Below are 56,698 nucleotides of genomic sequence, written 5' to 3' on the forward strand. Positions count from 1 at the left end.
GCGTGCGGCGCGGCACCCGGAAGGGGTGCCGCGCCGCACGCGTTCCGTCCCACGCGCCTAGAAGCCGCGCGTCCGCTTCGCCGCCCGGCGGTTGCCCGCGCCCGGGACCCGCAGGAACAGCCGGGAGATCTCCGAGCCGAGGTTCACGCCGATGGCGATCGCCATCGCCAGGGCGGCGGCCTTGGAGAGCGACACCAGACCCCGGTCGACGTCGTTCTGCGCTATCGCCAGCAGCCCGAAGTACGTCGCCGAACCGGGCAGCAGGGGACCGATCGCGGCCGTCGTGTACGGCAGCGCCGAGGTGAACCGGTAGCGCGACAGCAGCTGTCCGAACAGGCCCACCAGGCCCGCCGCGACCGCCGTCGAGGCGACCGGCGAGATGCCGCCGACGTTGTGCATGGCGCCGTACACCGTCGACGCGACACCGCCGTTCGCCGTCACCCACAGCACCGTGGAACGTTCCTGCTGGAGCAGGATCGCGAAGGTGAGCGACAGCAGCATGCCCGCGCCGATCTGGTACAGCGGGCGGTCGCCCGTGCCCAGCGCCGCGTCCGGGTTGAGCTGCGCGCCCAGCTTCACGCCGAAGTACAGGATCACCAGCACCCCGACGACGATGCCGATGAAGAAGTACATGACCTCCAGGAGCCGGGCCGCCGCGGTGATGTAGAAGCCGGTCAGGCCGTCCTGGACGCCCGCGACCAGCGCCCGTCCCGGCAGCAGCGCGAACAGCCCACCGGTGATCACGGCGGACGCCTTCACGTCCACGTGCGCCAGGGTGAGCGTGATGCCGATCGCCGCCGGCGGCATCGCGGCCACCGTGAACTGGTAGAACTCCGGCAGTCCGCGGCCCGCGGCCAGCCACGCCAGCCGGTCGCCGAGCATCGCGCCGAGCGCCGCCGCGACGAAGACGACCACGCCGCCGCCGACGAGTACGGAGGCCGCGCCCGCCAGCAGCCCGGCGGACAGCGTCAGCGCCCAGCCGGGGTACGGGTGGCGGTTGCGGCGGATCTCCGCGAGCCGCCGGTAGGCCTCCTCCAGGGAGATCGAGGTCTCCGGGTCGCTGAGGTCGTCGACCAGCTGGTACACCGCCGACAGGCGCGTGTAGTCGGTGCCGCGTCGGCGCACCGTGCGCGACGCCGTGACCGGGTCCTCGACCAGCGAGGGCTGGTGGGAGATCGACAACAGGGTGAAGGTGACGTTCGGCTCGCAGCGGTCGAGGCCGTAGGAGCGGCAGACGGCGAACATCGCCGCCTCCACGTCCTCGGCGTTCTCGCCGCCCGCGAGCAGCAGCTCCCCGATGCGCAGCGTCAGGTCCAGGACGCGCGGGATCGCGGGGCCCGCCTCGTCCGCCGCCTTCTGCACCGGCTCCGGCGCGGGCCGCTCGGCCACCGGCATGCGCAGCATCGTGCGCATCCGGTCCTGCCAGGGCAGCTCCTTGGTCAGCCGGAGCGCCGGTATGCCGTCCGGCGGCGTGAACGCGGGCGGCGCCTGCTTCGCGCTGTAGGTGCGCGGTGTGCTGAACGCCGACCCCTCCGGCTCGGCCGCCGGCGCCGCCGGGACGTCGAGTCCCTTCGGGATCGCGAACTCCGACGTCGTCGACGACTCGTCCTCCACCGCGACGGCCTGCGCCGTCACGCCCGCAGGCCTGCCGAAGGCGCTCCGTGCCTCGTCGGACTGCGGCTTGCGGTCCTCAACCTCCGGGTCCGCCACCTGTCCCCGCCTCGCCTCTTGTACGTGTGCCTGAACCCCGTACGTACCTCGCGTTCGCCCCAGTATGCGCACGGGAAGGCGGGCGGGAACGCAAACGGGCCACGCGCCCCGGTGGGAGCGCGCGGCCCGTTCGGGGCACGGGGGTCAGTGGCCGCCCTGCTCCTTGAAGCGCTTGTACGACTTCTCGATCTCGGCCTCGGCCTCGGCGCGGCCCACCCAGTCGGCGCCCTCGACGGACTTGCCGGGCTCCAGGTCCTTGTAGACCTCGAAGAAGTGCTGGATCTCCAGGCGGTCGAACTCCGACACGTGGTGGATGTCGCGCAGGTGCTCCACGCGCGGGTCCGTCGCCGGCACGCACAGCAGCTTGTCGTCGCCGCCGGCCTCGTCGGTCATCCGGAACATGCCGATGGCGCGGCAGGTGATCAGGCAGCCGGGGAAGGTCGGCTCCTCCAGGATGACCAGCGCGTCCAGCGGGTCGCCGTCCTCGCCGAGGGTGTTCTCGACGAAGCCGTAGTCGGTCGGGTAGGCGGTCGAGGTGAAGAGTCGACGGTCCAGGCGGATCCGACCGGTCTCGTGGTCCACCTCGTACTTGTTCCGCGAACCCTTCGGAATCTCGATCGTGACGTCGAACTCCACCGGTGGCTCCTCCATGATCAGCGCATACGTCGGGTGGTTAAGTGTCCCTCACGCAGGTGTGTGATCGCGAAAGGGGCTGGTGGTCGTGCCAGAGCTGAGGGCGTGGCAGGCCGCGAAACCGCACGTCGAGCGGTTCGCACGAGCCGCGCGGCCGCGTCTCGCGCGGACCGTGGAGCTGGTGAAACCGCAGGTCGCACGGGTCACGAAGCCGACGGCCTGGCAGTACGCGACGGTCGCCGCGACCGCCGGACTGGCGCTGGCCGCCGGAGTGGTGACCGCCGCCGGGCCCTGGGACTCCTCCGGTCAGCGTACGGCGGAGCGGGAGCGGGCCGCATCGGGGGAGCTCGCGGGTGGCGCAGATCACGGATCGGTGCCCGGTGTGTCCGGAAAGCAGCCCGCGCCCGCGCCCAGCGCCGGGCCCGTCCTCGCGGCCGCCCGCTCCGCGCCCACACCCACCGGCGACGGCCTCGCCGACGTCCTGGACCCGCTGCTCGACGACTCCGCGCTCGGCACCTCGCGCACCGGCGCCGTCGTCGACGTCGCCACCGGGAGGCGGCTGTACGGCAGGGACGCGGGCAAGGCCCTCACCCCCGCGTCCACCACGAAGATCGCCACGGCCGCCGCCGCGCTCACCGCGATGGGCGCCGACCACCGGATCAGGACCCGCGCGGTGTACGAGCCCGGCACCGGGGAGCTGGTGCTCGTCGGCGGCGGCGACCCGACCCTGACCGCCCGCGAGGACGCCGACGGCAACGCCAGCCTGCGCAAGCTGGCCGACCGGACGGCCCGCGCCCTGAAGGACGGCAGGGGCGGCAAGAAGGGCAAGGGCGGCAAGGTGAGGCTGGCGTACGACGTCTCGCTGTACAAGGGCTCCGACCGGCACCCCATCGGCCCCAACGAGAACCTCGCCCCCGTCACCGCGCTGATGGCCGACGAGGCCCGCACCGACGACTCCTCCAGCGGCCCGGCGCCGCGCGGCACGGACCCGGCCGCCGACGCCGCCCGCACCTTCGCGGACCTGCTCCGCGACCGGGGCGTCGAGACCACGGAGCCGAAGGCCGCCGAGGCGGACGACGACGCGAAGACCCTCGCCTCGGTCCAGTCGCCGCCCCTGTCGGCCCTGGTCGAGCGGATGCTGACCAACAGCGACAACGACATCGCCGAGGCCCTGGCCCGCCAGACCGCGCTCGCTTCCGGCGAACCGGCGAGCTTCAAGGGCGGCGCGGCCGCGATCCGCAAGCAGCTGAAGAAGCTGGACCTGCCGCTCAAGGGCGTGAAGTTCGCCGACGGCAGCGGCCTGGACCGGGCCGACCGGATGACCGCGGACCTGCTCACCGCCCTGCTCGCCGAGGCGGGCGCCGCCGGGCGCCCGGAGCTGCGCCCCGTCCTGACGGGCCTGCCCGTGGCGGGCTTCACCGGCACCCTCAGCAGCCGCTACGACGGCCAGCCGGGCACCGGGGTGGTCCGCGCCAAGACCGGCACCCTCACCGGCGTCCACACCCTCGCGGGCACCGTCGTCGACCGCGACGGCCGCCTGCTCGCCTTCGCCTTCCTGACGTCGTCGAACCCGCCCGGCGACCCCGCCGCCGCCCAGCGGGGCCTGGACCACGCCGCCTCCTCGCTCGCCGACTGCGGCTGCGCGTAGGCTCCGGAAGGGGACGCGGCATCCGGGGCGGGGGTGCGGCGGGGCCGCCGCGGGGCGCGATCGGGGGCAACCCCGGCCACGCAGCCCTCACCACACGGCGATCCGCTCCCGTACGGTTGACGCATGACGAGCATCGGTGGTGCGGAGATGGTCGACTGGAATCTCGCGGTGGCGACCGCGACCCGGCTCGTGCGTCCGGGACCCGAGGTGAGCCGCGACGAGGCCCGTGCCGTCGTCGCCGAGCTGCGCAGGCACGCCAAGGCGTCGGAGCGGCACGTCCGCGGCTTCACCGGCCTCGGCACCGACGAGGCCCACGACACGCCCGTCCTCGTCGTCGACCGCCCCGGCTGGGTGCGGGCCAACGTCGCCGGGTTCCGGGAGGTCCTCCGGCCCCTGCTGGAGAAGATGCAGGAACGGCGCGGCAGCACCCCCGGCGGGGCCGTCCTGGGCGCCGTCGGCGGCAAGGTCACCGGCGTGGAGCTGGGCATGCTGCTGTCGTTCCTGGCCTCCAGGGTGCTGGGGCAGTACGAGACCTTCGCCCCGGCCACCCGGGACCTGCCCGCGGGCGCGAACGGCGGCGGCCGGCTGCTGCTCGTCGCCCCGAACATCGTGCACGTCGAGCGTGAGCTCGACGTGCAGCCGCACGACTTCCGGCTCTGGGTCTGCCTGCACGAGGAGACGCACCGCACGCAGTTCACCGCGGTGCCGTGGCTGCGGGACCATCTGGAGGGCGAAATCCAGTCTTTCTTGGAGGAGACGGATGTCGACCCCATGACGATCCTGGAGCGGATCCGGGAGGCCGCCCAGTCCCTGGCCGGGGGCCGTCCCGAGGGCGAGGAGGGCGACGAGGGCGGCCGCTCGATCGTGGAGCTCGTGCAGACGCCCGCGCAGCGGGAGGTGCTCGGCCGCCTGACGGCCGTGATGTCCCTGCTGGAGGGCCACGCCGACTTCGTGATGGACGGCGTCGGACCCGATGTCGTGCCCTCCGTGGAGGAGATCCGCGAGAAGTTCCAGCAGCGCCGCGCGAAGGGCGCCTCGCGCCTCGACACGGCCCTGCGCAAGCTGCTCGGCCTGGACGCCAAGCTGCGCCAGTACCGGGACGGCGAGCGGTTCGTGCGGGCGGTCGTCGAGCAGGTCGGGATGGAGGGCTTCAACCGCGTCTGGACCTCGCCCAACACCCTGCCCACCAAGGCGGAGATCGCCGCTCCCGCGGAGTGGATCGCACGGGTGCACCGCAAGCCCGAGGCGTGAGGCGAAAACGGCCGACGGCAGGCTCGAGCTTCCGCTATCACCCGTCCGAGGGACCGTGAGCCCGGAGTAGGCGTGCAATGCTCGGGGAACGGCTCGGCTCTGTCACGATCTACACACTCTGCGTGACAGGCTTTCGGGCTCACACCCCCGACAACTTCATGAAGGGAACCGGACATGGGTCCCCATCCTGCGGTCGCGGCGATACGCCTGGCGGTTCGCCGCGTACTCCACGACGTACTGAACGACCACGCGCCCGAGCGGCTCTCGCCGGGCGGAGGCCCGCCCGGACGGGCCACGGCGCCGCTCGTCCTGGTCGCCTGCTCCGGCGGCGCCGACTCCATGGCGCTCGCCTCGGCCCTCGCCTTCGAGGCCCCCAAGCTCGGCGTCCGGGCCGGCGGCGTCACCGTCGACCACGGCCTGCAGCCCGGCTCCGACCTGCGCGCCGCCGAGGTCGTCCACCGCCTCACCGGCCTCGGCCTCGGCCCCGTCGAGTCCGTCGCGGTGAGCGTGGGCCGCGAGGGCGGCCCCGAGGCCGCCGCGCGGGACGCCCGCTACGCCGCCCTGGACGCCGTCGCGGAGCGCCACGGCGCCGCCGCCGTCCTCCTCGGCCACACCCGCGACGACCAGGCCGAGACCGTCCTGCTCGGCCTCGCCCGCGGCTCCGGCATCCGCTCGCTGTCCGGCATGGCCGAGGTCTCGGGCTCCGGCGGCCGCTACCGCCGCCCCTTCCTGCAGCTCGACCGGCAGACCGCCCGCAAGGCCTGCATGGCCCAGTCCCTCCCCGTCTGGGACGACCCGCACAACGCCGACCCGGCGTACACGAGGTCGAGGCTCCGCCAGGAGGGCCTCCCCGCGCTGGAGAAGGCGCTCGGCAAGGGTGTCGTCGAGGCCCTCGCCCGGACGGCGCAGCTGTCCCGCGACGACGCCGACGCCCTCGACGCCTGGGCGAGCCGGGCCGGCGAGTCCGTGCGCGACGACTCGGGCCTGCTGGAGTGCACGAAGCTCTTCGCCCTGCCGCCCGCCGTGCGCCGCCGCGTCCTGCGGCGCGCCGCCATCGAGGCCGGTGCGCCCGCCGGGTCCCTGTTCGCCCGCCACATCGAGGAGATCGACCGGCTGATCACCGGCTGGCGCGGTCAGGGGGGCATCAACCTCCCGGGCAAAGTCGTCGCCCAGCGGCAGGGTGGCAAACTGGTGATTCGGCAAGGCTGACGGACGCCCCCGCGGGGGCGTCGGCGTTCCCCGCGGGGAGCACCTGTCAGCCGCGCCCGTGAACCACAGGGACGTGTCGCCGCCGGCAGCGACGGCGCGCCGAGGGCCGTGCGGTACGCGCGGCCGGGCACCACCGGCCGCCGACGGCGGCCCCGGTGTCCCCGGGGCGAGCGGGCCGGAAGTGCGGGACTACCGAAAGTGATGCGGGTGGACGCGAAAGACATGGGCACCGACCTGAAGTCGGTGCTCATCACCAAGGAAGAGATCGACGCGAAGCTGGCCGAGCTGGCGGCGAAGATCGACGCGGAGTACGCGGGCAAGGACCTGCTGATCGTCGGAGTCCTCAAGGGCGCGGTGATGGTCATGGCGGACCTGGCGCGCGCGCTGTCCACCCCCGTCACCATGGACTGGATGGCCGTGTCCTCGTACGGGGCGGGCACCCAGTCCTCCGGAGTGGTGCGGATCCTCAAGGACCTCGACACCGACATCAAGGGCAAGCACGTCCTGATCGTCGAGGACATCATCGACTCGGGACTGACCCTGTCCTGGCTGATCTCCAACCTCGGCTCGCGCGAGCCCGCCTCCCTCAAGGTGTGCACGCTGCTGCGCAAGCCGGAGGCGGCCAAGGTCGCGATCGACGTGGAGTGGGTCGGTTTCGACATCCCGAACGAGTTCGTCGTCGGCTACGGCCTCGACTACGCCGAGAAGTACCGCAACCTGCCGTTCGTCGGGACGCTCGCGCCCCACGTGTACGGCGGCTGACGGTTCTCCCCGCGGTCCCGGACGGGCCGCGGGACGTCCGGGGGACGTCCGGGAACCTCGGCGGGTGTCGCGCCGTTGGAGCATGCGAGACGGTTTGTCAGCCGTACCGCGCGGCTTCGGGTGACAATGCTGGGGTACCGTCCGAAGAACAGTCTTATCAAACTCACTATGGCAGGAGGGACGGGGCGGCACCGCTCCGTGTGGATGGACGTGAAGCGATACTTCCGTGGGCCGGTCATGTGGATCGTGCTGGCCGTCCTTGCCGTGGTCGTGTTGATGCAGGTCGTCGGCTCGTCCGGCGGCTACAAGACGGTGGACACCGGCCAGGTCGTCCAGGCGATCAATGAGGACCGGGTCAAGTCGGCCAAGCTCACCACCGGCGACGAGCAGACCGTCAAGGTCGAGCTCAAGGATGGCCAGAAGGTCGAGGGCAGCTCGAAGATCCAGGCGAGCTACATCGGCGACCAGGGCGTGGCGCTGGCGACCACGCTTCAGGAGAAGTACCAGAACAAGCAGATCACCGACGGCTACACGGTCTCGCCGACCAAGCAGAACGCGTTCGTCGGCATCCTGCTGTCGCTGCTCCCCTTCGTCCTCATCGTCGTCGTCTTCCTGTTCCTGATGAACCAGATGCAGGGCGGCGGCTCCCGGGTCATGAACTTCGGGAAGTCGAAGGCGAAGCTCATCACCAAGGACACCCCGAAGACGACGTTCGCCGACGTGGCGGGCTCGGACGAGGCGGTCGAGGAGCTCCACGAGATCAAGGAGTTCCTGCAGGAGCCGGCGAAGTTCCAGGCCGTCGGCGCCAAGATCCCCAAGGGCGTGCTGCTGTACGGCCCGCCCGGTACGGGCAAGACGCTGCTCGCGCGCGCCGTCGCGGGCGAGGCGGGCGTGCCGTTCTACTCGATCTCCGGTTCCGACTTCGTCGAGATGTTCGTCGGTGTCGGCGCCTCCCGGGTGCGCGACCTGTTCGAGCAGGCCAAGGCGAACGCCCCGGCGATCGTCTTCGTCGACGAGATCGACGCCGTCGGCCGGCACCGCGGCGCGGGCCTCGGCGGCGGTCACGACGAGCGCGAGCAGACCCTGAACCAGCTGCTCGTCGAGATGGACGGCTTCGACGTGAAGGGCGGCGTCATCCTGATCGCCGCCACGAACCGGCCCGACATCCTCGACCCGGCGCTGCTGCGTCCCGGCCGCTTCGACCGCCAGATCGCGGTCGACCGCCCGGACATGCAGGGCCGTCTGGAGATCCTCAAGGTCCACCAGAAGGGCAAGCCGGTCGCGCCGGACGTCGACCTGTCGGCCGTCGCCCGCCGCACCCCCGGCTTCACCGGTGCCGATCTGTCGAACGTGCTGAACGAGGCGGCCCTGCTGACCGCCCGCAGCGACAAGAAGCTGATCGACAACAAGATGCTGGACGAGGCGATCGACCGCGTGGTCGCGGGCCCGCAGAAGCGGACCCGGATCATGTCGGACAAGGAGAAGAAGATCACCGCGTACCACGAGGGCGGTCACGCCCTGGTCGCGGCGGCCTCGCCGAACTCCGACCCGGTCCACAAGATCACGATCCTCTCCAGAGGACGTGCGCTCGGCTACACGATGGTGCTGCCGGACGAGGACAAGTACTCCACGACGCGCAACGAGATGCTGGACCAGCTCGCGTACATGCTGGGCGGCCGCGCGGCCGAGGAGCTGGTCTTCCACGACCCGACCACCGGTGCGGCCAACGACATCGAGAAGGCGACCGCGACCGCGCGGGCCATGGTCACGCAGTACGGCATGACCGAGCGGCTCGGCGCGATCAAGTTCGGCGGCGACAACACCGAGCCGTTCCTCGGCCGGGAGATGGCGCACCAGCGCGACTACTCGGAAGAGGTCGCCGCGCTCGTCGACGAGGAAGTCAAGAAGCTCATCGAGAACGCGCACAACGAGGCCTGGGAGATCCTGGTCGAGAACCGCGACGTCCTCGACAACCTGGTCCTGGCGCTGCTGGAGAAGGAGACGCTGGGCAAGGAGGAGATCGCCGAGATCTTCGCCCCCATCGTGAAGCGCCCGGCCCGCCCCGCGTGGACCGGTTCCTCCCGGCGCACGCCGTCCACCCGCCCGCCGGTGCTCTCCCCCAAGGAGCTGTCGCTGACGAACGGGGCGAACGGCTCGGCCCCGGCGATCACCGGCGCCTCCGCGGACCAGCCAGGACAGTCGCTCGAGAAGTCTCCCGAGGAGCGTCCCGAGAGCTGACCCCGGCCCCCGCGCGGTGCGCGGCCCGGAATGAATGCCGCGTTCCCCAGGTTCTAGCCTTGGGGAACGCGGCATTTCGTATGCCCGGACATGAGACGCGTGGATCCGTACGCGTCGCAGGCTCAGGAACGAGGCACCAGATGACCGACGCCGTGACGCTGGACGGCGAGGGCCCGATCGGCGAGTTCGACGAGAAGCGGGCCGAGAACGCCGTGCGCGAGCTGCTCATCGCGGTGGGCGAGGACCCGGACCGCGAGGGCCTGCGCGAGACCCCGGCCCGCGTCGCCCGCGCGTACCGGGAGATCTTCGCGGGGCTGTGGCAGCAGCCCGAGGACGTGCTGACGACGACGTTCGACCTGGGTCACGACGAGATGGTCCTGGTGAAGGACATCGAGGTGTTCTCGACCTGCGAGCACCACCTCGTGCCGTTCCGGGGCGTCGCGCACGTCGGCTACATCCCGTCCGCCAACGGGAAGATCACGGGTCTGTCCAAGCTGGCCCGGCTCGTGGACGTGTACGCCCGCCGCCCCCAGGTGCAGGAGCGCCTCACCACACAGGTCGCCGACTCCCTGATGGAGATCCTGGAGCCGCGCGGCGTGATCGTGGTCGTGGAGTGCGAGCACATGTGCATGTCCATGCGTGGCATCCGCAAGCCGGGCGCGAAGACCATCACGTCGGCGGTCCGGGGCCAGCTGCGGGACGCGGCCACGCGCAACGAGGCCATGAGCCTGATCATGGCCCGCTGACCCCTCCGCCGCCGGCCGCCGACGGGAGCGGACCGCGGACACCCGTCGGCACGGGCAGCGGACCGCGGGCACCCGCGTCGGCAGGGGCGGTCGCGCGCCCGTACGCGTGAGGTGCCGCCGGGGTCAGGCCGCCGGGGCGGCGCCCGTGTGGTCGTCGTCGTCCTCGGGGAGCTTGCACACGCGCTCCAGGAACAGCGCCGCCCCTATCACCGCGAGGCCCGTGAGGACGGAGAAGCCCGCGTAGATGGCCTGGTCGCGCCGGGCGGGGATGTCCAGGGACTCCAGCAGGAAGGCGCCCGTACCGCCGTACATGCCGGCGACGAGGGCCGCCACCAGGGCGCTGGCCTGCCCGAAGACCACCGCGCGGGCCGCCATCAGCGGGTCGACGCCCTTGGCGCCGGGGCGGCGCTCGCGCTGGGCCCTGAGCCGGGCGCGCAGTGACAGGGCGGTGGCCAGCAGGACCACGGCGATCAGGGCCAGGACGACGGGTGCCGCGAGGGGGACGCTGGGCAGGGTCCCCACCGCGTTCCACAACCGGGCGACCGCCCAGGACAGCACTGCGGCGACGACGAACACGCCGGCCAGCATCCTGATGCGCAGCTCTTTCACTCGTTTCCCCTCGTGCGGCACGGGTCGGCCCGGCGTTCCGTCCCCGGGCCGGCCGCCCGTCGTCCTCGCGGCCGTCGGTCGTCCTCGCGGCCATCCGTCGTCCCTGTGGTCGTCCGTCGTCCCCGTGGTCGTCCGGCCGGTGGTCGTCTCGACCTTAACGACTACTCGGGCAGCCGGAGTTCCAGGTCGGCGCGTGCCGTGACGCCCTCGCGGGTGACGGCGTCCAGGAGCGCGGCGACGGGACCGCGCCCGGGCAGCTGCGCCCCGGGCTCCACGTCGTGCCAGGGGGCGAGGACGAAGGCCCGCTCGTGGGCGCGCGGGTGGGGCAGCGTCAGGACGGGGTCGTCGGAGACCTCGTCGGCGTACGTCACGATGTCGACGTCGAGGGTGCGGGCGCCCCAGCGCTCGTCGCGCACGCGGTGGAACGCCTCCTCCACGGCCTGCGCGCGCTCCAGCAGGGAGGCGGGCGGCAGGGTGGTCCTCAGCACGACCACCGCGTTGAAGTACGAGGGCTGGGAGCCCGGCTCGACGCCCCAGGGCTCGGTCTCGTACACCGGGGAGACCGCCTTCACGCGGACGCCGGGGGTGTCCTCCAGCGCGTCGACGGCGCCCTGGAGGGTCTCCAGGCGGTTGCCGAGGTTGGAGCCGAGGGAGAGCACGGCCCGTTTCGGGTCGTGCAGGGTGGAGTCGGCGGCGTCCACCTGCCGCACCACGGACGCGGGCACCGGCTGGACGGTCGGGTCGCTGGGACCCTCGGCGAACGAGGTCATGCTCGGCTCCGGGTGATGGTGACGGTCACGTCGTCGAAGGGGACCGTGATCGGCGCCTCCGGCTTGTGCACGCAGACCTCGACCTCCTGTACCCCCTCGTGCCCCAGGCACACGGCGGCGATGCGCTCGGCGAGCGTCTCGACCAGGTCGACGGGCTCGCCCTCGACGACGGCCACGACCTCCTCCGCCACGATGCCGTAGTGCACGGTCTTCGCCAGGTCGTCGTCGGCCGCGGCGGGCCGGGTGTCCAGGCCGAGGGCCAGGTCCACGACGAAGGTCTGGCCCTTCTCGCGTTCCTCGGGGAAGACACCGTGGTGCCCGCGGGCCCTGAGGCCGCGCAGCGCGACACGATCCACGCGAATCACTCCTGCAGTCGTCGGACAGTGTTCTCCCGGTGCGTTCCGGCTCCCGGGTCCGGGTCCCCGGGTGCGGCCGGCGCACCGGCCGCGGACGAATCTACCGGCGGGCGCCGCCGGCGCCCGCCCGCGGGGTGCGGGACCGGCGGGGACCGGACGGCGCCGTGAGGTCCCGGGGAGATCGCGGCCGGGGCCGGGGACCCGCCCCCGGCCACGGCCCGTGTCCCCGGTGCATCGTCCCCCGCGCACCCGCCGGTCCGTCCCGCGACGGGCCGGGCCCCGCCCGGCGCGTACGTCACTCGGGCGAGTCGTCGCCGTCCTCCTCGTCGCTCTCCGCCAGGACCGGGGAGGCGTGGTGGGACCAGAGCTTCCAGCCGTCCGGGGTGCGGCGGAAGACGTTCGTGGCGACGACGAGCTGGCCCACGAGCGGACCCAGCTCGTCGCCCTCCTCGGGCGCTGGCCCGCCGCTGAGGATGTTCTCGGTGCAGGTCACCAGGGCGGTGTCCCCGGTCACCGAGACGTGCACGTCGGTGAGGAAGAACTGGATGTACTCGGTGTTCGCCATGATCAGCGCGTACGAGCGCAGGACCTCGCCGCGGCCGGTGAGCACGGGCCAGCCGGGGTGCACGCAGGAGACCACGCCCGCGTCGGCGGGGTCGTGGTACTCCTCGTCCACGCCGAGGTCGGCGGGGGTGAGCCAGAGCGAGCTCAGCCGCTCGAAGTCGCCGCCCTCCAGCGCCTCGTAGAAGGCGGTGTTGGCCGCTTCGACCTGCTCCACGTCGGTGTGGGGGGCGCTCACTTGGCTCCTTCCACGGCCCGGGCGACCCGGACGGCGTCGGCGGTGGCCCGCACCTCGTGCACCCGGACCGCCCACGCGCCGTGGTGGGCGGCGAGCGCGGAGACGGCGGCGGTGGCGGCGTCGCGCTCCCGGGCCGGCGGCGGGGAACCGTCCGGGCCGGCCAGCACGTGCCCGAGGAACCGCTTGCGGGAGGCGGCGACCAGCAGCGGGTGGCCCATCTGCCGCAGCCGGTCCAGGTGGGCCAGGAGCGCGAGGTCCTCCGGGGCGCCCTTGGAGAAGCCGAGACCGGGGTCGACGACGACGCGGTCGGCGGCGACGCCGCCCTCCAGGACGGCCGCCACGCGCGCCCGCAGCTCGTCGACGACCTCGGAGACGACGTCCCCGTACGAGGCCTTGATGTTGGCGCCCTCCAGGAAGCCGCGCCAGTGCATGACCACGAAGGGGGCGCCGGCGTCCGCGACGACCGGGATCATCGCGGGGTCGGCGAGGCCGCCGCTGACGTCGTTGACGAGGACGGCGCCGGCGGCCAGGGCCTGCTCGGCGACGGAGGCGCGCATGGTGTCCACGGAGATCGTCACGCCCTCGGCGGCGAGCCCGCGGACGACCGGGACGACGCGCCTGAGCTCCTCGTCCTCGTCGACGCGGGTGGCGCCGGGACGGGTGGACTCGCCGCCGACGTCGATCAGGTCCGCGCCCTGCTCGACCAGTTCCAGGCCGTGCTTGACGGCGGCGGTGGTGTCGAACCAGCGGCCGCCGTCGGAGAAGGAATCGGGGGTGACGTTGACGACGCCCATGACGGCGCAGCGGTCCCACGCCGGAAGGCCCGCCACATGGCCGCGCCCGCTCTGCTTGCTCATGCGTCCAGCCTAGGCGCTGCCCCCGGCGCCTCCGCGGGCGCCGGGGCGCACCGTCCCGCCCCCGCCCGGTACGTGGGGGCCACCGTCGTACCGGGCGGGGGCGGGTGGACCGGCCGCTCCGCGGCACGGGGGAGGGGCTGTGCGGAGCGACCGGAGCCGGTGGGGCCGGAGGAGCACGGGGTCACGCGGTACGGACGCCGCGCTCCGGCACGGTGGGGGTCGAGGCGGGAGGGGGCGCGGGGGCGCGGGGACGGCCGGCCGGGGAGGCGTCCGTGACGTCAGTGACCTCCTTGACGTCCGTGACGTTCGATACGTCCGGGATGTCCGCGGCGGCCGCGTGCGCTTCGTGGGCCGGGGGGAGGGCGCCCCGGGGGGTTTCGGAGGCTGGGTCCGCCGGTTCCTGGGAGGGGCCGGTCCCAGTGCGCGGGCCGGTCCCAGTGCGCGGGCCGGTCCCGAGGGCCGGGCCGGATCCGGTGGTGGCCGGGTCGGACCCGAGCCCCGCGTCGGTCCCGGGACCCGGATCGGTCTCGGGAACCGGGGCGGTTTCAACGGCGGCTGGAGCGGTCCCGAGACTCGGGGCGGTCCCGTGGACCGGGGCGTCTCCCATGCCGGCCGGGCCGGTCACGAGGCCCGGCCCGGTCCCGGTGTCCGGGTCGGTCCCGGTGTCCGTACCGGTTCCGGTGTCCGGGGTGATCCTGGAGTCCAGGCCGGTCTCGTGGGCCCACACCTCGCCGCCCCGGGCGGAGCAGCCCGTCACCGCGGGGGTCCAGGAGTGCGCCCGGGCCTCGTCCATGAACCGTTCGATGGCGCCCGGCCAGGCCTCGACGTCCCCGACCGGGTCGCCGTCCGCCAGCATCACCCCGGCCACCACGCGGTAGGTGACGGCGGCCCGGCCGCTCGGCGAGAACACCACCGCCGTGCCGCGCCGCGCCGCGCAGGGCCCGAACGGGTCGCGGCCGCCGTGCTCGGCGAGCAGCGCCCGGAGGCGGGCCGCGTCGTCCCCGGTCAGCCGCGCGGCCGGGGGACCGGGACGCAGGGCGAGGTGCAGCGTGGTGACCACGGTGAGCAGGCCGAGGGCGCCGAGGGAGCAGGCGACCGTCCAGGACGTGCTCCCGTCGTAGTCCACGGGGCCCGCCACGCCCACGAGGCCGTACATGACCTGGGTCAGGCGGTCGGCGAGGCTGAGGTCGCCGCCTCCGCGGCGCGGGTGGACGCCGGCGACGGCCAGCCCGAGCACGAGGGAGCCGGCGCCCATCAGGACGAAGTGGGCGAGTGCGCGCCAGCGGCTGCGCCGGCCGGGCGGCGCCGTGAACCGCTCCCGGTGACGCAGCAGCGGCGGCGCGAGCAGCGCGAGCGGGACGGCGGCCGCGAGGAGGCCGGCGGGCGAGGGGCGGTACACGCACTGGGCCGCCGCGCCGGCCGGAAGCAGGACCACGGCGGCGCGCCACGCCCGGTGCTCGCGGCGGCGCAGCCCGGGGGCGAGCAGCAGCAGGAGGACGCCCGCGCTCAGCGACAGGGCGGCGGACAGCGGGCCGAGCGCGCCCGGCGGCGTCCCGGCGCCCGCGTACGCGGGGCCCGGCCCGGGCCCGGGGCCCGGGAACACGCCGGCGGCGATGTCCAGCAGTCCGGCGAGCGCGCAGGCGTGGGCGGCCAGGACGGGGACGGCCTCCGGCCGGGGGCCGTGGAGGAGGCGCCCGGGCCGCCGCGTACGGCCGGGGGCCCCAGCGGACTTCTTGCCATCCATGCCGACAGACATTGCATCCCGTAGTTCCGCGAAAGATCCCGAAACCGGAGCCAGTCCTGCATCCGGTGACATTGCGCCCTGTAGGACGGTGTCGCGGACGGGCGGGTTCACTCGGTGCGCGAAACCGTCGCCGAAGGCCGCCCGGGACCGGGCGGGGGCGGGCCGGGGCGGGGTGTCCCGCACGGGCGGCGGTGCGCCGGCCACCCGCGGCCGGGGGCGTGCCGGCGTACCAGCCAGGACGCCAGGACGCCAGGGCGTCGGGGCGTCGGGGCGTCGGGACGCTGGGGTGCCGGGACGCTGGGGTGCCGGGACGCTGGGGTGCCGGGGCCGCGGTACCGTCTCAGCGGCCGCCGACCACCCCGTCCAGCGTCTCCAGGTCGACGTCCGCGCGGGCGATGTCACGGGCGTCCGCGGCCGTCGAGCGGCGCAGGGCCTCGTGCAGCCGCGCCGGGGTGAGCACGCCCAGGAAGCGGCTGTGGTCGGTCTCGTCGACGACGGCGATCCAGCCCGCGTCGTGCTGCAGCATCGTCGAGAACGCCTGCTTCAGGGACGCCCCCACGGGCAGCCACGCCTCCATGCGGCGCGCGTGCTCGCGCACCGTGCCGGTCCGTGTGCGCGTGTGCTCGGCGGAGACCCAGCCGTGGAGGTTGTCGTCCGCGTCCAGGACGACGGCCCAGCGTCCGTCGAGCTCCTTGGGCAGCGGGTCGTCGAGGTGCACCACGGGCGGCTGCTCGAGGTCGCCGGGCTCGATGGGCGTCACCGACAGGCGCTTCAGGCCCCGGTCGGCGCCGACGAAGTCGGCCACGTAGTCGTTCGCGGGCGCGCCCAGGACGGTCGACGGGGTGTCGAACTGCTCGATGCGGCCCTGCCCGAAGACGGCGATGCGATCGCCGAGCCGGACGGCCTCCTCGATGTCGTGCGTGACGAACAGGACCGTCTTGCGCACGGACTGCTGCAGCCGCAGGAACTCGTTCTGCAGACGCTCGCGCACGACCGGGTCGACCGCGCCGAACGGCTCGTCCATCAGCAGCACCGGCGGATCGGCGGCCAGCGCGCGGGCCACGCCGACGCGCTGGCGCTGCCCGCCGGAGAGCTGGTCGGGGTAGCGGTCGCCGAAGACGGCCGGGTCCAGGCCGACCAGGTCGAGCAGTTCCGCGGCGCGCTCGCGGGCCCTGGCGCGCTTCACGCCGAGCAGGTGCGGCACGGTCGCGGTGTTGTCCAGGACCGTTCTGTGCGGGAAGAGGCCGACCTGCTGGATGACGTAGCCGATGCGGCGGCGCAGCTCGACCGGGTCGACGGCGGAGACGTCGTCGCCGTCGAGGAGGATCCGGCCGGCGGTCGGTTCGATGAGCCGGTTCACCATCTTCATGGTGGTGGTCTTGCCGCAGCCGGACGGGCCGACGAGTGTGACGAGCTCGCCACGGGCGACCTCGAAGGACAGGTCGTCGACGGCCGTGGTGCCGTCGTCGTACCGCTTGGTGACGTGCTCGAACCGGATCATGGCTCCCCATTGTGGCCGTCGGTCGCGGACACCGTGTGACGGCAGTGTTTCAGTCGCCGGGCGAATCCCGGCCGTTGTCGGTGGCGGGGGTTAGGGTCGTCGACAAGTGAACGCCGTCGCGGTGTGGACGTCCACAGGCGGGTATCTCCGGGAGGCGTCGGGCAGATCACAGACGTACGTCGGCATACGGCCGTCGATCCGGGGGGAGGTGGGGCCGATGAGCGAGCAGAGCTGCCTGGTGGCCAACGACTGGGTCTGCGGGGAGTACCTCCGCACCCGGAGCCAGGAGCTGGTCGACGCGACCCTGCAGCACGTGGGCATCACGGCGGCGGCGGTCGGGATCGGGGTGGCCGTGGCGCTCCCGCTGGCCCTGCTGGCGCGGCGGTACCGCCGCCTGGCGGGCCCGATCCTCGGCGTGACGACCGTGCTCTACACGATCCCCTCGCTCGCGATGTTCTCGCTGCTCCTGCCGCTGTTCGGCCTGTCCGCCGCGCTGGTGGTCACGGGCCTGGTGCTCTACTCGCTCACGATCCTCGTGCGCAACGTCCTGGCGGGACTGCGGGCGGTCCCCGAGGAGGCCGTCGAGGCGGCCCGCGGCATGGGGTACGGGCCGGTGCGGCTGCTGTGGGAGGTCGAGCTGCCGCTCGCGCTGCCCGCCCTGCTCGCGGGCGTGCGGATCGCCACGGTCTCCACGATCGCCCTGACGACGGTCGGCGCGATCGTCGACTACGGCGGCCTGGGCACGCTGATCCTCGACGGTCTGGACAGCACGTTCAAGGCGCAGGTGCTCACCGCGTCGGTGCTCTGCGTCCTGCTGGCGGTCGCGGCGGACCTGCTGCTGCTCGGCGTGCAGCGGCTGCTGACGCCGTGGACGCGCACCCGGCGCGCGGGCCGCGCCCGCGTCCGTGCGACGGCGGAGAAGGCGGAGGCGGAGAAGGTGGCGGGGCCGGCATGACGGCGGCGGACAGGACGGCGGAGGCGGCATGAACGCGATCTCCGGGGCGTACGACTGGCTGACGACGTCCGCCAACTGGCAGGGCGAGCGGGGCGTGTGGCACCGGCTCGCCGAGCACCTGTACTTCAGCGGCGTGACCCTCGCCGTCGCGTGCCTGCTCGCGCTGCCGGCCGCGCTGTGGCTCGGGCACCTGGGCAGGGGCGGCGCGCTCGCGATCAACATCTCGAACGTGGGGCGGGCGGTGCCCACCCTGGCGGTGCTGGTGCTGCTGACGCTCACGCCGCTCGGCGAGCACGGCGGCCTGCCGACGCTGATCGCGCTGGTGCTGTTCGCGGTGCCGCCGCTGCTGACCAACGCGTACATCGGCATGCGCGAGGTCGACAGATCCGTGGTGGAGGCCGCGCGGGGCATGGGCATGAGCGGCGGCCAGGTCTTCCTGCGCGTGGAGCTGCCGCTCGCGTACCCGCTGGTCATGACCGGGCTGCGGTCGGCGGCCGTGCAGGTCGTCGCCACGGCGACGCTGGCCGCGATGGCGGGCGAGGGCGGTCTCGGGCGGATCATCACCGCCGGGTTCAACCTGCAGAACACACCCCAGGTCGTGGCCGGCGCCTTCCTGGTGGCGGTGCTCGCCCTCCTGGTGGAGACGGTGCTGGTGGTGGCCGGGCGGGCCCTGGACCCGATGCGCGGCCGTCCCGGTACGGCGCGATGACGGACGACGACTTCTTCTCGACGGCTTCCCCGGGGCGGCGCCCCGGGCGTTCCAGTGTTCCAGTGAAAGCGAATGGGTGATCGAGGATGAACAGCAGAACGCGTCGGGCGGCGGTCGCGGCGGTGGCCGCCGGCGCGCTGGCCGCCGGGCTCACCGCGTGCGGCGGGGACAGCCTGGAGGACGGCGGTTCCGGCTCCGGCACGGCGGACGGCGGCAAGAAGGGCTCGCTCGTCGTGGGGGCGGCCGGTTTCACCGAGGCGAAAGTGCTCGGTGAGCTGTACAAGCAGGTTCTGTCCGACGCCGGTTACAGCGTCACGGTCAAGACGGTCGAGAACCGCGAGATCTACGAACCGCAGCTGGAGAAGGGCGCCATCGACGTCGTTCCCGAATACGCGGCGACGCTCGCGGAATTCCTCAACCTGAGGGAGAACGGCGCGGACGCGAAGACGGTCGCGAGCAGCGATGTCGACGCGACGGTCGCGGCGCTGAAGAAGCTCGCGGAGCCGAAGGGCCTGAAGGTGCTGCCCGCGGGCGAGGCGGTCGACCAGAACGCGTTCGCGGTGAGCGAGGAATTCGCCGAGAAGCACGACCTGAAGTCCCTTTCCGATCTGGGGAAGGCGGGGGTCGAGGTCAAGATCGCGGCCGGTGACGAATGCGAGACGCGGCCCTTCTGCGCGCCGGGCCTGGAGAAGACCTACGGCATCGACGTCGCCGGGATCGACCCCAAGGGCGTCGGGACCACGCAGTCCAAGCAGGCCGTCAAGAACGGCACGGACCAGCTGGTGCTGACGACCACCACGGACGCGACGCTCAAGAGCTTCGGCCTCGTGCTCCTGGAGGACGACAAGAAGCTGCAGAACGCGGACAACATCCTTCCGGTCGTGAACGCGAAGGACGCGGGCGGCCAGGAGATCGCCGATGCGCTCGGCAGGATCACCGACACGCTCACCACGGACGACCTCGTGGAACTGAACCGCAAGGTCGATGCCGAGCGGCAGAAGGAAGCCGATGTCGCGAAGGACTATCTGGAGTCCAAGGGATTGATCGGGAAGTAGCCGTGAACGGCTCACGGCGCCGTGGGCGGCGGGCGGGACCGTCAAAGGCGGATGAGAGGGGGAGAGCGGCGCACTCGGCGCGGACGGGGAGAGCGGAGCGATAGAAGAGCGACGGGAGAGCCGAAACGGTTCTCCCGCGCTTGATGACGCGTTGTGAACTCTTCGGGACGTGTGAAGTCCCTGGGACGGCTGTGTTTTTACCGTGCGAGGCACCATGTTTCGCCTACGCGCGGTAAGTTTCTGGCCATGCCACGTGGACGCCATCGCCATTCCCCACCTCTGCACCGGCTGCTGCCCCCCTCGGTGATCGCGGGCGTGTCGCTCGTCTGTGCCGTGGGGCCCTGGTTGTCCGGCGAACCGGCGGTGCTGCGCGGCCTCGCGGGGGTCGCCGCGGCCACGGCCGTCGTCGGCGCGATCGTGCTGCGGCGCTGGGACGCGTCCGCCGGGAAGCAGGTCGCGGACCTCGCGCGGGCGCGCGCGAGCGACGAGTGGCGCTACGAGGAGCGGGTCGCCGAACTGGAGACCGACCTGGAGGAGTCGCGCGAGCTGCGCACCAAGCTGGAGCAGCGGCTGCGCGCCAAGCGCACCGAACTGGCCGGCCTGCGCAACGAGCACGCGGCGCTGCTGCGGCGGTACGCGACGGCGGAGACGGAGCGGGCCAGCGCCCTGGAGGGCCAGCGGCAGCTCGCCATCGAGACGGCGCCCGAACCGGCCGCGGGCCGGGAGGACGCGACGACGGTCCCCGGGACCTCCGGTGCGGTGGGCACCGAAGGGGCGGAGGACACCGTACGGACGGAGACGGGCGTACGGACGTCGGCGGACGTTCCGGCACCCCGCGAGGAATCCCGCGAGGAATCCCGCGAGGAATCCCGCGAGGAGTCCCGGACGACCTTGACCGCCTCGCTGTACGCGAGCGCCGACGCGGCGCTGATCCGGCTGGCCGGCGGGCGGGCCGGGCGGACCGAGGCGGGCGCGGAGAACGCGGAGAGCGCGAAGAGGACGGAGGCGGCGCAGCCCGCGTCCGGGGCCGGGTCCGCGTCCGTGGACGCGGACGTGGCGAGGAGCGGGGCGGAGGACACGGCCGGGGTGTCGGGCGAGGCGCCGGGCGAGGCGCCGGCCGGATCCGGTGCGGGAGCGTCGGGTTCCGGTTCCGTGGAGGACGGGGGCCGCGCGGACGCCGCGCCGGTGGACGACGCCCCGGCCGCCGGGGACGGACCGGAGCAGGCCGCGGCGGAGACGGACGCAACGGACGCAGCGGTGGCCGAAGGGCCGCAGCCGGCCGCGGCGACGGAGCCGGAGACGGCCGCGGCCCGGGGGCCGGTGGCCCCGGGCGCCGGGGAGACCGGCCCGGCGGCCGGGACCGGCGCGCCCGAGGCGGGCCCCACGGCGGCGGACGCCCCGGCGCCCGGAGCCCCGCAGGCCGGGTCTCCGCAGGCCGGATCACCGGGGCGCGGCTTCTTCACGCCCGCCTCGCCGGTGTCCGGCGCGCGGAACGGCTCCGGCCAGGACGCCTCCGCGGACGCCGCGCAGGCTCCGGCGGCCGGGGAGGACGAGGCGCGGGGGAAGGCCGAGGCGGTCGGCGGGCACGAGCACGCGACCGCCGCGCCCGCCCCGACGGTCCCGCCCGCGTCCTCGGGCCACTTCGCCGTGCCGACGGCCGTGGCGGTCGTACCGGCGTCGCCCGCGCGGCGGCCGATGGTGGAGGGCGGCTTCGACTTCTTCGGAACCCAGAAGAGCGCGGAGGCCCTCGGTCCCGCCGAGTCCGCCGCCCCCGCGGGGCCGGCCGGCCCGGCCGGGCCGGCCGATCCGGTGCGGAACTCGGTGCAGAGCGAGGACCTGGCCGACGTCGTCGGCCAGGAGGCGCTCGCCGTGCACAAGGCCGAGTCCGAGACCTCCTACAAGCCCGCGGGCGACGGGTCCCGGGACGTCGGCCAGGTCATCGACCTGACCGAGCACGACGAGACCGAGCGCATCGACGTCGAGGAACTGCGCGGCGCGGTGTCCTGAAGGCGGGCGCCGGTACCGGTACCTGCACCTGTGTCGGCGTCGGTCCGGTGCCTTCCGGCCGTGTCCGGAGAACCGCGCGCGAGGGCGGTGTCGGTACACACGTACCGCCACCGCCCTCCGCCGTTCCCGGGGAGGCCCGCCCGTTCCCGTCGGGAGGCCACTGGTCCTGCCGGGAGGCCGCCGGCTCCGCCGGGGGACCGCCGTGTCCCTACGGGGGGGAGGCCACGGACCCTGCCGTGAGCCGGCCGGCCCCCTCTACGCCATCCACCGGTCGGGCCGTGCCTCCCGGCGTCCCGTGCGGGAACGATCCGCCTGGGCGTACAGCAGGTCGGCGGCCTCCGCGGCGTCGCGCAGCCGGGCCGTGACCGTCTTGTTCGCGCCGGTGTCCACATGGACGTCCGCCAGGCCCTGCACCCGCGCCCACGGCCCCTGCGCCAGCCGTACGCTCTGCACCTTGGCGTGCGGGACGAGCGCCGTGGTGCGGCGCAGCAGCCCCCTGCGCGCCGCGAAGACCGTGTCCGTGACCGCGAGGCCGTGCCCGCGCCACCACAGCGGCAGGCAGCGGCCCGCCATGCGGGGCGGCCGCGACAGCCCCTCGGGCACCGTCACCCCGGGCAGCACCCGGGCGATCACCGATGCGGCGACCTCGCGCGGGGCGACCGGCACCAGCACGGAGTTGGCGGACCCGGCCACGTCCAGTTCGACGCGCACCCAGCCGCGCCTGCGCCACAGCAGCGGTTCGACGACGCGCACGGTCTGCACGCGGCCGGGCGGCACCGTCTCGTGCGCGTGGTCGAGCAGCCCGTGGTCGATGCGCAGCCCGTCCGGCGACTCGCCCACCGTCCAGTCGTACTCGCCGACGAACCGCCCCACACTGCTCGCGCCCGCCGCGCCCAGCAGCGGCACCCCGGTCGCGAGCACCGTCCACACGCTGTGGGTGGCGAACCACAGCACCGGCGGCACGACGACGGCGGCGATCAGCATGCCCCAGGTCGCCCCGGTGAGCAGCAGCGACACGGCGAGCACGCCGGGCGGGACGTGCAGCAGCCGCCGGACCGGGGCCTCGCCCACCTCGTGCGCGGTCTCGGGGGCGAAACCGGCGGCCCGGGCGAGCAGTTCGGCCCGCAGCCGCTGGGCGTCGTCCTCGCCCAGGTACGCGAGTTCGTCCTTCTTGTCGGTCCCGACGACGTCCAGCCGCAGCTTGGCGACGCCCACGACGCGGGCCAGCAGCGGCCGGGTGACGTCGACGGCCTGGATCCGCTCGAGCCGGATGTGCGCGGTGCGCCGGAACAGCAGGCCGGTCCGGATGCGCAGCTCGCTGTCGGTCACCGCGTAGTGGGTGAACCACCAGCTCAGGAAGCCGTAGAGGGCGGCCGCGGGAACGAGGACGGCGAGTCCGACCAGCAGCGTGGTCATGGTGAGCCGGGCCAGTTGCCGCTGCACCTGGTCGGGGTCGTGCACCGCCCAGCCCGCGACCACGGCGACCGGGGCCCAGGCCCGCCGCAGCGGCGTGACCGGGTGCAGCCGCCGCTCCCGGAGAGCGGAGCCCTCCCGCACGTCCTCTCCCTGTACCTCCGCCCCCTGTATCCCCTCCCGCGCGTCCTCTCGTACGTTCTCCCGCGGGGCCTGGCCGCCGGCCGTGTCGGGCGCGTCAGCCGCGTCGGGCACGGTGGGCGCATCGGGCGTGTCGGCTGTGTCGGGCGCGTCGGCCATGTCGTGAGCGGTGCCCGGCGGCGGGCCCGGGGGCGTCGTCACAGCCCCGCCGATCGGGCCTCGCCCAGCTGGGTGAGCCGGTCCCGCAGCCGCTCCGCCTCCCGCGGGTCCAGGCCGGGGATGGTCGCGTCCGTCGCGGCGGCCGCGGTGTGCAGCTGCACGCTCGCGAGCCCGAAGTGCCGTTCCACGGGGCCCGAGGTCACCTCCACGAGCTGCATCCGCCCGTACGGCACGACCGTCTCCTCGTGCCACAGCACGCCCCGGCTGATCAGCAGGTCGTCGGAGCGCTCGGCGTACCGCCAGGACCGCCAGTTGCGCCCGAGCATCGGCCAGCCCCACGCCAGCACGGCCGCCGGGACCAGCGCGAAGGCCGCCCAGACCGGTCCCGCGAGCAGGCCGGGCAGCAGCGCGGCGGCGAGCGTCAGCGGCACCAGCCACACCACCAGCAGCAGGCGCCGCATCCGCAGCAGTCCGGGCGGCAGGCCGGTCCACTCCGGCCCGGCCACCCCTGCGGACGCGGCTCCGACCACCCCTCCGGACGCCGTTCCGGCCACCGTTCCGGATGCGGTTCCGGCCGCGGTTCCGGATCCGGTTTCGGACACCGCTCCGGCCGCCGTGTCTCCCGTGGTCCCCGGGCTCCCCGTCTCCATGCCGCAAGCGTACGTACGCCAGACTGTTCCCATGAGTCCTACGACGGAGACCACGGTCGGTATCGGCGGTGGCGCCGAGAGCACCGACATGGTGCTCAACATCGGGCCCCAGCACCCGTCCACGCACGGCGTGCTGCGGTTGAAGCTGGTGCTGGACGGCGAGCGGATCCAGCGCGCCGAACCGATCGTCGGCTACATGCACCGCGGTGCCGAGAAGCTCTTCGAGGCACGGGACTACCGCCAGATCATCGTGCTGGCCAACCGCCACGACTGGCTCTCCGCGTTCTCGAACGAGCTGGGCGTCGTGATCGCCGTCGAACGCATGCTGGGCATGGAGGTGCCCGAGCGCGCGGTGTGGACGCGCACGCTGCTCGCGGAGCTCAACCGCGTCCTCAACCACCTGATGTTCCTGGGCTCGTACCCCCTGGAGCTGGGCGGCATCACCCCGATGTTCTACGCCTTCCGGGAGCGCGAGGAGCTCCAGCACGTCATGGAGGAGGTCTCCGGCGGGCGCATCCACTACATGTTCAACCGGGTCGGCGGCCTCAAGGAGGACCTGCCGGCCGGCTGGACCGCGCGCGCCAGGGCCGCCGTCGCCGCCGTCCGCGCGCGCATGGACGTCTTCGACGACCTGGTCCTCGGCAACGAGATCTTCCGCGGGCGCACGCGCGGCGTCGGCGTGCTCTCCGCAAAGGCCGTGCACGCCTACGGGGTGAGCGGCCCCGTCGCCCGCGCCTCGGGCGTCGACTTCGACCTGCGCCGCGACGAGCCGTACCTGGCGTACGGGGAGCTGGGCGACGTCCTGAAGGTGGTCACCCGTGAGGAGGGCGACTGCCTCGCCCGCTTCGAGGTGCTCCTGGAGCAGACCCACAACGCCCTGGACCTCGCCGACGCCTGCCTCGACCGGCTGGCCGGACTGCCGCCGGGGCCGGTCAACCAGCGCCTGCCCAAGGTCCTGAAGGCCCCCGAGGGCCACACGTACGCCTGGACCGAGAACCCGCTCGGCATCAACGGCTACTACCTCGTCAGCAAGGGCGAGAAGACGCCGTACCGGCTGAAGCTGCGCTCCGCCTCGTACAACAACATCCAGGCCCTCACCGAACTGCTCCCGGGAACGCTGGTGGCGGACATGGTGGCGATCCTGGGGTCGCTGTTCTTCGTGGTGGGCGACATCGACAAGTAGGCCGGCGAGCCGGTCCGCGAGCAGGCCGCCGGCGGGCGGACCGGAAGGCGGGCCGGGGGGCGGGACAGGCGGTGAGCGGGCGTCCGGGCGGCGAGCGGGCGTCCGGGGCCGCTCAGCCGGGCGGCAGCAGCTCGCCCGGCACCTCGATCCCGACCGGCTGGAGCAGCCAGCCGAAGTCGCCGAGGCCGCCCGGCGCGGTGAGCTCGCCCGCGGCGCCCGCGTCCGCGAGGGCCCGTACGTACGCCGCCGGGTCCGTGGAGGCCAGGGACAGCGGGGGCCGGCCGCCGCCGACGCCGAGGGCGCGCAGCGCGGCCCGCTGGGTGAGCCGCGCGGCCCCGGGCAGCGCGCACGCGTCCAGCGCCACGTGCGCGGTGATGTCGCAGGAGCCGTCGGGCACGGGCCGCGTCTCCCGGCCCTCCCGGAAGCCGGTGAGCGTCCCGAAGGGCGGGCGGGCGTCCGCGCGGTGGGCGTAGTCGACGGCGACGGCGAGGCCGCGCCCGAGGGACGCCACGGCCCGCGCCCAGGCCGCGTCGCGGGTCCGCCCGATCTCGGCCCGCAGCCCGACGGGAACGACGCCGTCCGCCTCCCCGGCCTCCCCGGCGGGACCGCCGTCCAGTGGCCACCAGCTGCGCAGCCACGCCGCGTCCTCCCCGCTCACCGGCTCGCCGAGTCTCTCCGTGCCGTCCTCGCGCACGAGGACCAGGCGCGGCACGCCCGCCTCGTCCACCTCGGCGACGTCCAGGGGCACGTTGTCGAGCCACTCGTTGGCGAACAGCAGGCCCACGGCGCCGGACGGCGGCTCCGCGCACCACGTGACGCGCGGGTCGGGCCCGGCCGGGGGGCCGGCCAGCTCGACGGCGTACCCGCGCGCGCGGGAGGCCACGTCGGCGGGCAGCGCGTCCAGGACGCCGGTCACGAGTTCGCCCCGGCCCGCGCCCATGTCGACGAAGGCCAGTTCACCGGGGCGGCCCAGCGCCTCGTCGACCCGGCACAGCAGCCGGGCCACCGCCCGCGCGAACAGCGGCGACGCGTGCACCGACGTACGGAAGTGGCCCGCGGGCCCCTCGGGCCGCCGGTAGAACCCGCCGGGGCCGTACAGGGCCTCCTCCGACGCCTGCCGCCACCCGCGCCACCCGCCCGTCTCCTCGTGTCTCACCGCGCCAGGCTAAGCGCCGCGGCCCGGCCGCCCTCCACCTTGGGGAGTACGCGAGCCGGTTCCGGATCGGCCCCCGGGGTGACCCCGGTGGTCGGTACGCCTGCCTACGCTGGGTTACGTGCAGCGCCTCTATGGTTTTCTCCGCAGGTACCCGACATGGGTCGACAGCTTCTGGGCCGTCGTCCTGCTCGCGGTCAGCCTGGTGGGCGAGACGGCCGATCCGCAGTCCCGGGGGCAGGCCCCGGAATGGGCCATGGTCCCGATCGTGCTGGGCCTGTGCCTGGCCGTGGCGCTGCGCCGGCGGATGCCGGAGAAGACGCTGCTGCTCGTCGCGGCGATGGGCATTGCGCAGCTCGCGCTGGACGTGCCGGTGATGGCGGCCGACTTCGCCATGCTCGTGATCATCTACACCGCCGCGGCGGACGGCGCCCGGTGGGCGTCCCGGCTCGCGCTGATCGGCGGCCTGTGCGCGGCGGGCCTTTCGCACCTGCGCTGGCCCCTGGAGAACGTGGGCGCCTGGGGCTCGCTGCTGCTGGCGGTCTTCGAGTCGGTGCCCTTCGCGCTCGCCTGGGTGCTCGGCGACTCCATCCGCACCCGCCGCGCCTACATGGCCCAGCTGGAGGAGCGCGCCGCCCGTCTGGAGCGGGAGCGCGAGGCGCAGGCCAAGGTCGCGGTCGCCGCGGAGCGCGCCCGCATCGCGCGCGAGCTCCACGACGTGGTCGCGCACAACGTCTCGGTGATGGTGGTCCAGGCCGACGGTGCCGCGTACGTCATGGACACCGCGCCCGACCAGGCCAAGAAGGCCCTGGAGACCATCTCGGGCACCGGCCGCCAGGCGCTCGCGGAGATGCGCCGGCTGCTCGGCGTGCTGCGCACCGGCGAGCCCCAGGAGACCGGCGAGTACGTGCCCCAGCCCGACGTCGAGCAGCTGGAGGACCTCATAGAGCAGGTCCGCACCTCCGGGCTGCCCGTCGACTACAAGGTCGAGGGCACCCCGCGCCCGCTGCCCAGCGGCGTCGAGCTGACGGCGTACCGCATCGTGCAGGAGGCGCTCACCAACACCCGCAAGCACGGCGGTCCGAACGCCGGGGCCAGTGTGCGCCTGGTCTACTTCGACGACGGGCTCGGCCTGCTCGTCGAGGACGACGGCAAGGGCGCGCCCCACGAGCTGTACGAGGAGGGCGGCGCCGACGGCAGCGGGCACGGCCTGATCGGCATGCGCGAGCGCGTCGGCATGGTCGGCGGCACCCTGGACGCGGGGCCGCGCCCGGGCGGCGGCTTCCGCATCAGCGCCCTGCTCCCGCTCAAGCCCGCCCACTGACACGTGCCCGTCGTTCCTGCCGCCGCCACCCGCCGCCCGCCGACCGCCGCCATCCGCCAAACGCTGTCACCCGCCGACCACGGCCACCTGCCGACCACGGCGACCCGCCGACCGCGGCGACCCGCCGACCACCGCCGTCCGACCGAAGGACCCCGCCATGCCGATCCGCGTGATGCTCGTCGACGACCAGGTGCTGCTGCGCACCGGGTTCCGGATGGTGCTGGCCGCCCAGCCGGACATGGAGGTCGTGGCGGAGGCGGGCGACGGGGTGGAGGCCCTGCTGGCGCTGCGCGACACCGAGGTCGACGTGGTGCTGATGGACGTCCGCATGCCGAAGCTGGACGGCGTGGAGGCCACCCGCCGCATCTGCATGGAGGCCGATCCGCCGAAGGTGCTCATCCTCACCACCTTCGACCTCGACGAGTACGCCTTCTCCGGGCTCAAGGCGGGCGCCTCCGGGTTCATGCTCAAGGACGTGCCGCCCGGCGAGCTGCTCGCCGCGATCCGCTCCGTGCACAGCGGCGACGCGGTGGTCGCGCCGTCCACGACCCGGCGGCTCCTCGACCGGTTCGCGCCGATGCTGCCGGACCCGGGCGGGGAGCCCCCGCTCAAGGAGCTGGAGCGGCTGACCGACCGCGAGCGCGAGGTGATGGTGCTGGTCGCGCAGGGTCTGTCGAACGGTGAGATCGCGGCCCGGCTGGTGCTGTCCGAGGCGACCGTGAAGACCCACGTCGGCCGCATCCTCACCAAGCTGGGGCTGCGCGACCGCGTCCAGGTCGTGGTGCTCGCCTACGAGACGGGCCTGGTGCGCGCGGGCCGCAACGGCTGACCGGGACTGCCCCGGGCCGCCACGGCTGCTCCGGACCGCAAGGGCCGATCCGGCCCGGTGCTGCCCAGCCCGGCCCGGATCAGCCCGGGCCGGTGCCGGGTCCCGCCGCCCGCTCCGCGCGTGACCGGGGCGTGGCGCGGGCCCACTAGGGTCTGCGCATGCTCCTGTGGATCAACGGCCCCTTCGGGGGCGGCAAGACACAGACCGCACACGAGATCCGGCGGCGGCTGCCGGGCAGCGTCGTCTGCGACCCCGAGCACGTGGGCTTCGGCCTGCACCGCATGCTGCCGCCCGGCCTGCGCGGCGACTTCCAGGACCTGGCCGCGTGGCGGCAGGGGGTGTACGAGGTGCTGGACCTGGCGCTCACGGGGCACGACGGCGTGGTGATCGCGCCGATGACGGTCGTCGAGCCCGCCCACTTCGAGGAGACCGTCGGCCGGCTGCGCGACAAAGGGCACGACGTACGGCACTTCACGCTGCTCGCCGAGCGCGAGACCGTGCTGCGGCGGCTGCGCGAACGCGGTTTCGGGCGTCTCCTCGGGCTCGTCGCCGGCAAGGACGCGCCGCTGCGCCGGGAGAGCTGGGCGGTGGAGCAGCTGGACCGCTGCCTGGAGCGGCTGCGGGAACCGGAGTTCGCCGAGCACCTGTGGACGGACCGCACGTCGGTCTCCCGGACGGCCGACCGCATCGCCGTGCTGGCGGGCCTCACGCTCGCGCCCGACAAGGACGGCGCCCTGCGCGGACGCCTGCGCCGGGCGGCGGTGGGGGCGCGGCACATCCGGTTCGACTGAGCGTCCGCGCACCGCCCGGCCCCGTACGCGGTCCGCGCATCACCCGGGCCCGTACGCGCTCCTGAGCCCTGGTGAGCGCCGTACCCGTCCGCGCTCCCGGGCCCCGTACGCGGTCCGCGCCCCAGGGGCCGGCGCGGTGCGGGCTCAGCGCAGGACGCCCTCCAGGAAGTCGCCGCCCAGCCGCGCCACCACCGTGACGTCCAGCTGGTGCAGCACGTACCGGCCGCGGCGCCGGGTCGTGATCAGGCCCGCCTTCTTGAGGAGGGCGAGGTGCCGGGATATCTCCGGCGCCGACATGCCCTCCACCTTCGCCAGCTCGCCCGTGGTGAACGCGCTGCGCGCCAGGTGGCGGCACATCCGCATCCGCACGGGGTGCGACAGGGCCGTCATCCGCAGCGTCAGCTGCTCCACCGAGGGCGGGGCGGCGGGCGCCGGCGAGCTGACGGGGTAGTGCAGCACCGGCTGCCACCCGTACCGGTGCAGGACCATCAGATGGGGGCGGCCCAGGCTCGTCGGGATCAGCAGCAGGCTGCCGTCCGCCGTGCTCGTGCGCCCCTCGTTCAGCTTGTCGACCGTGATCCGCTGCTCGTCCTCGTCCAGCGTCACCACCGGCGACACGGCCGTCAGCGCCTCGGCGAGCCCCTTGCGCCGGAGGATGTCGGTCTTGTGCCGGGCGTCCGCCGTGAGCTGGTGGCGCATCCGGGACCAGACGTCCGCGAAGAACGCCTCGTCGCAGTCCTCCAGGAACCGCCGCAGCCAGACCCGTACGTGCGGCGGGTCCTCCAGCAGCCGCCGGGTGAACCGCACCGGCTGCGGTCCGCGCGCGGCCGCCAGCTCCAGGGCGCGCTCGCGCATCGCGGGGTCGGCGAGGACCCGCGCCGGGCGTGTGTCGTACGGCAGCGCGCAGGTGAACTCCAGGGCCGCGTCCACGAACTGCTCGTCGGACAGCCTGTCCAGCAGGTCCAGGTCCTCGGCGAGCGTGGCGCCCGGAAGCGTGCCGCCCGGCAGTCCCGCCGCGGGCACGAACACGTCCGAGAACGTGGTGCGCCACAGGAAGTCGGCCTCGCCCATGCTGTCGGCCAGGCACGGGTCGAGCCGGGCGGTCACCCCGGCCACCCAGGCCTGGAGCCCGGGGTGGTGCCCCGGCTCCGCCAGTACGTGCAGGGCCATGCAGAGCTCGGCCAGCGGCGAGGTCACCACCGCGACCCCGCCCCGGGCCGCGGACTCCGGCCGGGCGGGGTGGCGCCCCTCCCGGCGCAGGCCGGAGATGTCGATGCGCACGCTCATGACCTCATGGTGCACCCCGCCGCCGACAGCGCGGCCGCCGATCGCCGGCCCCCGTCGATCGACTGACGGCCCGCCGTCACTCGACGCGACGGCCCGCCCGGCCCGCGGCCGGCTCCGCGCGCGTCCCCGGCACGGCCGCGCGCGGTGCACGCGGCGGACGCGGCGGACGCCGACGGGCGGGTCGATCCACCGCCTCCCTGGCGGGGCGCCCGGTGAGGCACCCCCGGTGAGACGCCCTCGGCGGGCACCCATGGCGGGCACTCTTGGCGAGCACCCCTGACGGACGCCCCCGGTGGGCACCAGGGGTGCCCATCCCCGGCGGGGCGGCCCGAGCCGGCCGTCCCGTACGGCCCTTCGGGCGGCCGGCGTACGGCGGCCGTCAGGGCAGCCGGCCCACGAACTCCGCGACGGCCGCGCGGACGTCCTCGGCCGTCCACTCCAGGCCGGGCGCGGCCACGGTGACCTCCGTGCAGCCGAATCCGGGCCCGACGCGTCTCCAGGCGCCCGGGAACAGCGCGACCCCCGTCTCCTCGGCCTGGCGGGCGCCCGCCTCGGCCAGCACTTCCCCGTCGCAGGGCAGCCAGACCTGGAACTGGTGCGTGTGCGGCACCTCGGGGTGCACGCGCGCCCCGCGGACACCGGCCTGCGCGAACCCCTCGCGCAGCGCCGCCGCCACCACGCGCGCGTGGGCGACGTACTCCGGCAGCCGGGGCAGCTCCCGTTCGAGGCCGACCAGCGCCGACAGGGCGGTCGGGAACTGCTGGAAGACCTGCCCGCCGTACCGGTGCCGCCAGGCCCGCGCCTCGTCGACGAGGGTCCTGGGGCCCGCGAGCGCCGCCCCGCCCAGCCCGTCGAGCGACTTGTAGAACGACACGTAGACGCTGTCCGCGAGGTCGGCGATCTCGTGCAGGGGGCGCCCGAAGTGCGTCGTGCACTCCCACAGGCGGGCCCCGTCGAAGTGCACCACCGCGTCGCGCTCGCGGGCCGCCTCCACGGTGGCGGCGAGCTCCTCCCAGGAGGGCAGGACGAAACCGGCGTCCCGGAGGGGCAGTTCGAGCATCAGGGTCCCGAAGGGCTCCTCCAGGCCGCGCACCTCGCCGGCGTCCGGCAGCCGGGGCTCGCGCGTCGGGTGGACGGTGCGCAGCCCGCTCACCGTGCTCAGCGCGTGCCGTTCGTGCACCTCCGGGTGGGACAGGGGGTGCAGGGCCACCACAGGGTTCCCCGTGCGCCCCGCCCAGCAGCGCAGGGCGACCTGCTGGGCCATGGTGCCGGAGGGGAAGAAGGCGGCGGCCTCCTTGCCGAGCAGGTCCGCGACCCGCTTCTCCAGGGTCTCCACGACGCCGTCGCCGTACATGTCCGCCCGCCGGTCCAGGTCGTACACGTCCGGGGCCGCCGCCACCAGCCGGGCCAGCCGCTCGCCGACCGTCTCCTGGTGGCCGGGGCGCGACAGGGCCCGCCGCGCGCTCCGCCAGGCGGCCAGCCGCCGTTCCCGCAGCTCCGCCGGCGGCCCCCCGGCCGCTTCGGTACCGGCGCCCTCCGCGGGGCCGTCGTCCTGGGGGTGACCGGCGCGGCCGTCGTCGTGCGGGGTGGCCGGGCCGTGTGCCGTCTCGCTGTCGCTCATGCCTGGATCATGCCGCGCCCGGTGTCGCGCGGGCACATGGGATTACCCACAGCCTGTGGACGGGGAGACGGCGGCGGAACCGATCGCGTTAACATGACGAGAAATCGTCCGGTACCCCGAGCGGACTGGAACGGAAGGCCCTCGTCGCGTGAGTACAGTCCCACAGCCAGACCCCAAGGACCGCCCGGCGCGGCTCACCGTCGGCGTCGTCGGCGCCGGCCGGGTGGGCCCCGCCCTGGCCGCGTCGCTCCAGCTCGCCGGTCATCGCCCGGTCGCCGTCTCCGGGGTCTCCGACGCCTCCCGGCGGCGCGCCGCCCTGCTCCTGCCCGGCGTCCCCCTGGTGACGCCCGAGGAGGTCCTGGACCGCTCCGAGCTGGTCCTGCTGACGGTCCCGGACGACGCCCTGCCCGGGCTCGTCGAGGGACTCGTCGGGACGGGCGCGGTCCGCCCGGGCCAGCTGCTCGTGCACACCTCCGGGCGGTACGGCGCGAAGGTGCTCGACCCGGCGCTGCGCGCGGGGGCGCTGCCGCTCGCGCTGCACCCGGCGATGACCTTCACCGGCACCCCCGTGGACGTGCAGCGCCTGGCCGGGTGCTCCTTCGGCGTTACCGCCCCCGAGGAGCTGCGCCTCGCCGCCGAGGCCCTGGTGATCGAGATGGGCGGCGAGCCCGAGTGGATCGCCGAGGAGTCCCGCCCGCTCTATCACGCGGCCCTCGCGCTGGGCGCCAACCACCTGGTGACGTTGGTCGCCCAGTCCATGGAGCTGCTGCGCACGGCGGGCGTGTCGGCGCCCGACCGGATGCTCGGCCCGCTGCTCGGCGCGGCCCTGGACAACGCCCTGCGCTCGGGCGACGCGGCCCTCACCGGGCCGGTCGCGCGCGGCGACGCCGGCACGGTCGCCGCGCACATCGCCGAGCTGCGCAGGAACGCCCCGCAGACGGTGACCGGCTATCTGGCGATGGCCCGCGCGACCGCCGACCGCGCGCTCGCCCACGGGCTGCTCAGGCCCGAGCTGGCCGAGGACCTGCTGGGCGTGCTCGCCGACGGGGCGTCCGGCGGGTCCGGCAGGACCGACGGGACCGAGGGAGGGCCCCGATGACCGCCGCCGTGCTGCACACCGCCGACGAGCTGCACGCCCGCGTGCGCCGCGGCCGCCGTGCCGTCGTGATGACCATGGGCGCCCTGCACGAGGGCCACGCCACGCTGGTCCGGACCGCCCGGGAGCTCGCCGGGAGCGACGGCGAGGTCGTCGTCACGGTGTTCGTGAACCCCCTGCAGTTCGGTGCGAACGAGGACCTCGACCGCTATCCGCGCACCCTGGACGCCGACGTGAAGATCGCCGAGGAGGCGGGCGCGGACGCCGTGTTCGCCCCCTCCGTGGAGGAGGTCTACCCCGGCGGGCAGCCCCAGGTCCGCATCGGCGCCGGTCCCATGGGCGAGCGCCTGGAGGGTGCCTCGCGGCCCGGCCACTTCGACGGCATGCTGACCGTCGTCGCCAAGCTGCTGCACCTCACCCGCCCCGACGTGGCGCTGTTCGGGCAGAAGGACGCCCAGCAGCTCGCCCTGGTCCGCCGCATGGTGCGCGACCTGAACTTCGGCGTGGAGATCGTCGGCGTGCCGACCGTGCGCGAGCCCGACGGCCTCGCCCTGTCCAGCCGCAACCGCTACCTGTCCGCGGACGAGCGCCGTACCGCCCTGGCCCTGTCCCGGGCGCTGTTCGCGGGCCGCGACCGGCACGCCGCCCAGGAGGCGCTGCGCGCGCGGGCCCGCGAGGTGCCCGCCACGCGCGCGCGGGCCGAGGCGCTGAGCGCGCTCGGCGAGTCCCGGGCCGCCGCCGACGCGCACGCCGTCGCCAAGGCCGCCCCCGCGGGCCCCTCCGGACCCGCCGCGGTCCTCGCCGCGGCCCGTCTGGTCCTCGACGAGGCCGCCCGCCTGCGGCCGCCGCTCGTGCTCGACTACGTGGCGCTGGTCGACCCGTCCGACTTCTCCGACGTGCGGGCCGGCTTCACCGGCGAGGCGGTCCTCGCCGTCGCCGCCCGGGTCGGCACGACCCGGCTGATCGACAACATCCCCCTCACCTTCGGAGCCGCCCCGTGACGGTCACCGGCATACGTCTGCACGCCCCCGCCCCCGGCTGGTCCCTGGACGCCGACGTCGTGGTGGTGGGCTCCGGGGTCGCCGGGCTCACCGCCGCGCTGCGCTGCGACGCCGCGGGCCTGCGCACGGTCGTCGTCACCAAGGCCCGCCTGGACGACGGCTCCACCCGCTGGGCGCAGGGCGGCATCGCCGCGGCCCTGGGCGAGGGCGACACCCCCGAGCAGCACCTGGACGACACCCTGGTGGCCGGCGCGGGCCTGTGCGACGAGGAGGCCGTGCGCATCCTGGTCACCGAGGGCCCGGACGCCGTACGCCGTCTGATCGACACCGGCGCGCACTTCGACACCGACGAGGCGGGCGGCATCCAGCTCACCCGGGAGGGCGGCCACCACCGCCGCCGCATCGCGCACGCGGGCGGCGACGCCACGGGCGCGGAGATCTCCCGCGCCCTGGTCGACGCGGTCCGCGCGCGCGGTCTCCGTACCGTGGAGAACGCGCTGGTCCTGGACCTGCTGACGGACGCCGACGGCCGCGCCGCGGGCGTCAGCCTGCACGTCATGGGAGAGGGCCAGCACGACGGCGTGGGCGCCGTCCACGCGCCCGCCGTGGTCCTCGCCACCGGCGGCATGGGCCAGGTCTTCTCGGCGACCACCAACCCGTCGGTGTCCACCGGCGACGGCGTCGCGCTCGCGCTGCGCGCCGGGGCCGAGGTCAGCGATCTGGAGTTCGTGCAGTTCCACCCGACCGTGCTGTTCCTGGGCGCGGACGCCGAGGGCCAGCAGCCGCTGGTCTCGGAGGCCGTACGCGGTGAGGGCGCCCACCTGGTGGACGCCGACGGCGTGCGCTTCATGGCGGGGCAGCACGAGCTGGCCGAGCTGGCGCCGCGCGACATCGTCGCCAAGGGCATCATGCGCCGGATGCAGGAGCAGGGCGCCGAGCACATGTACCTGGACGCCCGGCACTTCGGCGCCGAGATGTGGGAGCACCGCTTCCCGACGATCCTCGCCGCCTGCCGCGCCCACGGCATCGACCCGGTCACCGACCCGGTCCCGGTCGCCCCGGCCGCCCACTACGCCTCCGGCGGCGTGCGCACGGACCACCACGGCCGCACCACGGTGCCGGGCCTCTACGCGTGCGGCGAGGTCGCCTGCACGGGCGTGCACGGCGCCAACCGGCTCGCCTCCAACAGCCTCCTCGAAGGCCTCGTCTACGCCGAGCGCATCGCCGCCGACATCGCGGCCCGGCACGCGGACGACGGCCTGCACGCGCGCGTGCCCGCGCCCGTGGCCCCCGCGCAGAAGCCCGCGCACCCGCTGCTCGCCCCGGAGGCCCGCCTCGCGATCCAGCGGACCATGACCGAGGGCGCGGGCGTGCTGCGCTCCGCCGCGTCCCTGGAGAAGGCCGCCGAGCGCCTGGACCGGCTGCACGCCGAGGCGCGCGACGCCCTCGCCGAGCACGGCAAGACGGCCGAGCCCGGCGTCGACGCCTGGGAGGCCACCAACCTCCTGTGCGTGGCGCGCGTCCTGGTCGCCGCCGCCCGGCTGCGCGAGGAGACCCGCGGCTGCCACTGGCGCGAGGACCACGCCGACCGCGACGACGCCGGCTGGCGCCGCCACGTCGTCGTACGGCTGAATCCCGACCGGACCCTCGCCGTGCGCACCACCGACACAGCAGACTTCCCCCCGACCGTCCTCCGGGCCCCGGGCACCGACCGCGCGGGGGAGACCCCCGTACGGCGGCCGGAGCCCCGGCCCCGTCCCCAGGAGCAGTGACAGAAGTGACCACCCCCGACCTTCCCCTCGTGAGCGGCGGCTGCGGCGACGGCTGCGGCTGCGGTGCCGAGGGCGAGTACGAACCGGACGCCGTGGAGTGCGGCCTCGACCCCGCGCTGGCCCAGCTCCTCGCCGACGCCGGCCTCGACCCCGTGGAGGTCGAGGACATCGCCCACCTGGCCATCGACGAGGACCTCGACCACGGGGTGGACGTCACGACGGTCGCCACCATCCCCGAGGCGTCGGTCTCCACCGGTGACTTCACCGCCCGCGAGGCCGGCGTCGTGGCCGGGCTGCGGGTCGCCGAGGCGGTGCTCTCGGTGGTGTGCACCGACGAGTTCGAGGTGGAGCGGCACGTCGACGACGGCGACCGCGTCGAGGCCGGGCAGAAGCTCCTCAGCGTCACCACCCGCACCCGCGACCTGCTCACCGCCGAGCGCAGCGCGCTGAACCTGCTGTGCCGCCTGTCCGGCGTCGCCACCGCCACGCGCGCGTGGGCGGACGCCCTGGAGGGCACGAAGGCGAAGGTCCGCGACACCCGCAAGACCACGCCCGGACTGCGCTCCCTGGAGAAGTTCGCGGTGCGCTGCGGCGGCGGCGTCAACCACCGCATGTCCCTCTCGGACGCGGCCCTGGTCAAGGACAACCACGTGGTCGCCGCGGGCGGCGTCACCCAGGCCTTCGCGGCCGTCCGGGAGACCTTCCCGGAGGTGCCCATCGAGGTCGAGGTGGACACCCTGCACCAGCTGCGCGAGGTCGTCGACGCGGGCGCCGACCTGATCCTGCTGGACAACTTCACGCCCGGCGAGTGCGAGGAGGCCGTGGCCCTGGTCGGCGGCCGCGCGCTCCTGGAGGCATCGGGCCGCCTGACGCTGGAGAACGCCGGGGCGTACGCGCGGACGGGCGTCGACTTCCTCGCGGTGGGCGCCCTGACGCACTCCTCGCCGATCCTGGACATCGGCCTCGACCTGCGTGAGGCGGAGTAGTCGTGCTGCTCACGATCGACGTGGGGAACACCCACACGGTCCTCGGCCTCTTCGACGGCGAGGACATCGTCGAGCACTGGCGCATCTCCACGGACGCCCGCCGCACCGCCGACGAGCTGGCCGTGCTGCTCCAGGGCCTGATGGGCATGCACCCGCTGCTCGGCGAGGAGCTGGGCGACGGCATCGACGGCATCGCGATCTGCTCGACCGTCCCCTCGGTCCTGCACGAGCTGCGCGAGGTCACCCGCAGGTACTACGGCGACGTGCCCGCCGTGCTCGTCGAGCCGGGCATCAAGACGGGCGTGCCGATCCTGATGGACAACCCCAAGGAGGTCGGCGCCGACCGCATCATCAACGCGGTCGCGGCCGTCGAGCTGTACGGCGGCCCGGCCATCGTCGTCGACTTCGGCACGGCGACGACGTTCGACGCGGTCTCCGCGCGCGGGGAGTACACCGGCGGCGTCATCGCCCCGGGCATCGAGATCTCCGTCGAGGCCCTCGGGGTGCGCGGCGCCCAGCTGCGCAAGATCGAGCTGGCCCGCCCGCGTGCGGTGATCGGCAAGAACACCGTGGAGGCCATGCAGGCGGGCATCGTCTACGGCTTCGCGGGCCAGGTCGACGGCGTGGTCAACCGCATGGCCCGCGAGCTGGCCGACGACCCCGACGACGTCACGGTCATCGCCACCGGCGGCCTCGCCCCCATGGTCCTCGGCGAGGCGTCCGTGATCGACGAGCACGAGCCCTGGCTGACCCTGATCGGCCTGCGGCTGGTCTACGAGCGGAACGTGTCGCGCAGCTGAGCCGCGCCGCCCCGGCCGGGCCCGGTCCGCGGGGACGGGGATCCGCGCGGGACGGCCCGGGGCGCCTCGCACCGCCGTCCGTACGAGGGCTGCGGTCTCCGCGCGGGGACCGCGGGCGCCCGTACGGGTGGCGCCGCCCGCGGGCAGGGGGCCGCACGAGTGGCATACCGACGCCATATGACCGTCCTGAGTGGATTTTGTCGGATTAGCTCGTATCGTCACCGCATGCCCACGCCTTACGGATCCCGTGGCGGCATGGCGTTCGGCGCACAGGAGATTCGTGTGCTCCGCCGTGCCCTCGCCCTCGCCCTTCGCTCCGGCACCTCCTCCTCCGAGGACGTCCGGGACTGTCTGCGGCTCGCCGAGGCCGTCGACGAGGCGACCCGGGAGGCCGCCCGGCTGCGCGCCTTCCTGGTCGCCGACCTGACCCGCTACCGGGCCGCCCTGCCCGGCACGGCGGCCGGGTACCTGGCGCTCCTGCGGGAGGCCCTCGGCGCCGGGTACCAGCCGGGCGTCGACGACCTCGCCGCGCTGCGGGCGCTGCGCGGCAACCCCGCGGCGGCGGCCCTCCTGGAGCGCTGCCGCTCCCTGACCGAGGAGGACGTCCGCACCAGGCTCGCCCGCGCCCTGCCCGCGGCCTCCCGGGCCCGCCTGACGGCCCTCCCCGGCGGCCTGGGCGCCGCGCGCCCCGGTGACAAGCCCGGCGGGCCCGCCGCTGACCCCGCGGCCGACCCGGCCCCCACGCGCGAGCCGCGCCCCGTGCGCCTGCCCCGGCCCGTCCCGACCCCGGGCGAGGTCTTCCCGCCCCGCAGGCCGGTCCGGCCCCCGTCGGACCGCACGCGCCGCCGGGTGGCGGGCTAGTGCCGTGACCGGAAAGGTCTGCCGTGGGCTCGCGGCGTCCGGTGCGTCGCGAGGCGGAGGACCACCCTCGTACCGGGCGTACCCGGGTGGCTCCGACAGCGCGGCGTGGGGTCCCCCCCCTGCTCGAAGAGCCAGAGGGAGTGCCGTGCCGGGCGTCGTGAGCCGGTGAACCCTTCCGGTCACGGCACTAGAGCCTGTCGCCGCCCCGGCCCGCGTGTCGCGGGCCCGGCGGCGGCGTCCGCGCGCCGTCTGGCTACTCTGGAGGCATGGACTACGTCTCCGCGCTCCTGCCCCCGGTCGTGATGGCCGCGCTCTTCACCGGCGTCATCGTGACGATCGTGAAGACCCAGGGCGGGGCGAACAAGGCCAAGGAGGACGCGGCCGTCGACGCCGCCGTCGCACACGCCGAGAGCGCCCGCCGGGCGCAGGGCGACGCCGGCGCCTGAGCCCCGCCCGCGCCCGGCACCCTCAGGGGCGTACGACTCCACGTATTCGAGTCGTACGCCCTTTTTGTTTACATCGGCGCGGTAAGCCGTGTACGTCGCATCTTTCGGGACTTGCGACGGTATCGTGTTGAGTTGTGCCTCGCCCCCTGGGAGAACTCGAAGACGCGGTCATGACGCGGGTGTGGAAGTGGAACCGCCCGGTGACCGTTCGGGAAGTCCTCGAAGACCTTCAACAGGAACGCTCCATCGCGTACACCACCGTGATGACCGTTCTGGACAATCTTCACCAGAAGGGCTGGGTGCGCCGTGAGGCGGAAGGGCGGGCCTATCGATATGAGGCGGTCTCCACACGTGCGGCCTACGCGGCCGCACTGATGAACGACGCGTGGTCCCACAGTGACAACGCGGCCGCCGCTCTCGTCGCCTTCTTCGGGATGATGTCACCGGAACAGCGGGAAGCGCTGCATGATGCCGTTCGCGTCGTCCGAGTACCGGAAACCGCCGGGAGCGAGAACCGCGCGGAGGAGAACCGCACACAGGAGAACCGCGCGGATGAGAACGGCGACGAGAAGCCCGCGTACGAGAACCGCCGGGACGAGAACGGTGCGCACGAGAACCCCGCCGCCTCGCCGGACGGCGCCGGGCGATAGCGTCCGAGTCATGCCAGCAGAGCACCCCGAAGTCACCGAAGACGCCGCTAAAGCAATCACCGTCCGCCGGGCCAGGACCGGCGATGTCCCGGCGGTACGCCGCCTCCTTGACGCCTACGTCCGCGGCGGCATCCTGCTCGACAAAGCGACGGTGACGCTTTACGAGGACATCCAGGAGTTCTGGGTCGCGGAACAGGGTGCGGGCGCGGAGGCGCGGGTCGTGGGCTGCGGCGCGCTGCACGTCATGTGGGAGGACCTCGCGGAAGTGCGCACTCTCGCGGTGGACCGCGGGCTCAAGGGCGCCGGCGTCGGTCACCGCTTGCTGGAGAAGTTGCTGGAGACCGCCCGCTGGCTCGGCGTTCGCCGGGTTTTCTGCCTCACCTTCGAAGTCGACTTCTTCGCGAAGCACGGCTTCGTGGAGATCGGGGAGACGCCCGTCGACACCGATGTCTACGAGGAGCTGCTGCGTTCCTATGACGAGGGTGTCGCGGAGTTCCTGGGTCTCGAACGAGTGAAACCGAACACCTTGGGCAACAGCCGGATGCTTCTGCATCTGTGATCGCCGTCGGCTAAAACCCCGGCGCGGCATGCCCGCGGTCCCTATGTCCGAAACGCGCACGTTTCCGGACCACCCGCATCGGTAGGTCTCTCCCAGGGGTTTGTGTTTTTCCAGCAAAAGCGGTTTGCTTTCCGACGTACTGCAGTACTGCATATAACAGGGGACGTGAAACAGCGGCAGCCGTCGCGGACCCCCGGCCCTGAAGATATCGATGAAAGGAAATCCGGTGGCACAGAAGGTTCAGGTCCTTCTTGTCGACGACCTCGACGGCGGCGAGGCGGACGAGACCGTGACGTTCGCGCTGGACGGCAAGACGTACGAGATCGACCTCACGACCGCCAACGCCGACAAGCTCCGCGGTCTGCTCGACCCGTACGTCAAGGGCGGCCGGCGCACCGGGGGCCGTGCCTCGGGCGGACGCGGCAAGACCCGCGCGGCCTCGGGCGGCGGCGGCCAGGACACCGCGCAGATCCGCGCCTGGGCGAAGGAGAACGGCTACGAGGTCAACGACCGCGGCCGCGTCCCCGCCTCGATCCGCGAGGCCTACGAGAAGGCCAACGGCTGAGCGCTCGCCCGCCGCAGCCGGATGCGGTGGCACTCCGTCGCCACCGTGTCCACGAGCCGTACGAGATCGGGGGCGCCCCCACCGCCCCCGCCGAGGGCCGACAGCGTCGGCAGTGACGGCTCCACCGCACAGCCCGGTTCCGGGGGTCGCAGCCACACGGCGGCCCCCTGCGGACCGCCGGCGGCCGCGAGCCCGTCGACCGGAGCCCCGTGGGGCACCGGAGGCCCGGCGGCGCCCGCACGGCCCTCCCGCCCGGCACCCGGCCCGCCCGTGACGCCCCGCGCCGACGGCGTCCACGGCGGCCCGCCCGGCGGCACGGGCGCCTCGATGCGCCCGCCCGGGCCCAGGACCCGCAGGTCCAGCGCGAGCGTCCCCCACTCCAGCCAGTCGAGCAGGCCCGGCAGTTCGTCCGCGCTGCCCGCGGCGACGAGGAACTGCGTCCGGCCGCCCCGCACCGCCACCGGCGAGCCCGGCAGCAGGTGCCGCAGCGCGGCCCGCCCCGCCTCCTCCGGCACGTCCAGCACGTCGAAGCGCACGCCGGTCTCCAGCACCGGCGGCGGGCCGGGCGCGGTCGTCCAGCCCAGCCCGTCCTCGTACCACCGCCGCAGCCACCCGTCCGGGTCCTGCGGGCGGCGCGGGGCGGGGATCGGCGGCGGGATCGCTGCGGTCATGTCAGGAGCAACCGCCCGGAGCACCCCTGGGTTACGCTGAGTCGCTGTCCGTGCGCACAGCGTGCGGAACGGGGGTGCGCTCAGAGGCGGTAGCCGGCGCAAGGATGTTCGCCCGTAGCGGAGGGAACCGGCGCTCCCGGCATGGAGTGTCAGTCGCTGCGGGTAAGACATGCCTAGTGGGAGAGGCGACACTTCGGGCCCGGGCATCTCACGTTCGCCATCGGCGTAGCGGTGGTGGGGGTATCTGCCTGGCCTGCGGGAACATCGTCTCGCACCATCGGGTTGAGGCAGATGTCGGCGTTCCGGGTCAGGAGGCCAAGGACGGTGTCGGCAGTTGGAATGAGCGGTCCCCGCTTGCGGGACTAAGCTGCGGAAGGACAGGGAGGGGAGCGTCCCCTTCACTGCCTGACCGCTCTGAGGAGCGATTAACGATGTTCGAGAGGTTCACCGACCGCGCGCGGCGGGTTGTCGTCCTGGCTCAGGAAGAAGCCCGGATGCTCAACCACAACTACATCGGCACCGAGCACATTCTCCTGGGACTGATCCACGAGGGTGAGGGTGTCGCCGCTAAGGCCCTGGAGAGCCTCGGGATTTCGCTCGAGGCGGTCCGCCAGCAGGTGGAGGAGATCATCGGCCAGGGCCAGCAGGCGCCCTCGGGCCACATCCCCTTCACCCCCCGTGCCAAGAAGGTCCTGGAGCTGTCGCTCCGCGAGGCACTTCAGCTGGGCCACAACTACATCGGCACGGAGCACATCCTGCTCGGCCTGATCCGCGAGGGCGAGGGCGTCGCCGCCCAGGTCCTGGTCAAGCTGGGCGCAGACCTCAACCGGGTGCGGCAGCAGGTCATCCAGCTGCTCTCCGGTTACCAGGGCAAGGAGACCGCCACCGCCGGCGGTCCTGCCGAGGGCACGCCCTCCACGTCCCTGGTCCTCGACCAGTTCGGCCGGAACCTCACCCAGGCCGCCCGCGAGTCCAAGCTCGACCCGGTCATCGGGCGCGAGAAGGAGATCGAGCGGGTCATGCAGGTGCTGTCCCGCCGGACGAAGAACAACCCCGTGCTCATCGGCGAGCCCGGCGTCGGCAAGACCGCCGTCGTCGAGGGCCTGGCGCAGGCCATCGTCAAGGGCGAGGTGCCCGAGACCCTCAAGGACAAGCACCTCTACACCCTCGACCTGGGCGCGCTGGTCGCCGGCTCCCGCTACCGCGGTGACTTCGAGGAGCGCCTGAAGAAGGTGCTCAAGGAGATCCGCACGCGCGGCGACATCATCCTGTTCATCGACGAGCTGCACACGCTGGTCGGTGCGGGTGCCGCCGAGGGCGCGATCGACGCGGCGAGCATCCTGAAGCCGATGCTGGCCCGCGGCGAGCTGCAGACCATCGGTGCGACCACGCTCGACGAGTACCGCAAGCACCTGGAGAAGGACGCGGCCCTGGAGCGCCGCTTCCAGCCCATCCAGGTCGCGGAGCCGTCCCTGCCGCACACGATCGAGATCCTCAAGGGCCTGCGCGACCGGTACGAGGCGCACCACCGGGTCTCCATCACGGACGAGGCCCTGGTACAGGCGGCGACGCTCGCCGACCGGTACATCTCGGACCGCTTCCTGCCGGACAAGGCGATCGACCTGATCGACGAGGCCGGTTCCCGGATGCGCATCCGCCGGATGACCGCGCCGCCGGACCTGCGCGAGTTCGACGAGAAGATCGCCGGTGTCCGCCGGGACAAGGAGTCCGCGATCGACTCGCAGGACTTCGAGAAGGCCGCCTCCCTGCGCGACAAGGAGAAGCAGCTCCTGGCCGCCAAGGCCAAGCGGGAGAAGGAGTGGAAGGCCGGCGACATGGACGTCGTCGCCGAGGTCGACGGCGAGCTGATCGCCGAGGTCCTCGCCACCGCCACCGGCATCCCGGTCTTCAAGCTGACCGAGGAGGAGTCCTCGCGCCTGCTGCGCATGGAGGACGAGCTCCACAAGCGGGTCATCGGCCAGAAGGACGCCATCAAGGCGCTCTCCCAGGCCATCCGGCGCACGCGTGCGGGTCTGAAGGACCCGAAGCGTCCCGGCGGCTCGTTCATCTTCGCCGGCCCGTCCGGCGTCGGTAAGACCGAGCTGTCCAAGACCCTCGCGGAGTTCCTCTTCGGCGACGAGGACGCGCTGATCTCCCTCGACATGTCGGAGTTCAGCGAGAAGCACACGGTCTCGCGTCTCTTCGGTTCGCCCCCCGGCTACGTGGGCTACGAGGAGGGCGGCCAGCTGACCGAGAAGGTGCGGCGCAAGCCGTTCTCGGTGGTCCTCTTCGACGAGGTCGAGAAGGCCCACCCGGACATCTTCAACTCGCTGCTGCAGATCCTGGAGGACGGTCGCCTGACCGACTCCCAGGGCCGGGTCGTGGACTTCAAGAACACGGTCATCATCATGACGACCAACCTCGGCACCCGGGACATCTCCAAGGGCTTCAACCTGGGCTTCGCCGCCCAGGGCGACACGAAGACCGGCTACGAGCGCATGAAGGCCAAGGTCAACGACGAGCTGAAGCAGCACTTCCGCCCGGAGTTCCTGAACCGTGTCGACGACACGGTGGTCTTCCACCAGCTCACCGAGGAAGACATCATCCAGATCGTCGACCTCATGATCGCCAAGGTGGACGAGCGGCTGAAGGACCGGGACATGGGCATCGAGCTCAGCCCGACCGCCAAGTCGCTCCTCGCCAAGAAGGGCTACGACCCCGTGCTGGGCGCCCGGCCGCTGCGCCGGACCATCCAGCGCGAGATCGAGGACGTGCTGTCCGAGAAGATCCTCTTCGGCGAGCTGCGCCCCGGCCACATCGTGGTCGTCGACACGGAGGGCGAGGGCGAGAACAAGACCTTCACCTTCCGCGGTGAGGAGAAGTCGGCCCTGCCGGACGCCCCGCCGATCGAGCAGGCCGCCGGCGGAGCCGGGCCGAACCTGAGCAAGGACGCGTAACACCCGGGCCTCCGGGCGCACGCCGGACAAGGGGCCGGTGCCTTCGGGCACCGGCCCCTTCCGCGTGCCCGGGACCCGTTCAGGGCGTCAGGAGAGCTGCCCGTCGTAGTCCGGCAGCTTGAACGTCCGTTCGGAGTGCCCGCCCGACAGGTCGGTCGCGCTGTTGCCGATGTTCGCGATGATCGTGTAGCCCCGCGCCTCGATCGCGGCGCGCCGGGCGGTCTTGTAGTCGGCCACGTCGTCGAAGAGGTCGCCGAGCCCGCGCACGTACAGCCCCGCGACGTCGTAGCCGACGTGCTGGAGGTTGTAGCGCGTCACGGACTGGACGATCCCGGGGCGGGCGGTGACGAAGAAGACCGCGACCCCGTGCTCCTGGGCGTACTCGGCGGCCTCCAGGACGGGCGCGTTGGCCGGCTGCGGGTAGCTGAAGCCGAAGTCGGTCTCCAGGGCGGTGTTGTCGACGTCCAGGACGATCGCGGGCCTCTCGCCCGCCGGGGCGCCGGCGATGCGCTCCTCCAGGTAGGGGAGGGCCTGGGCCATGACGGCCCGGCAGTCGCGTTGCCAGGTGGCGTGGTCGACGTCCTGGGCGGCGGTGGCGGTGGCGGTGACGGCCGTGGCGGCGGCCGGGGCCGCCGTGGCGGGCGCCGCGGCCGCCGGGGTCACCACGGCGCCGAGGACGGCCGCGGTGGCGGCGGCGGTGCCGAGCAGGCGCGTGCGGCTGCGTCCGGTCATGTGGGGGTTCCTCTCGTCTCGGGAAGCGGGGAACGGGTGCCGCCCGGCATCGTCGCGGCGGCGGGGGACCGGCGGGGGACACCGGCATTACCGAGTGGTAACCGATGGATGCCCACTGAGGGTCGACGAGGCGCGACGCTGTGTCGCGGGACGGCCGCGCCGGGGCGGAAGGGGTGCCGCAGGGGCCGTGGCCCGCGTCGGCGAAGGCGGACGACGGGCGTGCGTCCGGCGTCGGCGGGGGCGACCGGCAAGGGCGCGGTCGGCGCCGGCGGAAGCGGTCGACGGGCGTGCGGTCGGTACGGGCGGGAGCGGTCGGCGGGCGGGTGGTCGGCACGGGCGGGAGCGGTCGGCGGATGCGCGGTCGGCGTGGTCCGGGTCACATAGGGCGGCTGTTGGATCTTCCCGGCCCGTGACATGCCGCACAGGTCCCGGTGCCGGTACTAACCGGGGTAGTGGACCGGTCCGACGGCGCGGAGAGGACCGAGGTCCCCGTCTCCGCCGGACCTTCGGCAAGCCCTCCCGGCCACCGCCCCGTCCCGCGTCGCGGCCCTGACGGGACGCCCTCCGAAGTGCGGCTAAACCAGATGGGGTGGACCGAAAAGGATCAATTGCCGACGGGACGTCTTCTTGATCCTCAATGGTTAGTTTTCGCTCTCAAGTACGACGTACGGTCGTAGGTGGGGACTTTGTCGACGTAACGGGCCTCGGGTTACCAATGGGGCATCCACCCGGCGTGTCCCGCGACGTGCCGGGTGCGCTGATGTTCAGCCCCCCGTCCCCGGAGGTAGTCCCCGCATGTCCCAGCGCACCAAGTCCCCCCGCCCCGGCGCGTCCCCGATCCGTGCGCGTGCGGCCGTCCTGGCCGCCGGCCTCGGAGTGTCGGTCGCCCTGGGGGCCGGGGTCGCGGTCGCCGCGGAGACTGTCCTCGACAGCGCGAGCAGCACCACGGCCTCCTCCGTCAAGGCGCAGGCCGAGGCGCAGGCCAAGGCCGCCGCGAAGGCGGAGAAGGCGGCGGCCGACGCCAAGAAGACGGCCGCTGCCGAGAAGGCGGCCGCCGCGCAGAAGGCCGCCGCCGCGAAGAAGGCGGCCGCCAGGCCCGCGGCCGCCGCGAAGAGCGCCGCCTCCTGGGTCGACCCGGTCTCCGGCTACACGCTGAGCGCCAGGTTCAACCAGGCCGGCGGCATGTGGGCGGCCAAGCACTCCGGCCAGGACTTCGCGGTGCCGTCCGGCACCAAGGTGGTCGCGGCCCACGGCGGCACGGTCGTCAAGGCGGGCGGGAACGGCGCCGGCGACGGCCCCGCGTACGGCAACGCCGTCGTCATCAGGCACGGCAACGGCACGTACTCGCAGTACGCCCACCTGTCCCGCATCGAGGTGAAGGTCGGCCAGGTCGTCACCACCGGCCGGCGCATCGCCCTGTCCGGCAACACCGGCAACTCCAGCGGCCCGCACCTGCACTTCGAGATCCGCACGACCCCGGACTACGGCTCGGCCGTGGACCCGGTGGCCTTCCTGCGGAGCAAGGGCGTCAGCGTCTGACGCACCGGGTCAGGCGCCGCCGTGCGCCTGCGCGACCAGGTCCATGGCGACCTCGAGGACGGCCTTGCGCTTCTCCTCGGGGTCGCCCTCGACGTCCTGCAGGGCGAACATCCCGGCGTGCATCGTGAAGAGCGCGCTGACGCAGCGGACCTGGTCGGTCAGTGGCGCGTCCGGCTCCTTGAGGATGTCGAACAGCGCGATCATGCGCTTCTTGAAGGCGTCGCCGACGCTCAGCTCGCGGACCGTCGCCTGGTTCTCCTGCATGAAGCGGAACAGGGGCGCCGCGCCGGACAGGGCGTCGCTGTAGCGGCGCAGGACCTCCTGCTTGGTCTCCAGGCTGTGCGGCTGCTCCGCGCCCCAGGCGATCAGCTCGTCCATCGGCCTCGTCAGGTCCTCGAAGAGGCTGACGAGGATGTCCTCCTTGGTCTTGAAGTGGTAGTAGAGCGCCGCCTTCGTGACCTCGAGCCGTTCGGCGATCTCGCGCAGGGAGGTCTTCTCGTACCCCTGCTCGGAGAAGAGTTCGAGGGCCACGTCCTGGATGCGCTGACGCGTGTTCCCGCGGCGCGGCTGCTGCTTGCTGCTGCCCATGGCGGCGACTCCTCGGACTCCCTGTGCCCCGGCCGGCCGGCGGCCGTCCGACGATCATGGTGACGCCGGTACGGCCCCATCACAAACTTACTTGACGCCCGGCTAGTTCGCGGGCTACCTTCCCCCACTGTAACCAACTTGCCGGGCGGCAAGTAAGTAAAGAAGTATCACCCAGGGGAGTGGGGGACCATGGCGGAGACGAAACCGGTGGCGGAGGAGAGCGCGGGGGCACCACCGCGCAGCGTGCGCGTCGTCCTGCTCGCGCTGATGGTGGCGATGCTGCTCGCGATGCTGGACAACATGATCATCGGCACCGCGATGCCGACCATCGTGGGCGAGCTGGGCGGCCTGGAGCACCTCTCCTGGGTCGTCACCGCCTACACGCTGGCCACCGCGGCCTCCACCCCGATCTGGGGCAAGGTCGGCGACATGTACGGCCGCAAGGGCGCGTTCATGAGCTCGATCGTGATCTTCCTGATCGGCTCGGCGCTCAGCGGCATGGCGCAGGACATGGGGCAGCTCATCGGCTTCCGCGCGGTCCAGGGCCTGGGCGCCGGCGGTCTGATGGTCGGCGTCATGGCGATCATCGGCGACCTGATCCCGCCCCGGGAGCGCGGCAGGTACCAGGGCATGATGGCCGGTGTGATGGCGCTCGCCATGATCGGCGGACCGCTCGTCGGCGGCACCATCACCGACCACTGGGGCTGGCGCTGGTCCTTCTACATCAACCTGCCGCTCGGCATCGTCGCGCTGATCGCGATCAGCGCCGTGCTGCACCTGCCGAAGAAGCGGTCCGGTGGTCGGATCGACTACCTGGGCGCGGCCCTGCTGACCGTGGGCATCACCGCGATCGTGCTGGTCACCACCTGGGGCGGCACCGAGTACGCCTGGGGCTCCGCGATGATCATGGAGCTGACCGGGATCGGCGTCGCCGCGCTCGTCGGCTTCGTGTTCGTGCAGACCCGGGCGGCCGAGCCGGTCATGCCGCTGCACATCTTCCGCAGCCGCAACTTCACCCTCATGTCGGTGATCGGCTTCATCACCGGCTTCGTGATGTTCGGCGCGACGCTGTTCCTGCCGCTGTACCAGCAGTCGGTGCAGGGCGCGTCCGCCACCAACTCCGGGCTGCTGCTCCTGCCGATGCTCGGCGCGATGCTCGTGGTCTCGATGGTCGCGGGCCGGGTCACCACCTCCTCCGGCCGGTACAAGGTGTTCCCGGTCGCGGGCAGCGTCCTGATGACCGTGGGCCTGTTCCTGCTCGCGCAGATGGACACGGAGACCACGCGCCTCACCTCGGGGGTCTACATGGCCGTCGTCGGCGCGGGCATGGGCTGCCTGATGCAGATCACCATGCTGGTGTCGCAGAACAGCGTCGAGCTGAAGGACATGGGCGTCGCGTCCTCCACGTCCACCCTGTTCCGCACCCTGGGCTCGTCCTTCGGCGTCGCGATCATGGGCGCCCTGTTCAACCACCGGGTCCAGGACGTGATGGCCGAGCGGGCCGGCGCCCTCGGCTCGAAGGTGACCGAGCAGTCGGCGCAGCTGGACGCGGCGAGCCTGGCGAAGCTGCCGGAGGCGGCCCGCGAGGCGTACCAGTACGCCGTCTCCGCCGGTACGCACTCCGCGTTCCTGCTCGGCGCGGCCGTGGCCGTGGCGGCGCTGGCCGCCGCGGTGTTCGTCAAGGAGGTGCCGCTGCGGGGCGCGGGACCGAAGAAGCCGGCCGGGGACGACGCGGCAGGGGACGCCGCGCCGGGCGAGGGGGAGCGGCGGACGGTGGCAGAGGCCGTCTGACCTCCCGGCGTCCCTCCCCGGCCACGGGAGGCCCCCGGCGGACATCCGCCGGGGGCCTCCCGCGTGCCCGCCGGGGGCTCTCGCGGCCGTGCGCGGGGCGGGTGGGACCCGGGTGCGCGGCGGGCGGGACTCGGGCGCGTGGGCGGTGCACGGGCTGGTGGGAGCCGGATGCGCGTGCGGTGCGCGGCCGGGCGTGCGTGCGGAGACGGTGCGTGGGGCGCGGGTGCGGCGATGCGTGTGTAGGACGTGCCGCGGGCGGGCGGGTGCGCGGTCGGGCGGCCGGGCGTCCATGTGCTGCCGTACGGTCAGGCGGCCGGCGGCGCGCGGCCGGGGGCCGTACGGCGGTGGGTGCTCAGTTGCCGGGGAGCGGCAGCATCGGGAAGCTGCCCGTGTTCGTCGGCGCGTGCTCGGGCAGCCACAGCACGGCGACGGCGCCCTCGGCGGGCACGTGCTCCGGCGCCCCGGCGGGCCGTACATTGCGGAAGGTCAGGCGCGCGCCCAGGACCCGGGCCTGGCCGGCGGCGATGGTCAGGCCGAGGCCGTGACCGTGGCCCGCGCGGTCGCGGCTGCCGGTGCGGAAGCGGCTCGGCCCGTCGGCGAGCAGGTCCTCCGGGAAGCCCGGCCCGTGGTCGCGCACCCGGATGACCCGGCCCTCGACCGTCACCTCGACCGGCGGCCTGCCGTGCTTGGCGGCGTTGACGAGCAGGTTCGTCAGGACGCGCTCCAGGCGGCGCGGGTCGGTGGTGACCTCCGACTCGTGCACCACCCGCACCTCGACGCCGGAGTCCCGCGCGGCCACCCGCCGGGACACGAACTCGCCGAGCAGGATGTCCTGCAGCTCCGCCCGCTCGGACGCGCCGTCGAGCCGGGCCACCTCCAGGACGTCCTCCACGAGCGTGCGCATCGCCTGCGCCCGGTCCCGGACCAGCTCGGTCGGCCGCCCCGGCGGCAGCAGCTCGGCCGCCGTGAGCAGTCCGGTCACGGGGGTGCGCAGTTCGTGCGCGATGTCGGCGGTGACCCGCCGCTCGGCCTCGATGCGCTGCTGCAGGGCGTCCGCCATCGCGTCCACGGCCCGTGCGAGGTCGTCGGTCTCGTCGCGCACGACACCGCCGATGGCGTCCCGCACCCGTACGTCCGTGTCGCCCTTGGCGACCTGCCCGGCCGCCGCGGCCGCCTTGCGCAGCCGCCGCGAGAGCTGCCCGCCGATGAGCACGCCGAGCGCGCAGCCGCCGAAGACCACCGCTATCGAGCCGATGAGCAGCGCCCGGTCCAGGTCCTTCATGATCGTGGCGCTGCGGTCGGTGAACCGCGTGTGCAGCGAGAGGATGCGGCCGTCCTTCAGCGGCACGGCCGCCCAGATGTCCGGCGCGCCGTCCGACGGCTCGGCGATGTAGGTGGCCCGCCGGCCGGCCCTGGCCTTGACCAGCAGGTCCTTCGGGATGCCCGGGTCGTCGATCTTGATGCCCGGGAAGTTGGTCCGGCCGGACGTCTCGAAGTTCCGCTGCGCGATCTGGACGCGCTCGTCCGCCAGGTCGCGCGCGTTGTCCAGCATCGAGACCCGGGCGGCGTTGTGCACCACGAGGCTCAGCGCGATCGCGACCAGCGCGCCGACCAGCGCGATCGCCGCGCTGATCTTCCAGCGCACCCCGGTCCGCAGCTTCGGCGCACCGGCGCGCAGCGCCGCGAGGCCGGCCCTCCACCGACCGGTGCTCCGCAGGCCCGTGGGACCGGTCCTCCTCCACTGCTCCGCGGGACCGGTTCCCCGCCTCCGCGCGGTTCCGGCGTGCTGCTCCGCGGTGCCGCCGCGCCGCTCCCCGCTCCCGGTGCTCCGCTCCGCGGTCCCGGTGCGCGCTCGCGCGGCTCCGGTCCGCGGGTCCGCGGAACCGGTTCGTCCGCCGGGCCCGTGCGGCATCCCGTCCCGTCCGTCCCGCCCGTTCCGCGCGCGCCGCGACCCCGCGCGCCCGGCTCCGTCCGGGCGCTCCGGTTCGTCCTCCGGGCCGTGTTCCGTCCCCCGCATGGTCCGCTCAGGCCCTCAGCTTGTAGCCGAAGCCGCGGACCGTCTCGATCCGGTCCTGGCCGATCTTCGTACGCAGCCGCTGCACGTGGACGTCGACGACGCGGGTGTCGCCGCCCCAGCCGTAGTCCCAGACGCGCTCGAGGAGCTTGTCGCGGGAGAGGACCGTGCCGGGCGCGGCCGAGAACTCCAGCAGCAGCCGCATCTCGGTGGGCGTCAGCGCCACCGGCCGGCCGGACCGGCGCACCTCCATGCCCTCGGTGTCGATCTCCAGTTCGCCGGCGCCGAAGGTGAGCACGCCGCCGTCGACCGGGTCACCGGGCTCGGGGCCGCCGGCGGAACCCGCGCCGCTCGCGTGCCCGAAGCGGCGCAGCACCGCGCGGATGCGGGCGACCAGCACCGCCCCGTCGAAGGGCTTGGTCACGTAGTCGTCGGCGCCCGCCTCCAGGCCGAGGACGACGTCGATGGAGTCGGCGCGCGCGGAGAGCATGATCACCGGGACGGTGGACTCGTCCCGGATGCGACGGCACAGGGAGACGCCGTCGAGCCCCGGCACCATCACGTCCAGGAGGGCGATGTCGGGCCGGTCCGCGCGGAACGCCTCCAGGCCCGACAGCCCGTCGGGCATCGCGGTGACCGCGAAGCCGTCGCGCTCCAGCGCGAGCTGGGTGGCCTCGCGGATGACGTCGTCGTCCTCGACGAAGAGGACGTGGGTCTGCTCTGCCATCCGGTGCTCTCAGTATCGATCTGCTGGTCTGTCGGTCTGCTGGTCTGTCGCTCGGTCCGTCGCCCGCCCGGCCGGTGGTCGGGCTGTCGCGGGCGGGGCGGCCGGCGGGCGGGCCGGTCCCGCCGTCGCCCCTTGCGGGGCCGGCGTCCCGCGGTCAGCCCTTGGCCGGGGAGGGGGTGTCCCCGCCCACGACCTTGCTGTAGTCGTTGTGCGTGCGGGTCTGCTCGGCGAAGCGGCCCGTGCTCCAGTGGTACGTGATCACTTCCTCGCCGGAGGGGTACTCCACGGAGTCCCCCTTCTCGTACACCTGCTGGGTCACCACGAGGTCGCCGCGGTCTATCTCCGCGTACACCGGCGGCTCCTCGGCCCGGAACACGTTCTGGTAGCCGTCGCCGTCCACGCGGTACACGTACGAGCCGACGCCGACCGCGTCGCCGCAGGTCATCACGTTCACCACGATGTCGTTGGCGGTCCCGCCGGTCAGCTTGCCGTACGAGACGTCGACCGGGTACTCGTCGGCGACGCACGGCTTCAGATCGTGTTTGACCGCGGTACTGACCAGCGGGTCGTCCTTGACGAGCGCGACGGCGTCCACGCGCTCGGGGGAGGAGGGCGAGACCGCGGGCGTGGCGGTGCCGGCCGCCACCGAGTCGGAGCGGGCCGGCCCCTCGTCGCGGGCGCCGGTGCCGCCGGTGCCGCAGGCGCTCACGGACAGGGTGAGGGCGGTGAACCCGGCCACCGCCGTGATCACCGCCTGCAGAGCCCGTTCGGCTCCGGTGGCCCTGGTGCCTAGGCCGCGCAACGCTCCCGCTCCTCACGTCCTTCGAGCGCGCCCGCACAGCGCTCCTGCCGCGCGCGGCTCTCCAGCTCCTCGCGGAGCCGGGCGAGCGCCCGGTGCAGCGTGCTCTTGACCGTGCCGGCCGACATGCCGAGGGCGGCGGCCGTCTCCTCCGTGGACATCTGCTCCCAGTGTCGCAGCACCACGACACTGCGCTGCTTGGGAGCCAGCACCCTCATGACGTCCATCAGCAGGGCGCGGTCGGCGTGCTGCTCGGTGGAGTCCTCCACGGTGGCGTCCGGGAGCTGCTCGGTGGGGACCTCCTCCAGCTTGCGGGCGCGCCACCACTCCGTCCGCGTGTTGATCATGACGCGGCGCAGATAGGCGTCCGCCAGGCGCTTGTCGGCGATGCCCTCCCAGCGGCCGTACGTGCGCACCAGCGCGGTCTGCAGCAGGTCCTGGGCCTCGACCGGGTCGGGCACCAGGCGCCGGGCGCTGCGCAGCAGCGCGTCCTGTCGCATGCGGACGTACTCCTCGAATCCGAGCACCTCGCCCTGCGCCATCACGACCGCCTCCGCTCCCCGTGTCCGACCTGTCCGCCGTCGGTGTCCCACTGCTTCGCGCACCGCTGCATGCGGTACGCCGAAGACGCTACGGAGGCGTTGTCACGGGGTTGTCCGAAGCAGCCTGCGGGGAGCCCTCGGCTGTCCGTCGGTTGTGTAACGAAAGTAGGGGCGGGGTAAGGGCGCGTAGGAGTTCAGGGGGTAATGGCCTGAATTGTCCGGGCGGCGGACGGGTGTCACGAGGCGCGAACGACCGGTTCCGCTGTGTGCCGCTTGTGCGGAGCCTGTGCCGTCCGTGAGGACCGCGGGCGCTGTGAACCCGCGGGCGGTGCGGGCCTACGGGCGGTGCGGGTGCCGCGGACGCTGTGAACCCGAGGGAGCCGCGGGCCCCGCGGGTCAGCCCAGCGGCAGCCGGTACAGGCCGCCCGCCATCGGTTCGACGAGGCCGTCGGCGACGAGGCCGTCCAGGGCGCGCGCCCGCTGGACCGGCTCGTCCCACACCCGGTCGAGGACCGCCTGCGGCACCGGGGCGACCGCCTCGCGCAGCACCGCCAGCAGCCGTCCGCGCACCTGGCGGTCGGTGCCCGCGTACGTCTGGCCGCGCCGCGGCGGTCCCTCGTGGGCGGGCTTGCCGGCCAGCCGCCACGCGCACAGCGCGGAGATCGGGCACCGGGCGCAGTTCTCGTTCTTGGCCGTGCAGATCAGGGCCCCGAGCTCCATGGACGCGGCGGCCCAGCGGGAGGCGGTCCGCTCGTCCTCCGGCAGCAGCTCGCGGGCCAGCCGGCGCTCGGCGGCCGTGGTGGCGTTCGGCGGGTACTGCACGCCGGTGACGGCGCGCGCGAACACCCGGCGCACGTTCGTGTCGAGCACCGCGTGCCGCTGCCCGTACGCGAAGGACGCCACGGCCGCGGCGGTGTACTCGCCGATGCCGGGCAGCGCGAGCAACTGCGCGTGCTCCATGGGCACGTCGCCGCCGTGCCGTTCCGTTATGGCGACCGCGGCGCCGTGCAGCCGCAGGGCGCGGCGCGGATAGCCGAGCCGTCCCCAGGCGCGGACGGCCTCGCCCGGCGCCTCGGCGGCCAGGTCGGCGGGGCGGGGCCAGCGCGCGAGCCACTGCTCGTACACCGGCAGCACCCGGTTCACGGGGGTCTGCTGCAGCATGAACTCACTGACCATCACCCCCCACGGCCCCGCGTCGGCGCGCCGCCACGGCAGGTCGCGGGCGTTCTCCTCGAACCAGTCGATGACGGGAGCGTGCAGACCGGCGGCCGCGGAGGCGGCGGACGGGATGCTGTGCGTGGGCTTCGTAGGCGCAGTCATGGCCCTTCGATCCTGCCACGGCGGGCGGTGGAGGCGGGGCACGCGGGGCCGGGGGAGGCATATGACCGCGCCAATGGACGCGGACGGCGCCGCGGTGACCGCGGCACCCGGCCGCCCGGCGGCCGGACCGGGGGCGGGCCGCGGGCCGGGCGGGGAGCCGTGGGCGGGGCGGGGGCCCGGTCGCCGGGCCCGGCCGGTCGTACGGGCCCCCGCCCCGCAGGCCCCCGCCCGGCGAGCCCGTATCCGGAGCCTCCCTTCCACGACCCCCGTATTCCGGAGACCCCTCATCCGACGATCCCCGTATCCGGAGACCCCATCCAACGACCCCGTATCCGGCACTCGCACCCGGTGGGTACTCACCCGGTGAGCACTCACCTGACGAGCGGTCGTCCGACGGGTACCGGCCGGTCCCTCGTGACGGGTGCCGTATCGAGTGGCGTGTCCGAATAGCTCGTCCCCGCGCGGCGGGTGGCGCAGCTCACTCCCCGCGGACCGTGCGGTGCTCCCCGGGCCGGGGCGGCGGCGATGACGCCGCGCGCGAGCCCCGGCGGCGCGGAACGGCGATGCCGGTCACCGAGCGTGTGCGCGGTGGCTTTTTCGTCACGTGGTGCGACGGCCGTGTGCGCCGTCTGACGGAACATCAGGAGTACGGGCGATCAACTGGAATGATGATCGGGAAAAGTTGTGCCTCAGGCGGCGGGTGAGAGAAGCCGACGGCGTGATCTCTCGTACAGTTTGCGCCGTGGGATCTCTGCGCAATCCGGTCGGGCCGCTTCCCTCCTCCATCTACTGGCGACGGAGGGCCGTTCTGCTGTCCGTGGTGCTGCTGTTGGCACTGCTGGCCACCTGGATCGTCACCACCGGGGGCAGCGGTGGCGGCAACGGCTCGGACCAGTCCAACGGCAAGAATCCCGCGCCGTCGATCACGCCCGGACCGTCGAGTTCCGGCCCGGCGATCAGCCAGCACCCCGGGGGCCGTGACGAGTCGGGCGACTCGGACGGCTCGTCCGGTTCCGGTTCCGGTGACGGGGGCTCGGGCGACTCCGGCGGCTCCGGCGGATCGGCCGGGTCCGGCGGTGCCGTGGGCGCGGGCGGCGGCTCCGTCGGTACGGGCACCGTCGGCTCCGGGGGCGGCACGGTCGAGGACGGCGGTCCCGCCGACACGGTCCCGGCCGGCTCCTCCCTGCCCGACTGCACCGCGGGCGACGTGAGGCTGACCGTGCGCAGCGAGCACAACAGCTACGCGCCCGGCGAGAAGCCCTCCTTCAAGCTGACCGCGGAGAACACCTCGGGCAAGGACTGCAAGGTCGACCTCGGCCCGAAGGCGACCGAGGTGACGATCACCCACGCCAACGCGGACGACCCGTACTGGTCGTCGGCCGACTGCGCCACGGCCTCGGACAGCCTGCTGTTCCGCGTCCCGGCGAAGGACAGCGTCACCCGCACCGTCGAGTGGGACCGGAAGCCGAGCGACGCCGACAAGTGCAGGACGAAGCCCTCGGGTTCGGCGGGCGCGGGCACGTACCTGGTGGAGGCCAAGGCCCCGAAGCTCACGAAGGCCCAGACGTCGTTCGTACTGAAGAAGGACTGACCCCCGCCGGACCGGAGGACCGACCGCTCATCGGGCCGGGAGACCGGCCCGCTGCCGGACCGGAGGGCCGACCTGCTGCCGGACCGGAGGGCCGGGTGGCCGTCGGGGCGGGCGTGGGTGTCCCGACAGGGCGGACGCGTCCCGCCGGGCCCGAATCCGGGTCCGGGCCAGGGCCCGGGCTCAGACGTAGCGCTCCAGGATCGACGACTCCGCCAGCCGCGACAGGCCCTCGCGCACGCTGCGGGCCCGGGCCTCGCCGACGCCGTCGACCGTCTGCAGGTCGTCGACGCTCGCGGCGAGCAGCTTCTGCAGCCCGCCGAAGTGCTCCACGAGCCGGTCGATGATCGCGCCGGGCAGCCGCGGCACCTTCGCGAGGAGCCGGAAGCCGCGCGGCGAGACGGCCGAGTCGAGCGCCTCGGGCGAGCCGGTGTAGCCCAGCGCGCGGGCCACCGTGGGCATCTCCAGCAGCTCGGCGTGGCTGAGCTTGTCCAGCTCGGACAGCGCCTCCTCGACGGTGCGGGACCGCTTGGCCGTCGGCTCGGGCACGTAGTCGCGCACGACGAGCTCGCGCTCGGGCTCCA

At 73.8% G+C, this 56,698-nt stretch carries 51 protein-coding genes (1 of these 51 cut by a window edge); 28 read left to right on the forward strand and 23 right to left on the reverse strand.

Annotation, left to right across the window (positions count from 1 at the left end; all coding sequences use genetic code 11):
- Positions 1 to 57 precede the first annotated feature (57 nt).
- Positions 58 to 1,710 (reverse strand): threonine/serine exporter family protein, encoded by a 1,653-nt coding sequence (locus IE271_RS29020; RefSeq protein WP_190193433.1) that lies wholly within the window; start codon positions 1,708 to 1,710, stop codon positions 58 to 60.
- Positions 1,711 to 1,854: 144 nt separating this feature from the next.
- Entirely contained in the window at positions 1,855 to 2,346 is a 492-nt protein-coding gene (locus IE271_RS29025; protein ID WP_190193490.1) for an inorganic diphosphatase, read from the reverse strand.
- 79 nt (positions 2,347 to 2,425) lie between these two features.
- On the opposite strand from IE271_RS29025, the gene dacB reads away from it, so the two are divergent.
- From dacB to folE, 6 genes are all read left to right on the forward strand, one after another.
- Positions 2,426 to 3,991 carry a D-alanyl-D-alanine carboxypeptidase/D-alanyl-D-alanine endopeptidase gene (dacB, locus tag IE271_RS29030; RefSeq protein ID WP_190193434.1) on the forward strand — a complete coding sequence of 522 codons (1,566 nt, stop codon included), beginning with the start codon at positions 2,426 to 2,428 and terminating at the stop codon, positions 3,989 to 3,991.
- 123 nt (positions 3,992 to 4,114) lie between these two features.
- Positions 4,115 to 5,242 carry an Rv3626c family coenzyme F420 biosynthesis-associated protein gene (locus IE271_RS29035; RefSeq protein WP_190193435.1) on the forward strand — a complete coding sequence of 376 codons (1,128 nt, stop codon included), beginning with the start codon at positions 4,115 to 4,117 and terminating at the stop codon, positions 5,240 to 5,242.
- Between the two features lie 174 nt (positions 5,243 to 5,416).
- Positions 5,417 to 6,451, forward strand: a complete 1,035-nt coding sequence (gene tilS, locus IE271_RS29040) for a tRNA lysidine(34) synthetase TilS (protein ID WP_190193436.1) — start codon at positions 5,417 to 5,419, stop codon at positions 6,449 to 6,451.
- Positions 6,452 to 6,652: 201 nt separating this feature from the next.
- The gene (gene hpt, locus IE271_RS29045; RefSeq protein WP_190193491.1) at positions 6,653 to 7,213 is read left to right on the forward strand and encodes a hypoxanthine phosphoribosyltransferase; all 561 of its coding nucleotides are present in this window, start codon (positions 6,653 to 6,655) and stop codon (positions 7,211 to 7,213) included.
- 204 nt (positions 7,214 to 7,417) lie between these two features.
- A complete protein-coding gene (gene ftsH, locus IE271_RS29050; RefSeq protein WP_190193437.1) occupies positions 7,418 to 9,451 on the forward strand; it encodes an ATP-dependent zinc metalloprotease FtsH in 2,034 nt (677 codons plus the stop codon).
- Positions 9,452 to 9,591: 140 nt separating this feature from the next.
- Positions 9,592 to 10,197 carry a GTP cyclohydrolase I FolE gene (folE, locus tag IE271_RS29055; protein WP_190193438.1) on the forward strand — a complete coding sequence of 202 codons (606 nt, stop codon included), beginning with the start codon at positions 9,592 to 9,594 and terminating at the stop codon, positions 10,195 to 10,197.
- Positions 10,198 to 10,320: 123 nt separating this feature from the next.
- Here folE and IE271_RS29060 read toward each other — a convergent pair whose 3' ends face one another.
- The 7 genes from IE271_RS29060 to IE271_RS29090 all read right to left on the reverse strand — a co-directional run bounded on the left by IE271_RS29060 (position 10,321) and on the right by IE271_RS29090 (position 16,833).
- Positions 10,321 to 10,806: a DUF3180 domain-containing protein gene (locus IE271_RS29060; RefSeq protein ID WP_190193439.1), complete on the reverse strand. Its 486-nt coding sequence runs from the start codon at positions 10,804 to 10,806 to the stop codon at positions 10,321 to 10,323.
- Between the two features lie 161 nt (positions 10,807 to 10,967).
- Complete coding sequence (gene folK, locus IE271_RS29065; protein WP_190193440.1) at positions 10,968 to 11,576, reverse strand: 2-amino-4-hydroxy-6-hydroxymethyldihydropteridine diphosphokinase; 609 nt, start codon at positions 11,574 to 11,576, stop codon at positions 10,968 to 10,970.
- Positions 11,573 to 11,932, reverse strand: coding sequence for a dihydroneopterin aldolase (folB, locus tag IE271_RS29070; protein ID WP_190193441.1), 360 nt, complete (start codon positions 11,930 to 11,932; stop codon positions 11,573 to 11,575). Before folB ends, folK begins: the two co-directional genes overlap by 4 nt.
- 295 nt (positions 11,933 to 12,227) lie before the next feature.
- Positions 12,228 to 12,731: a nuclear transport factor 2 family protein gene (locus tag IE271_RS29075; protein WP_190193442.1), complete on the reverse strand. Its 504-nt coding sequence runs from the start codon at positions 12,729 to 12,731 to the stop codon at positions 12,228 to 12,230.
- Positions 12,728 to 13,588 (reverse strand): dihydropteroate synthase, encoded by an 861-nt coding sequence (folP, locus tag IE271_RS29080; protein ID WP_190193443.1) that lies wholly within the window; start codon positions 13,586 to 13,588, stop codon positions 12,728 to 12,730. Before folP ends, IE271_RS29075 begins: the two co-directional genes overlap by 4 nt.
- A 181-nt stretch (positions 13,589 to 13,769) precedes the next feature.
- On the reverse strand, positions 13,770 to 15,332 hold the full coding sequence (locus IE271_RS29085) for a phosphatidylglycerol lysyltransferase domain-containing protein (protein WP_229919623.1): 1,563 nt from the start codon (positions 15,330 to 15,332) through the stop codon (positions 13,770 to 13,772).
- Positions 15,333 to 15,672: 340 nt separating this feature from the next.
- Positions 15,673 to 16,833, reverse strand: a complete 1,161-nt coding sequence (locus IE271_RS29090; protein WP_190193444.1) for an ABC transporter ATP-binding protein — start codon at positions 16,831 to 16,833, stop codon at positions 15,673 to 15,675.
- 217 nt (positions 16,834 to 17,050) lie between these two features.
- On the opposite strand from IE271_RS29090, the gene IE271_RS29095 reads away from it, so the two are divergent.
- From IE271_RS29095 to IE271_RS29110, 4 genes are all read left to right on the forward strand, one after another.
- Positions 17,051 to 17,788, forward strand: a complete 738-nt coding sequence (locus tag IE271_RS29095; RefSeq protein WP_190193445.1) for an ABC transporter permease — start codon at positions 17,051 to 17,053, stop codon at positions 17,786 to 17,788.
- Between the two features lie 28 nt (positions 17,789 to 17,816).
- On the forward strand, positions 17,817 to 18,497 hold the full coding sequence (locus tag IE271_RS29100) for an ABC transporter permease (RefSeq protein WP_190193446.1): 681 nt from the start codon (positions 17,817 to 17,819) through the stop codon (positions 18,495 to 18,497).
- A gap of 86 nt (positions 18,498 to 18,583) precedes the next feature.
- A complete protein-coding gene (locus IE271_RS29105) occupies positions 18,584 to 19,552 on the forward strand; it encodes an ABC transporter substrate-binding protein (RefSeq protein WP_190193447.1) in 969 nt (322 codons plus the stop codon).
- A 246-nt stretch (positions 19,553 to 19,798) separates the two neighbouring features.
- Entirely contained in the window at positions 19,799 to 21,559 is a 1,761-nt protein-coding gene (locus IE271_RS29110; RefSeq protein ID WP_190193448.1) for a coiled-coil domain-containing protein, read from the forward strand.
- A 255-nt stretch (positions 21,560 to 21,814) separates the two neighbouring features.
- Here the strand turns inward: IE271_RS29110 and IE271_RS29115 are convergent, their stop codons facing one another.
- Positions 21,815 to 23,272, reverse strand: a complete 1,458-nt coding sequence (locus tag IE271_RS29115) for a PH domain-containing protein (protein WP_190193449.1) — start codon at positions 23,270 to 23,272, stop codon at positions 21,815 to 21,817.
- Between the two features lie 38 nt (positions 23,273 to 23,310).
- Positions 23,311 to 23,922, reverse strand: a complete 612-nt coding sequence (locus IE271_RS29120; protein WP_190193450.1) for a PH domain-containing protein — start codon at positions 23,920 to 23,922, stop codon at positions 23,311 to 23,313.
- A gap of 31 nt (positions 23,923 to 23,953) precedes the next feature.
- Between IE271_RS29120 and IE271_RS29125 the strand changes: the two genes are divergently transcribed.
- Complete coding sequence (locus IE271_RS29125) at positions 23,954 to 25,105, forward strand: NADH-quinone oxidoreductase subunit D (protein ID WP_190193451.1); 1,152 nt, start codon at positions 23,954 to 23,956, stop codon at positions 25,103 to 25,105.
- A 112-nt stretch (positions 25,106 to 25,217) separates the two neighbouring features.
- Here IE271_RS29125 and IE271_RS29130 read toward each other — a convergent pair whose 3' ends face one another.
- Positions 25,218 to 26,261 carry an SAM-dependent methyltransferase gene (locus IE271_RS29130; protein ID WP_190193452.1) on the reverse strand — a complete coding sequence of 348 codons (1,044 nt, stop codon included), beginning with the start codon at positions 26,259 to 26,261 and terminating at the stop codon, positions 25,218 to 25,220.
- A 118-nt stretch (positions 26,262 to 26,379) separates the two neighbouring features.
- On the opposite strand from IE271_RS29130, the gene IE271_RS29135 reads away from it, so the two are divergent.
- From IE271_RS29135 to IE271_RS29145, 3 genes are all read left to right on the forward strand, one after another.
- The gene (locus IE271_RS29135; protein ID WP_190193453.1) at positions 26,380 to 27,582 is read left to right on the forward strand and encodes a sensor histidine kinase; all 1,203 of its coding nucleotides are present in this window, start codon (positions 26,380 to 26,382) and stop codon (positions 27,580 to 27,582) included.
- A 157-nt stretch (positions 27,583 to 27,739) separates the two neighbouring features.
- Positions 27,740 to 28,411, forward strand: a complete 672-nt coding sequence (locus tag IE271_RS29140; protein WP_190193454.1) for a response regulator transcription factor — start codon at positions 27,740 to 27,742, stop codon at positions 28,409 to 28,411.
- 158 nt (positions 28,412 to 28,569) lie between these two features.
- Entirely contained in the window at positions 28,570 to 29,202 is a 633-nt protein-coding gene (locus tag IE271_RS29145; protein WP_190193455.1) for an AAA family ATPase, read from the forward strand.
- Between the two features lie 144 nt (positions 29,203 to 29,346).
- Here IE271_RS29145 and IE271_RS29150 read toward each other — a convergent pair whose 3' ends face one another.
- Both IE271_RS29150 and IE271_RS29155 read right to left on the reverse strand, forming a co-directional pair.
- Positions 29,347 to 30,489 carry a DUF5937 family protein gene (locus IE271_RS29150; RefSeq protein ID WP_190193456.1) on the reverse strand — a complete coding sequence of 381 codons (1,143 nt, stop codon included), beginning with the start codon at positions 30,487 to 30,489 and terminating at the stop codon, positions 29,347 to 29,349.
- A gap of 379 nt (positions 30,490 to 30,868) precedes the next feature.
- A complete protein-coding gene (locus IE271_RS29155) occupies positions 30,869 to 32,110 on the reverse strand; it encodes a threonine aldolase family protein (RefSeq protein ID WP_190193457.1) in 1,242 nt (413 codons plus the stop codon).
- A gap of 148 nt (positions 32,111 to 32,258) precedes the next feature.
- Between IE271_RS29155 and IE271_RS29160 the strand changes: the two genes are divergently transcribed.
- The 10 genes from IE271_RS29160 (at position 32,259) to IE271_RS29205 (ending at position 40,846) form a co-directional block, all read left to right on the forward strand.
- Positions 32,259 to 33,209 carry a Rossmann-like and DUF2520 domain-containing protein gene (locus IE271_RS29160; RefSeq protein WP_190193458.1) on the forward strand — a complete coding sequence of 317 codons (951 nt, stop codon included), beginning with the start codon at positions 32,259 to 32,261 and terminating at the stop codon, positions 33,207 to 33,209.
- Positions 33,206 to 34,207, forward strand: a complete 1,002-nt coding sequence (gene panC, locus IE271_RS29165) for a pantoate--beta-alanine ligase (RefSeq protein ID WP_190193459.1) — start codon at positions 33,206 to 33,208, stop codon at positions 34,205 to 34,207. Before IE271_RS29160 ends, panC begins: the two co-directional genes overlap by 4 nt.
- Entirely contained in the window at positions 34,204 to 35,979 is a 1,776-nt protein-coding gene (locus IE271_RS29170) for an L-aspartate oxidase (RefSeq protein ID WP_190193460.1), read from the forward strand. The genes panC and IE271_RS29170 overlap by 4 nt, the downstream gene beginning before the upstream one ends.
- 5 nt (positions 35,980 to 35,984) lie before the next feature.
- Complete coding sequence (gene nadC / locus IE271_RS29175; RefSeq protein ID WP_190193461.1) at positions 35,985 to 36,965, forward strand: carboxylating nicotinate-nucleotide diphosphorylase; 981 nt, start codon at positions 35,985 to 35,987, stop codon at positions 36,963 to 36,965.
- A 2-nt stretch (positions 36,966 to 36,967) separates the two neighbouring features.
- Complete coding sequence (locus tag IE271_RS29180) at positions 36,968 to 37,765, forward strand: type III pantothenate kinase (protein ID WP_190193462.1); 798 nt, start codon at positions 36,968 to 36,970, stop codon at positions 37,763 to 37,765.
- A 225-nt stretch (positions 37,766 to 37,990) separates the two neighbouring features.
- A complete protein-coding gene (locus IE271_RS29185) occupies positions 37,991 to 38,626 on the forward strand; it encodes a hypothetical protein (protein ID WP_229919624.1) in 636 nt (211 codons plus the stop codon).
- Positions 38,627 to 38,892: 266 nt separating this feature from the next.
- Entirely contained in the window at positions 38,893 to 39,072 is a 180-nt protein-coding gene (locus IE271_RS29190) for a hypothetical protein (RefSeq protein WP_190193463.1), read from the forward strand.
- Between the two features lie 134 nt (positions 39,073 to 39,206).
- Positions 39,207 to 39,722, forward strand: coding sequence for a BlaI/MecI/CopY family transcriptional regulator (locus IE271_RS29195; protein WP_229919625.1), 516 nt, complete (start codon positions 39,207 to 39,209; stop codon positions 39,720 to 39,722).
- Positions 39,723 to 39,732: 10 nt separating this feature from the next.
- Positions 39,733 to 40,281 (forward strand): amino-acid N-acetyltransferase, encoded by a 549-nt coding sequence (locus tag IE271_RS29200; RefSeq protein ID WP_190193464.1) that lies wholly within the window; start codon positions 39,733 to 39,735, stop codon positions 40,279 to 40,281.
- Positions 40,282 to 40,507: 226 nt separating this feature from the next.
- Positions 40,508 to 40,846 (forward strand): histone-like nucleoid-structuring protein Lsr2, encoded by a 339-nt coding sequence (locus IE271_RS29205; RefSeq protein ID WP_190193465.1) that lies wholly within the window; start codon positions 40,508 to 40,510, stop codon positions 40,844 to 40,846.
- On the opposite strand, the gene IE271_RS29210 is transcribed toward IE271_RS29205, so the two are convergent.
- Positions 40,825 to 41,517, reverse strand: coding sequence for an SCO3374 family protein (locus IE271_RS29210; protein WP_190193466.1), 693 nt, complete (start codon positions 41,515 to 41,517; stop codon positions 40,825 to 40,827). The two genes, IE271_RS29205 and IE271_RS29210, sit on opposite strands and share 22 nt — an antisense overlap.
- A gap of 431 nt (positions 41,518 to 41,948) precedes the next feature.
- On the opposite strand from IE271_RS29210, the gene IE271_RS29215 reads away from it, so the two are divergent.
- The gene (locus IE271_RS29215; RefSeq protein WP_190193467.1) at positions 41,949 to 44,474 is read left to right on the forward strand and encodes an ATP-dependent Clp protease ATP-binding subunit; all 2,526 of its coding nucleotides are present in this window, start codon (positions 41,949 to 41,951) and stop codon (positions 44,472 to 44,474) included.
- A gap of 87 nt (positions 44,475 to 44,561) precedes the next feature.
- On the opposite strand, the gene IE271_RS29220 is transcribed toward IE271_RS29215, so the two are convergent.
- On the reverse strand, positions 44,562 to 45,206 hold the full coding sequence (locus IE271_RS29220; RefSeq protein WP_190193468.1) for an HAD family acid phosphatase: 645 nt from the start codon (positions 45,204 to 45,206) through the stop codon (positions 44,562 to 44,564).
- Positions 45,207 to 46,001: 795 nt separating this feature from the next.
- Here IE271_RS29220 and IE271_RS29225 point away from each other — a divergent pair.
- A complete protein-coding gene (locus tag IE271_RS29225; protein ID WP_190193469.1) occupies positions 46,002 to 46,745 on the forward strand; it encodes a M23 family metallopeptidase in 744 nt (247 codons plus the stop codon).
- Between the two features lie 9 nt (positions 46,746 to 46,754).
- Here the strand turns inward: IE271_RS29225 and IE271_RS29230 are convergent, their stop codons facing one another.
- Positions 46,755 to 47,333 (reverse strand): TetR/AcrR family transcriptional regulator, encoded by a 579-nt coding sequence (locus IE271_RS29230; protein ID WP_190193470.1) that lies wholly within the window; start codon positions 47,331 to 47,333, stop codon positions 46,755 to 46,757.
- A 189-nt stretch (positions 47,334 to 47,522) separates the two neighbouring features.
- On the opposite strand from IE271_RS29230, the gene IE271_RS29235 reads away from it, so the two are divergent.
- On the forward strand, positions 47,523 to 49,124 hold the full coding sequence (locus IE271_RS29235; RefSeq protein WP_190193471.1) for an MDR family MFS transporter: 1,602 nt from the start codon (positions 47,523 to 47,525) through the stop codon (positions 49,122 to 49,124).
- A 352-nt stretch (positions 49,125 to 49,476) separates the two neighbouring features.
- Here the strand turns inward: IE271_RS29235 and cseC are convergent, their stop codons facing one another.
- The 5 genes from cseC to IE271_RS29260 all read right to left on the reverse strand — a co-directional run bounded on the left by cseC (position 49,477) and on the right by IE271_RS29260 (position 54,526).
- Positions 49,477 to 50,841: a two-component system sensor histidine kinase CseC gene (gene cseC, locus IE271_RS29240; protein WP_190193494.1), complete on the reverse strand. Its 1,365-nt coding sequence runs from the start codon at positions 50,839 to 50,841 to the stop codon at positions 49,477 to 49,479.
- A 307-nt stretch (positions 50,842 to 51,148) separates the two neighbouring features.
- Complete coding sequence (gene cseB, locus IE271_RS29245) at positions 51,149 to 51,865, reverse strand: two-component system response regulator CseB (RefSeq protein ID WP_190193472.1); 717 nt, start codon at positions 51,863 to 51,865, stop codon at positions 51,149 to 51,151.
- A 154-nt stretch (positions 51,866 to 52,019) separates the two neighbouring features.
- The gene (locus IE271_RS29250) at positions 52,020 to 52,667 is read right to left on the reverse strand and encodes a hypothetical protein (RefSeq protein WP_190193473.1); all 648 of its coding nucleotides are present in this window, start codon (positions 52,665 to 52,667) and stop codon (positions 52,020 to 52,022) included.
- The gene (locus IE271_RS29255; protein ID WP_190193495.1) at positions 52,655 to 53,206 is read right to left on the reverse strand and encodes a SigE family RNA polymerase sigma factor; all 552 of its coding nucleotides are present in this window, start codon (positions 53,204 to 53,206) and stop codon (positions 52,655 to 52,657) included. The genes IE271_RS29250 and IE271_RS29255 overlap by 13 nt, the downstream gene beginning before the upstream one ends.
- Positions 53,207 to 53,602: 396 nt before the next feature.
- Positions 53,603 to 54,526 carry an HhH-GPD family protein gene (locus IE271_RS29260; protein WP_190193474.1) on the reverse strand — a complete coding sequence of 308 codons (924 nt, stop codon included), beginning with the start codon at positions 54,524 to 54,526 and terminating at the stop codon, positions 53,603 to 53,605.
- 742 nt (positions 54,527 to 55,268) lie between these two features.
- Here IE271_RS29260 and IE271_RS29265 point away from each other — a divergent pair.
- Complete coding sequence (locus IE271_RS29265) at positions 55,269 to 56,117, forward strand: hypothetical protein (protein WP_190193475.1); 849 nt, start codon at positions 55,269 to 55,271, stop codon at positions 56,115 to 56,117.
- Between the two features lie 180 nt (positions 56,118 to 56,297).
- Here the strand turns inward: IE271_RS29265 and disA are convergent, their stop codons facing one another.
- Positions 56,298 to 56,698: the final stretch of a DNA integrity scanning diadenylate cyclase DisA gene (gene disA / locus IE271_RS29270; RefSeq protein WP_190193476.1), read on the reverse strand. 724 nt of this gene lie beyond the right edge of the window; 401 of the gene's 1,125 nt are visible here — the last part of the coding sequence; its start codon lies beyond the right edge, outside the window; the stop codon is at positions 56,298 to 56,300.

Source organism: Streptomyces minutiscleroticus (assembly GCF_014650875.1).
GTDB classification, from domain to species: domain Bacteria; phylum Actinomycetota; class Actinomycetes; order Streptomycetales; family Streptomycetaceae; genus Streptomyces; species Streptomyces minutiscleroticus.

Bases quoted from the DNA above. Each gene is read 5' to 3' on its own strand.
- folE (WP_190193438.1), top strand. From the start codon at position 9,592: ATGACCGACGCCGTGACGCTGGACGGCGAGGGCCCGATCGGCGAGTTC.
- folP (WP_190193443.1), bottom strand. From the start codon at position 13,588: ATGAGCAAGCAGAGCGGGCGCGGCCATGTGGCGGGCCTTCCGGCGTGG.
- hpt (WP_190193491.1), top strand. From the start codon at position 6,653: ATGCGGGTGGACGCGAAAGACATGGGCACCGACCTGAAGTCGGTGCTC.
- IE271_RS29255 (WP_190193495.1), bottom strand. From the start codon at position 53,206: ATGGCGCAGGGCGAGGTGCTCGGATTCGAGGAGTACGTCCGCATGCGA.
- folK (WP_190193440.1), bottom strand. From the start codon at position 11,576: ATGACCTCGTTCGCCGAGGGTCCCAGCGACCCGACCGTCCAGCCGGTG.
- IE271_RS29210 (WP_190193466.1), bottom strand. From the start codon at position 41,517: ATGACCGCAGCGATCCCGCCGCCGATCCCCGCCCCGCGCCGCCCGCAG.
- cseB (WP_190193472.1), bottom strand. From the start codon at position 51,865: ATGGCAGAGCAGACCCACGTCCTCTTCGTCGAGGACGACGACGTCATC.
- IE271_RS29035 (WP_190193435.1), top strand. From the start codon at position 4,115: ATGACGAGCATCGGTGGTGCGGAGATGGTCGACTGGAATCTCGCGGTG.
- ftsH (WP_190193437.1), top strand. From the start codon at position 7,418: ATGGACGTGAAGCGATACTTCCGTGGGCCGGTCATGTGGATCGTGCTG.
- IE271_RS29120 (WP_190193450.1), bottom strand. From the start codon at position 23,922: ATGGAGACGGGGAGCCCGGGGACCACGGGAGACACGGCGGCCGGAGCG.
- IE271_RS29095 (WP_190193445.1), top strand. From the start codon at position 17,051: ATGAGCGAGCAGAGCTGCCTGGTGGCCAACGACTGGGTCTGCGGGGAG.
- IE271_RS29125 (WP_190193451.1), top strand. From the start codon at position 23,954: ATGAGTCCTACGACGGAGACCACGGTCGGTATCGGCGGTGGCGCCGAG.
- IE271_RS29220 (WP_190193468.1), bottom strand. From the start codon at position 45,206: ATGACCGGACGCAGCCGCACGCGCCTGCTCGGCACCGCCGCCGCCACC.
- IE271_RS29090 (WP_190193444.1), bottom strand. From the start codon at position 16,833: ATGATCCGGTTCGAGCACGTCACCAAGCGGTACGACGACGGCACCACG.
- IE271_RS29190 (WP_190193463.1), top strand. From the start codon at position 38,893: ATGGACTACGTCTCCGCGCTCCTGCCCCCGGTCGTGATGGCCGCGCTC.
- IE271_RS29215 (WP_190193467.1), top strand. From the start codon at position 41,949: ATGTTCGAGAGGTTCACCGACCGCGCGCGGCGGGTTGTCGTCCTGGCT.
- IE271_RS29110 (WP_190193448.1), top strand. From the start codon at position 19,799: ATGCCACGTGGACGCCATCGCCATTCCCCACCTCTGCACCGGCTGCTG.
- IE271_RS29185 (WP_229919624.1), top strand. From the start codon at position 37,991: ATGCCCACGCCTTACGGATCCCGTGGCGGCATGGCGTTCGGCGCACAG.
- IE271_RS29200 (WP_190193464.1), top strand. From the start codon at position 39,733: ATGCCAGCAGAGCACCCCGAAGTCACCGAAGACGCCGCTAAAGCAATC.
- IE271_RS29225 (WP_190193469.1), top strand. From the start codon at position 46,002: ATGTCCCAGCGCACCAAGTCCCCCCGCCCCGGCGCGTCCCCGATCCGT.
- IE271_RS29115 (WP_190193449.1), bottom strand. From the start codon at position 23,272: ATGGCCGACGCGCCCGACACAGCCGACACGCCCGATGCGCCCACCGTG.
- tilS (WP_190193436.1), top strand. From the start codon at position 5,417: ATGGGTCCCCATCCTGCGGTCGCGGCGATACGCCTGGCGGTTCGCCGC.
- IE271_RS29155 (WP_190193457.1), bottom strand. From the start codon at position 32,110: ATGAGCGACAGCGAGACGGCACACGGCCCGGCCACCCCGCACGACGAC.
- IE271_RS29105 (WP_190193447.1), top strand. From the start codon at position 18,584: ATGAACAGCAGAACGCGTCGGGCGGCGGTCGCGGCGGTGGCCGCCGGC.
- IE271_RS29150 (WP_190193456.1), bottom strand. From the start codon at position 30,489: ATGAGCGTGCGCATCGACATCTCCGGCCTGCGCCGGGAGGGGCGCCAC.
- IE271_RS29260 (WP_190193474.1), bottom strand. From the start codon at position 54,526: ATGACTGCGCCTACGAAGCCCACGCACAGCATCCCGTCCGCCGCCTCC.
- IE271_RS29145 (WP_190193455.1), top strand. From the start codon at position 28,570: ATGCTCCTGTGGATCAACGGCCCCTTCGGGGGCGGCAAGACACAGACC.
- IE271_RS29085 (WP_229919623.1), bottom strand. From the start codon at position 15,332: ATGGATGGCAAGAAGTCCGCTGGGGCCCCCGGCCGTACGCGGCGGCCC.
- IE271_RS29230 (WP_190193470.1), bottom strand. From the start codon at position 47,333: ATGGGCAGCAGCAAGCAGCAGCCGCGCCGCGGGAACACGCGTCAGCGC.
- panC (WP_190193459.1), top strand. From the start codon at position 33,206: ATGACCGCCGCCGTGCTGCACACCGCCGACGAGCTGCACGCCCGCGTG.
- IE271_RS29100 (WP_190193446.1), top strand. From the start codon at position 17,817: ATGAACGCGATCTCCGGGGCGTACGACTGGCTGACGACGTCCGCCAAC.
- IE271_RS29235 (WP_190193471.1), top strand. From the start codon at position 47,523: ATGGCGGAGACGAAACCGGTGGCGGAGGAGAGCGCGGGGGCACCACCG.
- IE271_RS29140 (WP_190193454.1), top strand. From the start codon at position 27,740: ATGCCGATCCGCGTGATGCTCGTCGACGACCAGGTGCTGCTGCGCACC.